Genomic DNA, 56,005 nt, shown 5'->3' with positions numbered 1-56,005 from the left:
TGCGCGATCTCGGCGCCGCGCGGGCCGTCGAAGGGCGCGATCAGGATCGGCAGAGGCCGCACCACGCCCTCCTCCAGCGTCAGCATCAGCGGCCCGCGCGCCTGCGCGAAGGCCGGAGAAGCGACCGAAAGCGGCGCCGCGATCAGCGCGGCGGCGCAGCCGAGGGCGGAGAAAAGCGAGCGCGCCATCATTGCAAACCCATATTCTGAGGATTGAAGGTGATCTGCACCTGTCTCCAGGCGTCGTATTTCTGCGGCGGCACGGGCAGAGGCTGACAACGGGTGTCCAGCAGCGCCTGACGCGCGCTCTCGACCGCGACCCGATATTCGGGCGGCGTCGGCATTGGAGATACCACGCGCACCGATCCCCGGTCCACATACCCATTCGGCTGCAGGCTCGCCGCGAGGGTCACGGAGATCGAGCCGAAGCCGATGGCGGCGGGATCCACGATCCAGCAGCCTTTCAGCGCGTTGAGCATCTGCTGACGCTCGGCGCTGGTCATCTCCATCGAGGCGCCGCCGTAGCCCGGCGAGCGCACCGCGCCGCCGCCGCCGCTGGCCGCCAGATTATCGGCCGCCGCGAAGATCCCCGCCAGAGGATCCGCCGCTCCCGCCGAACCGCCGCCGCCGTAGATCGCGCCCACGCCCCGGTCGCCCATGGGCGCCATGGGCTGAGAGGTCACGGGCGTGCCGATGGCGGTTTCGAAGCGGCGGGTCAGATCGGCGTGCTGCTGCTCGCGGGCCATGCGCTCGCGGTCCATCTGGTCGAGGCGCAGCTGATTCTGGCGCTGGGCCTCCAGCTCCTGACGGCGGCGCTCCTGCTCCTGATACTGGCGCTGGGCCTCTTCCTGCTGACGGCGGCGGGCGTCGTCCTGCATTTGCTGCTGAAGCTGCGCCTGCTGGCGCTGATAATCCTGTTCGCGGGCCATCTGCTCAAGGCGCAGCTGCTCCTCGCGGAGGCGGCGCTCCTGCTCCTGACGCATCAGATCCGCCTGACGGGCCTGAAGCTCGCGCTCGGCGATTTCGGCCGCGATGCGGGCCTGCTCCTGCTGACGACGCTGAAGCTCGGCGGCGGCGGAGGCGTCGCGGGCGCGCTGGTCCTGCTCGGCCTGAGCGCGGGCGCGGGCTTCGGCCTCGGCGCGGCGGCGGTCCTCTTCGAGCTGGGCGGCGCGGACGCGGGCGCGGCGCTCGTCTTCGAGGCGGCGCCCCTCGGCGGCGGCGCGCTCGCCTTCGAGACGGGCGATCTCCGCGGCGATGCGGTCCTGCTCGGCCTGCTGGCGGCGGGCGGCTTCGGCGATGCGGGCCTCGTCGGCGACGCGGGCGGCCTCGACCATCTCCTGAACGCGGCGCTGGGCCTCGGCGATCTGGGCGGGCGACTGCTGCGGCTTCTCGCGCGGGGTGGGGCTGGTGAGCGGTCCCTGATCCTGAGCCACGGCGACCTCCGCCTCGTCGGGCGGGGCGTTGGGGGTCTGAGGCTGGGCCGTCACGGGGGAGGCGGGCGGCGGAGGCGGAGTCTCGGGCCGCGGACGCGGCGCCGGAGAGACGCGCGGCGCCTCGGAGGCCGCGACCTGAGGCGGCGGAGGCGGAGCGGAGGGAGATGAGGCGGAGGGAGGCGCGGGAGGCGGCGGCTCCATGGCGAGATCCACGTCCGGCGCGGCCATGTCGGGGCGCGGCGGCGTGAGCTCGGCGGGCTGGGTCACGCTCACCGAGGGCGCGGCGGGCACCAGATCGGCGCGCTCGACCTGCTCGTCCTGCAGGGCGCCGTCGTCCAGTTCGGGGGCGGCGGGCGGCGTCGAGCTGACGCGCACCGGCGGCGCATAGGCCGGAGAAGGCGGCGGCTGGGGAGGCGGCGGGGGCGGAGGAGGCGCCTCGGCCTGAACGGGCTCGGGCGCCGTGGAGGGCGGCGGCGGCGGAGGGGGGGAATCCCCCTGCGTCGCGGCGTTCGCCTCGGGCGGCGGAGAAGCGGGCGGCGGAAGCATGTTCATCGCCACATGCGTCTCCGTCGTCTGGCTGGAGTCGGAGACGGCGCGGGCGGCGCTGCTTCGCGCCATGAGAGCGTTATATTCCTCAAGGCTCACCACCTCCACCGCCAGAGGCGGGCCGGAGGCCGGACGATCCAGAGGACGCGGCCGATTCGGGGCGATGGCCGCCAGAATCAGCACGCTGTGCAACACTCCCGACGCGAAGGCGCCTGCGCGCATCTCAGGCGCTCCTCTCCAGACCGCGCGAAGACCCGGCCGTCATGGCGTGGCCTCCGCTGCGGCCGGGGCCGCGGCCGATCCGCCCGCAGGGCGCGGCGCGGCGGCGGTCGCCGAGCCCGGATCGGTCACAAGCCCGATGTTGCGAAGGCCGCGGGCGTTCAGCTCGCCCATGACCGTCATGACGTCTCCGTAGGGAACGCCCTGATCGGCGCGCAGGAAGATGCGCTCCTGATCGCCGCGCTCCTCGACCACCGCCATCAGCTGGGTCGGCAGATCCTCGCGGCTCACCGGCTCGCCTTGCAGGAAGACGGCGCCGGAGGCGTCCACGTTGATGGTGATCGGATCCTGACGCGCCGATTCCATCGGCGCGGCGGCGGTCTTCGGCAATTGCACCGGCACGCCCACCGTCAGCAGAGGCGCCGCCACCATGAACACGATCAGCAGCACGAGCATCACGTCCACGAAGGGCGTGACGTTGATCTCGGACATGGGCGCGCCGCGGCCTCCGCCGCGCCGCCTCCGGCCTCCGCCCCCCGAGGGGGCGGCTTTCAGGGAAGCGCCCATGCTCAGACTCCCCGGCGGTCGAATTCAGTGGAGAGAAGACCGGTGAAGCGGTCGGCGAACTGCTCGATGCGGCGGCTGAACTTGCCGATCTGCCCCGAGAAATAGTTGAAGCCCACCGTGGCCGGAATGGCCGCGAAGAGGCCCAGAGCCGTCGCGCCGAGGGCCTCGGCGATGCCGGGCGCCACCACGGAGAGATTGGTGTTCTGAGAGACCGCGATGGATTCGAAGCTGTTCTTGATGCCCCAGACCGTGCCGAAGAGGCCCACGAAAGGCGAGATCGAGCCCACCGTGGCGAGGAAGGTCAGCCCCTTCTCCTGCCGCTCGACCTCGCGGTCGATGGCGACGTCCATCGAGAGGGACAGGCGGTCGCGCGAGCCGGGCACCAGCGTCCCGCCCTCGAAGCTGCGGCGCCATTCGTTCATCCCGGTGGAGAAGATGCGCTCCATGGGATTGGCGGGCGCCTTGCCGACCTTGTCGTAGATGTCGTCCAGAGATTGGCCGGACCACACGATCTTTTCGAAATTCGCCGACTGCACGCGCACCGAACGGAGGCCCAAGAGCTTCTGAATGATGATCGCCCAAGACCAGAAAGAAGCCAGCAGAAGCAGGATGACGACGACCTTGACCACCCAGTGCGCCTGCCAGAACAGCGCCATCACTGAGAAATCGAGATGAGGCTCCGACATCACATTCGTCCTTTTCTGTGATCGCCGGCGTCGGCGCGCCGTGCGGGAAGGAGGCGCCGCTACGATTTCTGTGCGGCGATTTTGGCTAAAATACGATTAAGACGGATCCGGCTCATCCGTCAGCGCAGGAAAGCCCGCGAAGATCTTGCTCCGTAAGGAGAGGGGAAGACGCGAAGCCCGGCCGCTCCGGTCCACCCCCACGCAGATCACCCGCGCCCGCGCCAAGGTCGATTCGCCCCGGCGCGCCTCCTGCAGCATCTCGAGGCTGGCGCCTCCGACGCGCAGGACCGCGGTCTCCACATGCAGAAGATCGTCGAGCCTTCCGGGAGTGAGATAATCGATTTCGATGCGGCGCACCACGAAGAGCAGGCCCTCGTCGCGCAGCAGCTCCATCTGGTCCACCCCGAGCAGACGCAGCGCCTCCGAGCGGCCTCGCTCGAAGAAACGCAGATAGGAGGCGTGGTAGACCACGCCTCCCGCGTCGGTGTCCTCGTAATAGACCCGCAGGGGAAGGCGATGCCTCCCCGCATGGAATCCGCCCCCGATCCGGTCGGCTTCGTCCAACTCGATCTCCTGTCCGCCCCCAGAGGCGCAAGCCTCAGGCGACAGCCTCAGGCGCAAGCTTTCCAGCCTCGCGCTGCTTACACAGGGGCGGGGCGGAAAATCAAGTCAGCTTGCCGTGACAATGTTTGAATCGCAGACCGGAGCCGCAGGGGCAAGCGTCGTTGCGCCCGACGTTCTTCAGGCGCTCGGGGTCGATGGGCGCGAGGGCGACGTCTCCGTCGGCCCCCTCCGCCCGCAGATCCGCGGCCGCCGCGGTCACCCGGGAGGCCGCCGCGCTCATGCCGAGGCCCGCCCCGCCATAGCCCGATCCGCCCAGACGCTGCGGCGCAGCGCCGCGGGCGCCCGCGCCCGGCTCTCCGGCCCGCAGACGCACCATGGTCGGGCCGTAGGGGGTCGGAATCTCGACCTCCACCTCGCCCGACTCGTTCAGTCCGTGGGCGGCGATCTGCTCCTGAATGCGGCGCTGCCCCTCTTCGCTCTGGAAGAACAGCATCACATAGCTGCGCTTCTGGCGTTCGAGGATCTCGTCCATGCGCATGAGGCGCTTGGTGGAGGCCCCGCGCAGGCGGGTCAGCAGGCCGTCGAAGAGTCCGAAAGCCTCGGATTTATATTCGTTGAGCGGGTCTTTCTGGGCGTAGCCGCGCAGGCCGATCACCTGACGCAGATAATCCAGACGCACGAGATGCTCGCGCCATTCCTCGTCGATGGCCGAGAGGATGACGTTCTTCTCCTGAGCGCGCATGATCTCGGGGCTGATGCGGGCGGTCTTCTCGGCCGCCAGCTCGTCCACGGCCTTGAGCAGACGCTCGCGGATCTCCTCGTCGGCCACGCCCTCCTCGGCGGCCCAGGCCTCCACCGGGAAATCGGCGCCGAAATAGTCCTTCAGCTCGGCGGCGAGGCCCTTGACGTCCCATTGATCGGCGTAGCCGCCCGCAGGGATATGCGCGGTCACCAGATCCTCCACGAGGGCCTCGCGCATGTCCTGCGCGGTCTCGGAGAGGTCGTCGGCGTCCATGATCTCGCGGCGCTGGGCGAAGATCGCCTTGCGCTGGTCGTTCATCACGTCGTCGAACTTCAGCAGATTCTTGCGGATGTCGAAGTTGCGCGCCTCGACCTTGCCCTGAGCCCGTTCGATGGCCTTGTTCACCCAAGGATGGGTGATGGCCTCGCCGTCCTGAAGCCCCAGCTTCGTCAGCATGTTCTCCATGCGGTCGGAGCCGAAGATGCGCATCAGGTCGTCCTGAAGCGAGAGGAAGAACTTCGAGCGCCCCGGATCGCCCTGACGGCCCGAACGGCCGCGCAGCTGATTGTCGATGCGGCGGCTTTCATGGCGCTCGGTGCCGAGCACGAAGAGCCCGCCCGCGTCCAGAGCCAGCTTCTTGAGGCGCTCCACCTCGGCTTTGATCTCGGCCTCGCGGCGCGTGCGCTCGGCGCCTTCGGGCACGCCCGCCAGTTCATGCTGGATGCGCATCTCGGCGTTGCCGCCAAGCTGGATGTCGGTGCCGCGGCCCGCCATGTTGGTGGCGATGGTCACCGCCCCCGGCACGCCCGCCTGAGCCACGATCTGCGCCTCCTGCTCGTGGAAGCGCGCGTTGAGGATGGCGAAGACCTTGTCGTCCGGCGAAGAGCGGTCGCCGTCGTAGAGGGCCTTGAAGGCGTCGGGATCGGTGTAGTCCTTGACCCGGTAGCCCTTGCCCCGGAGGATCTCGGCCAGCACCTCGGATTTCTCGATGGAGGTCGTGCCGACCAGCGTCGGCTGGCCGAGGGCGCGGGCCTTCTCGATCTCCTCGACGATGGCCTCGTATTTTTCGAGATCGGTGCGGTAAACCTCGTCGTCGTCGTCCTTGCGGCGGACGGGGCGGTTGGTCGGCACCTCCACGACGTCGAGGCCGTAGATTTCGAGGAATTCGCCGGCTTCGGTCATGGCCGTGCCGGTCATGCCGCCGAGCTTATGGTAGAGGCGGAAGTAATTCTGGAAGGTGATCGAGGCGAGCGTGTGGTTCTCCGGCTGGATGGTCACGCGCTCTTTGGCCTCGATGGCCTGATGCAGGCCCTCGGAATAGCGGCGTCCGTCCATCATGCGGCCGGTGAATTCATCGATGATGATCACCTTGTCGTCGCGGACGATGTATTCCTTGTCGCGGGTGAAGAGCTTATGCGCCCGCAAAGCCTGATTCAGGTGATGGACCAGAGAAATGTTCTCGGGATCGTAGAGCGTCGCGCCCTTCATCAGCCCGGCGGCCTTGGACGCCTGCTCCAGAGCCTCGTTGCCCTCTTCGGTGAGGACGACGCTGCGGGCCTTCTCGTCGATCTTATAAGCCTCATCGCCGAGCTGCGGAATCAGGGCGTCCACGGCCAGATAGAGGCCGCTGGAATCCTCGGCCGGGCCGGAGATGATCAGCGGCGTGCGGGCCTCGTCGATGAGGATCGAGTCCACTTCGTCGACGATGGCGTAGCGATGGCCGCGCTGGACCATCTCCGCCACGCTGTATTTCATATTGTCGCGCAGATAATCGAAGCCGAGCTCGTTGTTGGTGGCGTAGGTGACGTCCGCGGCGTAGGCGACGCGGCGCTGGTCGTCGTCCATGCCGTGGAGGATCACGCCGGTCGTCAGGCCCATGAAGCGGTAAAGCTGGCCCATCCATTCGGAGTCGCGGCGGGCGAGGTAGTCGTTGACCGTCACCACATGCACGCCCTTGCCTTCAAGGGCGTTCAGATAGACCGGCAGGGTGGCCACGAGGGTCTTGCCCTCGCCGGTGCGCATCTCGGGGATCTTGCCCTGATGCAGGATCGCGCCGCCGATGAGCTGCACGTCGAAAGGCCGCAGGCCCAGAACGCGCTTGGAGGCCTCGCGCACGGCGGCGAAGGCCTCGGGCAGAAGCTGGTCGAGGGTCTCGCCCTTGGCGATCCGCTCGCGGAAGGCGGGGGTCAAGGCGCGGAGCGCGTCGTCCGAAAGGGCGGCGTATTGCGGCTCCAGCGCGTTGATCTTCTGGACCGTTCCCTGCAAACGCTTGACTTTCCTCGCGTTGCGGCTGCCGAAAAACGCGCGGGATATCGCGCCGAACCCTAGCATGATCTTTCGCCTTTCTGCGCGCGGAGGCGCCCCCGAAAACCGAGTGGCGGGCGACTGCGCCGCGGGCCCTTCAGGCGTCGGGCAGGCGTCGGGGCGGATGCTCCGGAGCCCAGCGTCCTCGGGGATGTGAAGCCCGTCTTCCGACAGGCCGAAGCCTCGCGCCGACCGGGAGACCGGCGCGCGGCGGCGGGAGACAGATAAGCGCGGGATGCGGGGATGTCAACGCGACCTCGGGCGGCGCATCCGGCGAGGGGGAGCGCCTCAGGGCGAGGGCCGGGGGCTTCAGGTCGGCGCCGAATGCGCCCGCTCGATCCGCGTCAGAGCCTCGGTCTGGCGCTCGCTCAGAGGCCCTTCGGCCGAACCCGCCGCCCGCATCGCCGAAATCAGCTCCGCCCATTCCTTCGGGCCGAGGCTGCGCGCCAGATTGCGGTCCAGACGGCGCAGGGCCTCTTCAGGCTCGGCGTTGGCCGAAAGCCAGAAGCCGTAAGCCGCCATGTCGCGGGCCTCGTCCTGCGGAACCTGAAAGAGGTCTTTGGCGGCGGCGGTCAGAACCGCCGTCTGAGCCGCGCTGCGCTCGCCGTCCATGCGCGCCATGCTGGCCATCGCCGCCATGGCCGCGAGGCGCGGATCCTCCTCGACGTCGAGCGGATTCACCCCCGCCTTGCGCCGGAAGCCGAAGCGCCGCAAAGCCGAAGCCGCGTCGCCCGCGAGGTCCGCCGCCGCCTTGGCGCCCGCGGCCGCGTCGCGGGCGCGCCACATCCAGAAGCCCACGGCGCCCATCGCGCCCAGAACCGCCAGCAAGAATCCCATGGCCCGCCTCCTCTCGCGAAAGGCGGACAGCCATACATCATAAGTTGAGGAAAATCCAGACGCAGGAGCGGGCTCAGGGCGAAATTCCCCTGATCTTACGCCCCCTTGGCCCGCAAAAGCCCGCCGCGCGCCTCAAGCCGCCCGAGCAGCGCCAGAGCCGCTTCCTGAATCCCCTGCGCGTCCAGACCCGCCGCCGCGAGCATCTTCTCCGGCTTGTCATGGTCGAGGAAGAGATCCGGCAGAACGAGGCTCCGCACGGCCAGAGAGCCGTCGAGAAGCCCCGCCCCGCTCAGATGTTGCAGGACATGCGAGCCGAAGCCGCCCACCGCGCCCTCCTCCACGATCAGAAGGGCCTCATGATGCCGCGCGAGCTGAGTCAACAAGGCTTCGTCCAGAGGTTTGGCGAAGCGCGCGTCGGCCACTGTGACCGAGATCCCCCGCTCCTCCAGAAGCTCCGCCGCCTTGAGCGAATCCGCAAGCCGCGTCCCCAGCGAGAGGATCGCCAGACGCGAACCCTCGCGGACCACCCTGCCCTCGCCGATGCGCAGAAGCTCGCCGCGGGCCGGAAGCTCCACGCCCACGCCCTCGCCGCGCGGATAGCGGAAGGCCGAAGGGCGGTCGTCGATCTCCGCCGCCGTGCGGATCATATGCATCAGCTCCGCCTCGTCGGAGGGCGCCATGACCACGAAGCCCGGAAGATTGCTCAGATAAGCGAGGTCGAAGCTGCCCGCATGGGTCGGGCCGTCGGCGCCCACCAGACCCGCGCGGTCGATGGCGAAGCGCACCGGAAGGCTCTGAATCGCCACGTCATGCACGATCTGGTCGTAGCCGCGCTGAAGGAAGGTCGAGTAGATCGCGCAGAAGGGCTTCATCCCCGCCGCCGCCAGACCCGCCGCGAAGGTCACGGCGTGCTGTTCGGCGATGCCCACGTCATAGGTCCGCTTCGGAAAAGCCTGCTGGAAAAGATCGAGGCCCGTGCCCGAAGGCATGGCCGCCGTGATCGCCACCACGCGCGGATCCGCCTCGGCCTCGCGGATGAGGCCCTGCGCGAAGACGCTGGTGTAGCTCGGGGCGTTGGATTTCGCCTTATCCTGCTCGCCGGTGACGACGTTGAAGCGCGCCACCCCGTGATATTTATCCGCCGAGGCCTCGGCGGGAGCATAGCCCTTGCCTTTCTGAGTCACGGCGTGGAGCAGCACCGGACCTTCGCCCTGATCGCGCAGATTGCGCAGGACCGGCAGCAGATGATCCAGATTATGCCCGTCCACCGGGCCGATGTAGCAAAAGCCCAGCTCCTCGAAGAGCGTGCCGCCCACGGCCATGCCCTTGGCGTATTCCTCGAAGCGTTTGGCGCGGGCGCGCACGCCTTTGGGCAGGCGGCTGGCGATCTGCTTGATCATCCCCCGCACCGACTTATAGGCCCCGCCCGACCAGAGCCGCGCCAGATAGGCCGACATCCCCCCCACCGGCGGCGCGATGGACATGTTGTTGTCGTTGAGGATCACGATCAGCCGCGAACCGAGTTCGGCGGCGTTGTTCATCGCCTCATAGGCCATGCCCGCCGACATGGCGCCGTCGCCGATGACGGCGATCACATGGCCCGGCTCGCCGCGCAGATCGCGCGCCGCCGCGAAGCCGAGGCCCGCCGAAATCGAGGTCGAGGAATGGGCCGCGCCGAAAGGGTCGTAATCGCTTTCGGCGCGTTTGGTGAAGCCCGAAAGCCCCCCGGCCTGACGCAGGCTGCGGATGCGGTCGCGCCGCCCGGTGAGGATCTTATGCGGATAGGCCTGATGCCCGACGTCCCAGATGATCTTGTCGCGCGGGGCGTCGAAGACCGCGTGCAGCGCCACGGTCAGCTCCACCACCCCGAGCCCCGCCCCCAGATGTCCGCCCGTGGCCGAGACCGCAGAAATGGTCTCGGCGCGGAGTTCGTCCGCCAATTGGCGCAATTGGGCGTCGGACAGGCTCTTGAGCGCGTCGGGCGTGGCGGCCCGGTCGAGGAGCGGAGTCTCGGGGCGTTGGGGCAGGCTCATCGAGCTTTTCCTCTCATCGGGCGATCAGGGCGGAGGGGGGCTTTCCCAAAATGAGCGCAGAAGCCCGCCCTGACAAGCGCCCCACAGGGTCAGACTCCGGGATTCGGGCGGTCAACGTCGTCGCAGGGCCGCGAAACGCGCCGCAGCCTTCAGCGCCTCCGCCGCAGGGCCGAAGCACTCCAGACGCGCCGCCGCCTGAGCCGCCAGCATGGAGGCCCGCTCGCGCGCCCCCTCCAGACCGAGCAGATCCACGAAGGTGGCCTTGCCCGCCTCTTCGTCCTTATGCAGGCGCTTGCCCGCTTCGGCCTCGTCGCCTTCATGGTCGAGCAGGTCGTCGCGGATCTGGAAGGCGAGGCCGAAATCCTGCGCATAGGCCTCCAGAGCCTGACGCCGCGTCGCGTCGGCGCCCCCAAGGATCGCCCCCGCCGCGCAGGAGAAGCCGATCAGAGCCCCCGTCTTCAGCCTTTGCAGATGGGCCACGGCGCCCAGATCGCGCAGAGGCTCGCCTGAGGCCGCGCGGGCCTCGGCCTGCATGTCGATCATCTGGCCGCCCGCCATGCCCCTCGCCCCCGCCGCCGCCGCGAGGCTGCGCACCAATTCGCAGCGCGTGAAGGGATTCTCATGGGTGGCCTCCTCGGCGAGGATCTCGAAGGCGCGGCTTTGCAGCGCGTCGCCCGCGAGAATGGCCGTCGCCTCGTCGAAGGCCCGATGCGTGGTGGGACGGCCCCGGCGCAGATCGTCGTCGTCCATGGCCGGGAGGTCGTCGTGGATCAGGCTATAGGCGTGCAGGCATTCCGCCGCCGCCGCGACCCGCCGCGACCGCGTTCCGCAGACTCCGAAGAGCGCCGCCGATTCCAGCACGAGGAAGGCCCGCAGGCGCTTGCCGCCCCCGAGCGCCCCGTAGCGCATGGCCTCCCAGAGCCGGGATTCCGGCCCCTCGCCCTGAGGCAAAAGCGCGTCGAGCGTCTCCTCGACGGCGGCGGCGGCCTCCGCCAGACGCGCCTCCAGAGCCTCGGGCGACAGAGCGGCGGGGCTCACGATCCTCCGCCCTGCGGATCGAGCGGCGCGAGCCCGGCGGGCGCCCCCGCCTCCAGCATGATCTTCTCGACGCGGGCCTCGGCGGCTTTGAGCTTGGCCTCGCAATGACGGCGCAGAGAGGCGCCGCGCTCGTAAAGCGCGATGGCGGATTCGAGATCCGCGTCGCCGCGCTCCAGCCGCCGCACGATGTCTTCAAGCTCGGCCATGGCCTTCTCGAAGCCCAATTTCTCCAGATCCGCATCCGCGACGCTCATCCGCGCGTCTCCTTTGTGACCGGCTCAGGCCTCGCAGGGCCAAAGCTCCTGCTCCATCAATCTCTGCACATGGGCGCCCGCCGCCTCGGCGAGGGCCTGAAGATCATAACCGCCTTCGAGGATCGACAGCAGCCGTCCTTGCGCGCTGCGCCGCGCCGCCGCGCAGAGCCGATCCGTCATCCAGACGAAATCCTCGGCGGAGAGCCGCGTGCTGGCGAGGGGATCGCGGCGATGGGCGTCGAAGCCCGCCGAGACGATCACCAATTCGGGCGCGAAGCTCTCCAGAGCCGGAGCGATGCGGCTTTCATAGGCCGCGCGCCAGGCCGCCCCGTCGGATTCTCCCGGCATCGGCACGTTGACGATATTGCCCACGCCCGTTTCGCTCGCGGCGCCGGTATGCGGATAAAGCGGCGATTCATGGATCGAGACGTAAAGCGCCCGGGGCTCGTCCTTGAGCACGTCCTGAGTGCCGTTGCCGTGATGCACGTCGAAATCCACCACCGCCACGCGCTTCAGACCCAGATTCAAGGCGTGGAGCGCCGCGATGGCCGCATTCGAGAACAAGCAAAAGCCCATGGGCGTCTCGCGCTCGGCGTGATGCCCCGGCGGACGCGTGGCGCAGAAGGCGAATTTCGCCTCGCCGCGCAGCAGCGCCTCGACGCCCTCCACGGCGGCGCCCGCCGCCCGCCGCCCCGCCCGCACCGAACCCGGCGACAACACCGTGTCGGCTTCGATCCGGCTCCAGCCCTCGGCGGGCTCTTCGGCGGTCAGGCGGTCGATGACGCTCTGCGGATGGGCGAGGCGCAGATGCTCGTCGGTCGCCAAAGGCGCCTCGACGCGCTCCAGACCCGCGAAGGCCGAGCGGTTGAACAAGCCGAGGATCGTCTGCAGCCGGGCGCGGGATTCGGGGTGGCCCGGTCCCGGATCATGGTCGAGGCAGTCGGAATGCGTGATGAGAAGCATGGTTCGTCTCCCTGACGGACGCTCTTGTCGGCGTCTTTTCGGTGGTCGTCCTGCGAATCTCTGCGGCGGCCTGCGGAGCTCAGGCCGCCGCCGCGGCGAAGCCGAGCGCCTGAAGCTCGCGCGCGAGGGCCTCGGGATTTTGAAAATGGATGGCCTTCATCCCCGCCGCCCGCGCGCCCTCGACGTTGGGAAGGCTGTCGTCGATGAAGACGCAATCCTCGGCCTTCAGCCCATTGCGCTTGAGCAGGGTCTCGTAGATCCGGAGATCGGGCTTGACCAGCTTCTCGTCGCCGGAGACCACCACGTCGAGGAAGCCCTCGCGCAGGAAGTCGAAGCGCGCGACGCTCTCGCGCCATTTCTCCGGGGAGAAATTGGTGATCGCATAGACCGGAACGCCCGCCGCCTTGAGCCGCCGCAGAATCTCCACCGTGCCCGCGATGGGGCCGGTGACGGTCGAGGCCCATTCCCGATGCGCGAGGGCGATCAGCTCGGCGCGATGGGGAAATTCGGCGCTGAGTTCGGCCACGGCCTGATCCCAGGGACGGCCCCGGTCGTTCTCCAGATTCCAGGCGTAGAAGCCGATCTCCTCAAGGAAGGCCGCGATGGCGGCCTCGTCGGGGAAATGCGCGCGGTAAGGCGCGTGAGGATCCCAAGAGATCAAAACGTTTCCGACGTCGAAGACGACGATGCGCGCCATGGAGTCCCTCCCGCTTCGGCTTATTCTCCGGTCTATCGGGGCGACGGGGGAAAGTCAAAACCGCGCCTTGACTTTCGGAGCCCGCGCGAAAGGATGGCCCGCATGGAGCGTTCGGAGATCATGCGGCGCGTGCGCGGCGCCGACACCAAGCCGGAGATGAAGCTCCGGCGAATCCTGCGCGAGACCGGCGCGCCGGGCTATCGGCTGCATTGGGCCGGGGCGCCCGGCAAACCCGACGTCGCTTATCCGGGCAGAGGGCTGGCCTTGTTCGTCCATGGCTGCTTCTGGCACGGCCATGACTGCCCGCGCGGCGCCCGGGCCCCCAAGACCAACGCCGAATATTGGCGGGCCAAGATCGCCCGCAACAAGGCCCGCGACGCGGCGGTCCTCGCGCGCTGCGCCGCCGAAGGCTGGCGCGCCGAAGTCTTCTGGGAATGCGGGCTGCGCGACGAAGCGGCGCTCAGGGCGCGGCTGGCGGAGATTCTGGAGGCGGCGCCTCCGAAACCGCGGCGCTCCGGCGCGGCGGCGCAGGCCGGACCACCAGCACCTCGGCGCGGGAGCTGCGTCCGCGCGAATCCACCGCCTCCAGACGATGAGTCCCCGGCCCGTCGGGCAGCCAGAGCGGCGCGCCGCGCTCGGCCGGGCTCGGCAGAGGGCGCCCGTTGACCAGCCAGCGCACGGCGCCTTCTCCGCCGGAGCTGCGCAAAGGCGCGGCCTTGCCCTCGGGGAGGAGAAGCGTCGTCTGATCGCGGGGGAAGAGGATCTCGGGCGGCTTCTTCAGCGGCTGAAGCAGGCTCTGAGTCGGGCGCGAGGACCAGCGGCGCAGATGCGGCGCGAGCTTCGCCCCGACGGCCATGGCCGGATCGGCCAGATGCGCAACCGCCAGAGTCGGATCCGGCGGCGGCAGAGCCTGCGCTAAGTCCAACAGAGTCGGCGCCGCCACGCTATAGCCGGTGCAGCCCGGACAAGGCGCGCCGTCGGGACGCCCGACCCAAACGACGATCACGTAATCCCCCGAGACTCCCGCCGCCCAGGAATCGCGATAGCCGTAGGAGGTGCCGGTTTTGAAGGAGGCCGGAGTCGTCGCGCCGCGCGCGGCCTGAGCCGTCCGGGGACGGGGCGCCGTGGCGAGGATGTCGCGCAGGCGCTGGGCCGCGAGCGGCGTCAGCAGAGTCCTGACCTCCGGCGTGGTCGCGCCCGCCAGCAGATTCAGCCGCGCCGGGACGCCGCCCTCTCCGGCGAAGCCCATGTAAAGCCGTCCGAGGTCGTAAGGGCTGATCCCCGCCCCGCCCAGAGCCAAAGCCAGACTCGGGCCGTCGCCGAGGGGATAGGTCAGAGGCGCCCCCGCCGTGCGCAAGGCGCCGTCGAAGGCCGCAGGCCCGAGCCGATCCAGAATCCGCACCGCAGGCACGTTGAGCGAGCGGCGCAGAGTCTCGGCGGCGCTCATCTGGCCGGAATATCCCCGGTCGAAATTGCGGGGGGCGTAGCCTGCGAAATCGGTCTCGCGGTCGTCGAGGATGGTCTCCGGCAGCAGCAAGGCCCGGTCGAAGGCCAGCCCATAGACGAAGGGCTTAAGCGCCGAGCCCGGCGAGCGCAAAGCCCGCAGCATGTCCACCGCGCCCGCCCGGCGCAGAGAATCCGGGACCGCCGCCCCCACATAGGCGCGGATCTCGGCGCTGGGGCGATGGATCAGCAGAACCGCCGCCGAAGCCGAGGGATCGCTGCGGAAGGCCGCCCGGCGCGCCAGATCCTGCGCCGTCGCCTGAAGCCGGGGATCTATGGCGGTGGAGAAGGCGCCGCCCCGCCGACGCGCCTCGGGGGCGAGTTCGGCCAGAGCCCGCCGCGCGGCGTGAGGCGCCTCCAGACCGGCGTCGCGGCGCTGACGCGGAACTTCGGCGGCGCGGGCCTCGGCGGCTTCGGCGGCGGTGAGCGCTCCGGCCGCCTCGGCGCGGTCGATCACCAGATTCCGCGCCCGGCGCGCCGCCGCCGGATGGCGATCCGGGCGATAGGCGTTCGGATTTTTCGGAATGGCCGCCAAAAGGGCGGCTTCGGCGGGCGTGAGGGTCGCGGGGGATTTCCCGAGATAGGCCCATGAGGCCGCCTTGATCCCCTCCAGATTGCCGCCATAGGGCGCGAGGCCGAGATAAATCTCCAGCACGCCGGCTTTGCCGCGCTGACGCTCCAGCAGACGGGCGCGCTTCATCTCGATCAGCTTGTTCGCGAAGGAGCGCGGCGCCGGATCCAGCAGACGCGCCGCCTGCATCGAGAGCGTCGAGGCGCCCGAGACCACCTGTCCGCTGGTCAGCATCTGGCGCAGGGCGCGGCCCAAGGCGAGCGGATCCACGCCGCCATGTTCGTCGAAGCGCTTGTCCTCATAGGCTTTGAGGATCTCGATGAAGAGCGGATCCACCTCGTCGAGCTTGGCGCCGAAGCGCCATTTGTCGTCCTCGCTGAGGAAGGCCCCGAGCCTGCCGCCCTCGCGGTCGAGGATCTCGACCGATCCCGTCTCCAGACGGGCCATAGGCGCGGGCGTCGCGGCGCTCCAGAGCCAGAGGCCCCAGAGCCCCGCCCCCAGCCCCGCCGCGCAGATCAGCGAAGCCAGAGCCGTCAGAATAAACCGCGCCGCCCTCCGGGAAGGGCGGCGCGGGGTCGTCGGTTCGGCGGCGTCGGCCACGGAAGATCACTCTTCCGGGCGGGCGGCGCGGATGTTCACCTGCGCCGGAGCGGTGCGGGCGAAATCCTGCGGGGCGTACATGTCCTCGACGAGGGCGCCGCCGTAGGCGTAGGCGCCGGGCGTCGTCGCGCGGGCCAGATAGGCCACGCGGAAGCGCTTGGAATCGCCGCGCCCGAGGTCGAAGGAGGCGAGGAAGCGGTCGTCGCGCAGCTCCACCGTCTCCACCGCGGTCAGATCCTTCAGCCAGCCGAGATCGGCGGCTTCGGCGCCGCCCACGGCGGGATTCTCAGGCTCAAGGCCCGCGGGCAGGAAGTCCACCACCAGCGCGCGGCTGACGAAGTTCTTCAGCTTGCGGCCCTCCAGCACCACGACCACCACCTCGTTCTGAGGCAGATTCGCGAGATCCGCCGCCTCGCCCGAGCGGGTGAAGACCGAGCGTTTGATCTCGAAGCCGCTGGCCTCCGCCGCGCCCGGAACCTTCGGGAAGCCGCCGTAGGAGATGGCGCTGAAGATCTCGTTCGGTCCGGCGTTGGTCAGCTTGGGCAGGATCGTCGCCGCCTGACGATTCTCGGCGGTGAAGGTGATCGGCCCGCCCGCCGGGACCACTTCGGCCTCAGGGGGCTTGTCGTCGATCATGACGGTCATGGTGGCGAAGGGCGCCTTGGCCATCTCGCGGCCCGCGCGCAGGATCCAGCCCTGCTCCTGGGTCGAGAGATATTTCGCCTGGCTCAGGCGCGCGGAGAGCGCCCGGGCCTGACGATCCACGTCCGGCCAGCCGAAGACGCCGCTTTCCGCCATGAGCGCCAGAAGTCCGGCTTCGTCGCGCAGCGCCGTGCCGTAGTCGTCATAGCGGTATCCGGCCTCGGGACGCTCCTTCGTCGGATAGACGATGGCGCTCTTGGCGCGGGCGAAGGCGTCTTTGGCGGGCTCCACGTCGCCGACGCGGGCCAGAGCCGCCGCCACCTGAGCCTTCGCCAGAGGCGAGGTCAGATGCGCGAAGCGCACGGCGTGGAAGCGCCGCAGCTGCGCCGCGTCCACGCTTCCTTCGCGGGCGAGGAGATAGAAGGCGTAGGCGCGGGCGTTGACTTCGGAATCCGCCGCGCCGCCCGTGGAGGAGGCCAGATCGGCGAGGCGGCGCACGCCCTGCTCAAGCACCTGCTCGGGCACTTCGCGGCCCTGAGACCGGGCGACGAGCAGCGTGTCCATGATGTAGGCGGTGAGCCATGAATTGGTCGACCCGGCGCTGGACCACATGCCGAAATCGCCGCGCCAGTTCTGCATCGCCGCCAGACGCGCCACGCCTTTGGCGATTCCTTCATCCGCCTCGCGGGCGAGGCGGGGCAGGTCCATCTTGAAATAGGGGCGCAGATCGGCGGAGGCGATCAGCGGCGCCAGCGTGCTGGCGGTCTGCTCGGCGCAGCCGTAGGGATAGCGCGCCAGACCGTCGATGATGCCCGGCAGATCGAGGTCGGGCAGCGGATTCACCCCCATGCTGAGACGGGCGGTCGCCGGGAAATAGCCCTCGATCAGCGAAGGATCGGCGATCAGGCTCTCGCCCGGCTTCAGGGTCGAGACGATGCGGCGCGATTCATAGGTCGAGGAGGGCCGCACGCTGAGCGCGCTTTCGCGGCTCATGCCGAAGCCCTGAGGCCCCGCCACGCTGAGCGTCAGCTTGCCGTCGCCCATGTCCTCGCGGGCCTTGACGCGGATGACCCGCTCGGCGCGCTGGCCTTGAGCCAATTCGGCCTCGACCACGGTTTCGCCGAGGATCTCCAGCGGGCCCTCGGCCAGCAGGGTGGCGGTGTAGACGCCGGGAGCGCCGTCGAGGTTATGCAGCGCCACGGTGGCCTCGGCTTCGTCGCCGGGGGCGAGGAAGCGCGGGATCATCGCGTCGGCGGCCAGAGGACGGCGCACCAGCACCGTGGATTCCGCCGCCGAAGAGATTTGTTCGCTGGTCCAGACCACCGCCATGACGCGCAGGCGTCCGTCAAAGTCGGGGGCGTCGAAGGGGATCTCGTTGACGCCGGGAGTCAGCTCCCGGATGTCCGAGACCCAGACCGCGATGGGGCGGTTCTTCTTGGGCAGAGCGCCCATCTGCGCCGAATCGAGCGCGGCCATTTCGCCGTCGCCGCCGGTGCGGATCTCGCCGATCTCCAGACCGGCCGCGTCGATGAGCTGGCCGTAGCCGTCGCGCATCGAAAGTCCGAGGCGCCGTTGCCCGAGGTAGTAATTCGCCGGATCGGGCGCCGCGTAGCCGGTCAATTGCAGCACGCCGTCGTCCACCGCGAAGACCACGCCGTAGAGCGGCCCGGCTTCGGGGCCGGGATCGGCCACCTCCAGCGTGACGGTCGCGGGCTCGGTCGGCTGGATCACCTCGTTCAGAGAAACCTTCGCCTCCAGACTGCGCGAGGCGGGATCGGCGGGAATCCAGACCACGCCCACGGCGCGGGTCGGGACTTGCCGCATCACGCCGTCCGGCGCGCCGAAGGCGCTGACGAGGGCGTAGACGCCCGCCGTCGCCTCTTCGGGCATGGTCACGTCGATGAAGCTTCCTTCGGCGGAGACCTCATGATTGGAGACGCTATAAATCCGGTCGCCCGCGAGGGCCACGGCGGCTTGTCCGTCGAAAGGCGCGGTCACGCGCAGACGCGCCGTCGCGCCCGGCTTATAGGCGCCCGGCTCGATGGAGACCTGAACCCGCTCGGGCGCAGGCTCGGAGCCCGGATCGCTCGAAGCCCAACCGGCGTCGAAGCGCAGCGCGAGCGAAGGCGCCTCCTGATCCGCGAGGCGGACCTCAAGGCGATAGGAGCCCCAGCCCTGCGGCTTGGCCGAGATCGCGGCCGGCTCGGCGCCGAGCGTGGCGGAGCCTTCCGCCAGCACGGGGCCGTCGGTGCGGATGATCTCGGTGCGCCAGCGGTCGCCGCGCTGATGCCAGATGTAATCCACATATTCGCGGACGATCCGCCAAGAGGCTTCGGCGGGAACCGCCTCGCCTTCCGGGCTCACCGCCACGAGCTCGAAGCCGACCGTCCCGTCGAGCGGCGCGGTGGAGCCCGCGAAGCTCGGCTTGGCGCCGACGAAGGAGTCATGCGTGCGCACCGGCAGCGTGAAGCGCGCGGTCACCGGCTTGCCGCCCGCGTCGAAGACGCTCGCGGCGAATTCGGCCTCCATGGGATAGCCGCCGACGCCGTTTTCCGGCTCGGCCACATAGGCCATGAGTTCGAGGCCGCCCGTCTCGTCGAGGGCGAAGCTCTCCGCCTCGCTTTGCTCGGGGCGGGGGCGCTGCTCGTCGGCGAGGCCGAAGCGGTAATCGGCGAAATCCGCGAAGGGCGTCGCCGGAGCGCGCAGGGTGGTCACGAGCTCGCCCGTCAGGCCGCCCGCAGGGGCGCCGTAAAGGAAGTCGGCCTGCACCTTCAGCAGAGCCTCGGCGTCCAGCCCGACGCTCTTCTCCTCGGAGGTCAGCTTCGCCTCGATGCGCGGCGGGGCGAAATCCTCGACCATGAAGGAGACCGAGCCGATGGCGGTCTTGGCCTCGGCGCTGGCGTAGGCTTCGGCGCTCCAATAGCCGATGGCGGCGTTGGGCGGCAGATTGAGCCGCGTGGTCGCGCCGCCCGCCTCCGCGAGGGTCAGAGTCTCGCGGCGGGCCTCCACGCCGTCGGGACGGCGATAGACGATGGTCAGCGGGAAGTCGTCCACGGCGGCGGCGTGGTCGTCGCGCAGCAGCGCGAGGATCTCGACCGACTCGCCGGGGCGATAGACGCCGCGCTCGGTGGTCAGATAGGCGTCGAGCGCGCCGGGCGCGACGCGCCCCGCGACGCCGCGGTCGCTGAGGTCCAGCGGCGCGCGGGTCAGGTCGAGCTGGGTGAATTCGCCGTCCGCGCCATAGGCGTAGAGCCGCGCGGGGGCGCGGGGGCCTTCGCCGCGCAGCAGGCCGGAGGGGAATTTCGCCACGCCCGCCTCGTCGGCGGTCGCCTCGCCGAGCAAGGCGCCTTTCGCGCCGTGCAGCGCCAGACGGATTCCGCTCAGCGGCTGCTGGCCCTCGATCGAGCGGGTCATGACGGTCAGGCCGTCGTCGCCCTGCCAAGTGGTCAGGCCGATGTCCGAGACGGTGAACCAATAGAAGACCGGCCCGACGGATTCGGCGGGAGGCTCCTCATATTCGTCCTGAACCTCCTCGGCCTCCCCATCCTCGCCTTCGGCCGGAGCCGGAGCGGCGACCTTCTCCTGAGGCCAGAATTTAGGCTTGCCCTCCAGAATGGCGACGTAGACGCCCGGCTTCAGAGCCTCGGTCTCCACCATCCGGTCGATGGGCAGAGCCACGCGGCGGGTCTGATTGCGCTCGCCTTCGAGCGCCAGAGTCCCGCGCCAGACCACCGCGTCCACGCGGCTGATGAAGTAATCCGGGGCGCCCCAGGCGAAGACGTCGGGGCCGCCCTCCCATTCGGAGCGCAGAGCCGCCAGAGCGTCCGCGTCGTCCACGCGCATCAGACGGGCCGAAACCTCGCGGACGTTCACGCCCTCGACCGGCAGGCCGCCCGATTCATAGCGGGGCAGCATGCGCCCCACCGTCGCGAACCGCAGCGCGGAGGGCAGATCGGGCATGACGAAATCGAAGCTCGCCCCGCGCGCCAGCGGCGCGCCCTCGCCCGGCAGGCCCTCCAGAACGGAGATCTTGTATTTCTTGCCCGGCTCGAATCCCGCGAGGCAGGCTTCGCGCCAATCGGCGCGGGCGGTCAGGCGGATTTCAGGCTCCACCTTGAAGAAGCTCTCCAGCGGCTGGAGCGGATCGGGGCGCACCTGCGCGTCGAAGCGCAGGCAGACCTCGCGACGCTCGTCGCCGCCCGAGACGTAAGGCCCCCGGTCGATCCCCAGCGGCTCGGGATAGGCGGTCTGCAGATCGCGGACGCGCTTTTCGTAGAGATTGCGCAGGCAGCGCCCGGCGGCTTCGGCGCGGGCGGGGACCGCCTCCTCGGCGGCGGTCAGGGCGCAGGCGGAGTTCCTTTCGGCGAGCCATGCGCGCTGAGTCGCGCGCTCCTTGACCGCCTGAGCCTCGTCCACGACCTCCAGCGCGCCGAGATAGATCCGCGCCATCTGCGAATCGCGGCGCGCGAGGTCGGAATCGGCGCAGATCAGGCGCTCGATCGCGTTCCCCGCCTTGAGGCAGTCGAAACTTGGGTCGGCCGCCGCCGGAGCCGCGCTCCAGAACAGCGCGCCCAGACCAGCGAGTCCGAGAAGAGATGACCGGAGCGGGGGTCTCATGGGATTCTCCCTGAGGTTGGCCGGGATGCGGCGCGAATCGCGCGACAAGCGTTTGAACTTTACGCCCGCCGCCTCCGGGGCGCCAGACGATCTATGGAGAAAGCGTCTCGTTTCGGCGCATTTAGGCGCGCCGAATTTAAATGAACAATGGTCGAAGAACAGCGGGGCGTCAAGCGCCCTCGCCGCGAAGCCGCCAGAATTCCGCCTCAAAATTCGGGCCGAACTCCGCAGGGAGGTTCGCCGAATTCCTGAGGGTATCCTCTTAAGATAATTTGCGAGGTTCGTAAACATTGGCGACGACGATCTCGCCGCTCGCCAATTCGCAGGGCGCGAGAGTCCGCAGAAAGCCGATCTCGGCGAAGGCGTCGAGCATGCTCCATTGCGCCGTGATTCCCTGAGCCCGCAGCACGCTGACCGTCACGGCGTCGCCCGCCGGATCCCAGACCACCGCCGGAAAGCCGAAAGGCGCCGCCCAAGGCGTCGCCGGCGCCAGCCGCCCGCGCAAGGTGGCCACGCCCCATTGTCCGGCGAAGCGCCCGAGAATATGGTTGTCGAAACGCGCCGTGTGGCGCGTGACGTAGACGGCGAGCCGCTGATCCGTGTCGAAGAGCGCCGAGATCAGCGCCTCCTCATGGGCGCGTCCGCCGGTTCGGCGGGCGGCGTTGATCTTGGCCAGAGCCTCATAAAGCGCCGTTTCGGAAGATTCGATCAGGGCCATGCGCCGCTCCTCAACTCAAGCCGTGCTTCGCGCATTCTGCGTCGGCGCGGAGGAGCGCGCAACAGCCCCTCAGACGTAGGACCGACATGGACGAAGCTCCGCTCTCCCCCGATCAGGCCCCCGATCAGGCTCATGATCAAGACCCGGATTCGGCGCTGCTGCTGGCTGGAGCCCGCGCGAAGCTGCGTCCCGGCCTGACGCTCGTGGCGACGCCGCTCGGGGCGGCGGGGGACGTCACCCTGCGGACTCTGGCGGCTTTGCGCGAGGCGGATCTGCTGCTCGCCGAGGACACGCGGCGTCTGCGCAAGCTGATGGAGATCCATGGGATCCCCGTCGCAGGCCGCCCGGTCTGGCGCTGCGATTCCCATAAGGAGGCCGAGGCGGCGGCGGGGCTTCTGCCGCGTCTGGCCGAGGGGGCGCGGGCGGTCTTCGCCAGCGACGCGGGGACTCCGGGGATTTCGGATCCGGGGGCGCGTCTGGCGGCGGCGGTGCTGGCGGGCGGCGGGGCGGTTTCGGCTCTGCCCGGCCCGAGCGCCGCGATTCTGGGATTCACGCTGGCGGGGCTGACGGCGGAGCGCTTCTTCTTCGCGGGCTTTCCGCCGAGCAAATCCGGCGATCGTCGGCGGCTGCTGGAGTCTCTGGCGGCGGTTCCGGGGGCGCTGATCTTCTACGAGGCGCCGCATCGGCTGCCGGAATCTCTGGCGGAGATGGCGGCGGTCCTCGGGCCGCGCCCCGCCGCCGTGGCCCGCGAGCTGACCAAGCTGCATGAGGAGATCCGCCGCGCGCCTCTGAACGAACTCGCGGCTCATTACGCCGAAGCCGGGCCGCCCAAAGGCGAGATCGTCGTCGTCGTGGACGCTCCTCCGCCCGATTCCGGACCCGCCGTGACGGAGGCCGATCTCGATTCGGCGATCCGCGCGGCTCTGGAGGCGGGGGAATCGGTGAAGGACGCCGCCGCCGCCCTCGCGGAGGCTCTGGGGCTGCCGCGCAAGCAGGTCTATTCCCGCGCCCTTGAGCTGAAGAAGACGCGGGGCTGATGAGCGGGGCCTCCTCCCATCGCAAAGGCGTGGACGCCGAGGAGGCCGCCGCGAGGCTCTCTGCGGCGGAGGGCGCGCGGATTCTGGCCCGGCGCTTCAGGACTCCTCACGGCGAGATCGATCTGATCCTCGAAGAGCCGGGCGGCGGAATCGTCTTCGTCGAGGTCAAGGCGCGCGGGACCGTCGAGGCCGCGCTCGAAGCTCTGACGCCCCGCCAAGCCCGGCGGATGGAGGCGGCGGCGCTCTTCTGGATCGCGGCGCAGGGCTTCGCGCGGGAGCCGGAGGCCCGCTTCGACCTCGTCGCCTTCGACGCGCAGGGCCGCCCGACCCGGCTGAAGAACATCTGGCTGGCTTCGGGGCTTTAGAGCCTTCACGGCGGCGCTCTCCGGATCGTGTAAGGGATAGGAGCTTCAAGCCCTTGCCCTCGCGCCGGATTCGAGGCCCAATCCGCATCCGGAGCCGCCCCGGCGCGCTCCGACCCGAGATCCCTCACACGAAAGGAGACGCCGCATGACCAAAATCCTGCTTCCGGCCGCTCTTCTGGCCGCCTTGGCCTCTCCGGCCCTGGCCTGCCCGTTCAAGACCTCCTCGACGGCGGTCGCTCCGGCGACCCTGACCACGGCGTCCGTCGAGCCGGCTTACTCCGTCCCGGCCGCGCCGATCTACGTCGCGCCTGAGGCGGTCGTGAACTGAGGCTTCGTCCATATCGACGGCCGGTCCGGGCGTCCGCCAAGGCGGGCGCCCGGATTCGTTTGGGGGAAGACGGGGCGTCCGCCAAGGCGGGCGTCCGGATTCGTTTTGGGGGGAGACGGGGCGTCCGCCAAGGCGGGCGTCCGGATTCGTTTTTGAGGCCGGAGTCCATCCGGGGTTCATCCGCGCTCTGATCGCCTACGCAAAGGCTTATCCTGTCCGAACGCGCGAGTCCTTCGCCGCAATCCCGCCCTATCCTCCGCGAAATTTCGCGTCACGCGTCAAGTTCCGCTCAAGGCTTTTCCGGCGCGCAGATTCCTGAGGAGACTCCGCATGTCCACCCCCATCCGCCTCCGTCGCGGGGCCTGCGCGGCCGTCGCGCTCGCGGCCCTGACCGCCTCCGCCGCCTCGGCGCAGCAATATTACGCCGCCCCGAATTACGCCGCGCCGACGCAGCAGGCCGCTCAGAGCGCCGCGCAGGATCTGGCCTCGGTCTACGCCGCCTATGGCCAGCAGCCCGCCCAGCCCGCCCCCCAGACCTACCTCCAGCAGCAGGGCGCGCAGCTTCAGGGCTACGTCCAGCAGACCCAGACGCAAGCCCAAGCTCAGGTTCAGACTCAGGCGGCCGCCTACGCCCAGCCCGTCCAGCAGGCGGCGAGCGCCGCTTACGGCGCCTATGTCCAGCCGGTCCAGCAGGCCGCCGCGCCGATCTACAACCCGGCGCCCTCGCCCTACGTCCAGCCCGCCCAGCCGCAGGCGACGACCTACGCCCAGCCGGTTCAGAGCTGGCCCTCCTCGGCCACGGCGGTTCCGGCCCCGACCGCCATCGGCGGCGGCTACGTCCAGCCCGCGCCCGCCCAGCCTCAGGCGCAAGCTCAGGCCGTCTGGCCGGGCTACGGCTACGCGCCCCAGACGACCTATCCTCAGCCGCCCCAGCCCCAGCAGACCGCCTATGCGCCGCCGCCGCCCGCTCAGCCCGCCGCGCCCTCGCTGGCCGGATGGGAGCGCGGCTTCGCCGCCAACATCGAAGCGGTGAACGCCTGCCTCAAGGCCACCGCCCTGACGGACGTCTCGGTGAACGGCGTGATCGCCGAAACCATCTCCCGCGAGACCCATGTGATCCTCAGCGGGCGCTTCTCGGCCAACACCCCGCCGCGCCGCGAGTTCTGCGCCTGGTCCCCGACCCGCCGCGAAGCCCGCATGCTCGACGCCACCGGCCGTCCGCAATTCGACAGCGAGGGCGCGCCCAGCTACGCCCCCGTCGGCGCGCGCTTCAGCTTCGCCAATCTGGCGGCGCTTCAGCCGGTGGTCGACACGGATTACCGCCTGCTCGGCTGGATGCGCTGGGAGAAGACCGGCGTGCAGCCCGCCTCCTCTTCGGTCCCCGCCGTGGACATCCACCAACCGCTGCGCCTCGACGGCTTCCGCTGGAGCTAAGCCAAAAGGCGAGCGGCCGCGTGCGAAACGCGCGCCGCTCGCTTGTCTTCCGTCTCCGGCGGGATTAAGGAGCCTCATCTTCACGCGATCTGGAGCCTCCCCCCATGGCGAACCCCAAGCTGCTGATTCTGGCCGGAGACGGCCTCGGGCCCGAAGTGATGCGCGAGGCGCGCCGCATCCTCGACTGGCTCCATAAGCGGCGGGGCGTCTCCTTCGACGTCGAAGAGGATCTCGTGGGCGGCGCCGCCTATGACGCCCATGGCGTTCCGCTCGCCGATTCGACCATGGCCAAGGCTCAGGCCGCCGACGCGGTGCTGCTCGGCGCGGTGGGCGGGCCCAAATGGGATTCTCTGCCTTTCGCCGTCAAGCCCGAGCGCGGGCTTCTGCGGCTGCGCAAGGAGCTTCAGCTCTTCGCCAATCTGCGCCCCGCCCTCTGCTTCGACGCCCTCGCCGAAGCCTCGACGCTCAAATACGAGGTCGTCGCCGGGCTGGACGTCATGATCGTCCGCGAGCTGACCGGCGGAATCTATTTCGGCGAACCGCGCGGAATCGAGACCCTGCCCGACGGCCAGCGCCGCGGAATCAACACGCAGGTCTATACGACCGAAGAGATCCGCCGCGTCGGGCGCGTGGCCTTCGAGCTGGCCCGCAAGCGCGGCGGCAAGCTCTGCTCGGTCGAGAAGGCCAATGTGATGGAATCGGGCGTCCTCTGGCGCGAGGAGATCACGAAGCTCGGCGCCGAGGAATTCCCCGACATCGCCCTGAGCCATATGTACGCCGATAATTGCGCCATGCAGCTCGTGCGCAATCCCAAGCAATTCGACGTGATCGTCACGGACAACCTCTTCGGCGACATCCTCTCCGACGCGGCCGCCATGCTGACCGGCTCGCTCGGGATGCTGCCCTCGGCCTCGCTCGGCGCCGCCGACGCCCAAGGCCGCCGCAAGGCGATGTACGAGCCGGTCCATGGCTCGGCGCCGGACATCGCGGGCAAGGGGATCGCCAATCCCATCGCCACGATCCTCTCGCTGGCCATGGCGCTGCGCTACAGCTTCGACCTCTCCCGCGAGGCCGACCGCATCGAGAAGGCCGTGAGCGCCGTCCTCGACGGGGGCCTGCGCACCGCCGACATCATGCAGCCCGGCAAGGCCCGCATCTCGACCAGCACCATGGGCGACGCCATCGTGCGCGAGATGGAGCAATCCCTCGCGGCGGGCTGAGGCGCTCCAAAGACCGCCGAAAACGACGAAGGGCGCCTCGCGGCGCCCTTTTGAATTTCAGCCTGCGCCGCGGATCCGGCTCAGGCGGCGCGGACCAGACGCCGCAGCTCCTCGCCAAGGCGGTTGAGGTGCACCGGCTCGCCGAGGGTCATGCCGCGCGCGCCCTCCTCCGCCGGAGGCATCAGCGCCACCGCCGAGAAGCCGGTGATGAACATCACGCGCATGTCAGGATCGATGCGCCGGGCGGCGCGGGCGAGATCCAGCTCGTCGGAGCTGTCGGCCTCGACCGTGGTGAGCAGAACGTCGTAAGCGTTCTCCTCCAGCAGCGTGAGCGCCGAATGGTAGTCCGCCACCCGCGAGACCGCATGACCGGAGCGCTTGAGCTTGGCGGCGAGATAGCCGCGCATGTCGTCGTTCCGCGTCGCGAGCATGACCGTCGCCATAGACCGCCTCCATCTCTATCCAGCCCCCGCCTCGTCTCATCCGGACGGGTTGACGATTCGCAGGATAGGACGAATGCGCCTAATAAAGGGTTTGGGCGCTGGTGTTTTTTTCATCTTCCGGGGTAGGATGGACGACGCCCGCAGGGATGAACCGAGCCGGGCGCGATTCGGAGACCTCAAGGCGGGCTCGCGGAGCCTCAGGAGCACGGACGGGCATGCACGGCGTTCCCTTTCCCCCTTTCGGCGACCATCCCCCTCTGGAGGTGGAGGAGCCCGCGCGCCTGACCAGCGCCGTGGTCTTCAGTTCGCCCCATAGCGGCCGCGTATATCCGGAAAGCCTGATCCGCCGCTCGCCTTTGCACAAGACCCTTCTGCGCAGCTCCGAGGACGCTTTCGTCGAGGAATTATTCGACTGCGCCCCCGCTTGCGGCGCGCCGCTGCTCAAAGCCCATTTCCCCCGCGCCTGGGTGGACGCCAACCGCTCCTCCGAGGAACTGGATCCCGCCCTGATCTCCGACGCGCCGCATCAGCGCCTGCGCAGCCCGCGCGCCTCGGCGGGGCTCGGGGTGGCGCCGCGCGTGGTGGGCGAGGGCCGCCGGATCTACGCGGAGAAGATCCCCTACGCCGAGGTGCGCGAGCGGATCGCCTCCTGTCATCAGCCCTATCACGCCCGGCTGGAGGCGCTGCTCCTGCGGACGCGGCGGCGCTTCGGCGCGGCTCTGCTGCTCGATTGCCACTCCATGCCCTCGGAATCGGCGCGCCGGAGCGGCGAGGCGGGGCCGGACGTGATCCTCGGCGACCGCCACGGCGTCGCGGCCGGCGCCGAGCTGACGGCCGAAGCCGCGCGGATCTTCGCCGAGGCCGGCTTTCGCGTGGCCCGCAACGCGCCTTTCGCGGGGGGCTACATCACGGAGTTCTGGGGCCGTCCGCGCGAGGGGCTCCATGCGATTCAGATCGAGATCAACCGCGGGCTCTACCTCGACGAGGCCAAAGTGGAGCGGCGTTCGGGCTTCGAGGCCTTCCGCGCGCGGCTGGCGCCGGTGATCGCGCGGCTGGCCGCCATGGAGTCCTTGGCGGCCCTGACGCGCCCCGTCGATCCCGACGAGGATTTCCTCATCGCCGCCGAGTGAGAAAGGGCTGAGCGCGGGCGGGCCTCAGACCAGCCGCACCGGAGCCCCCGCCGCCCGCAGCGCCTCCTTCGCCTCCCGGACGCTGTGCAGGCCGAAATGGAAGATCGAGGCCGCCAGCACCGCCGAAGCCTTGCCCTCCGTGAAGCCCTCGACGAGATGGCGCAATTCGCCCACGCCGCCCGAGGCCACCACCGGCACCGGCACCGCCTCGGCCACGGCCCGCGTCAGCGCGAGGTCGTAGCCCGAGCGCACGCCGTCGCGGTCCATGGAGGTCAGCAGGATCTCGCCCGCGCCTAAGGAGGCCGCGCGCTTGGCGAACTCCACCGCGTCGATTCCGGTGCGCTCGCGGCCGCCATGGGTGAAGATCTCCCAGCGCCCCGGCCCCACCGACTTGGCGTCTATGGCGACCACCACGCATTGCGCGCCGAAGCGCTCCGCGATCTCGGAGATCACTTCGGGACGCTTCACCGCCGCCGTATTGACCGCCGTCTTATCGGCGCCCGCCAGCATCAGCGCCCGCACGTCCTCGACGCCGCGCACCCCGCCGCCCACCGTCAGAGGCGTGAAGCAGCGCTCCGCCGTGCGGCTGACGATGTCGAGCAAAGTGCCGCGCCCCTCGACGCTGGCGGAGATGTCGAGGAAGCAGATCTCGTCGGCGCCCGCGGCGTCATAGGCGGCGGCGGCCTCCACCGGATCGCCCGCGTCGATGAGGTCCACGAAATTCACGCCTTTGACCACCCGCCCGTTCTTCACGTCGAGGCAGGGGATCACCCGAACCGAGAGCGTCATGCGATTTCTCCCTTGAGCACGGCGGCGGCGCTTTTCACGTCGATGCGCCCGTCGTAAAGCGCTCGGCCGGAGATCGCGCCGTCCAGCGGGGCGCCGCTGTCGCGCAGGGCCCGCAGATCGTCCAGCGAGGAGACTCCGCCCGAAGCGATCACCGGAATGCGCACCGCCCGCGCCAGAGCCGCCGTCGCCTCGACGTTCGGCCCCTGCATGGCGCCGTCGCGCTCGATGTCGGTGTAGATGATCGCCGCGACTCCGGCGTCTTCGAAGCGGCGGGCCAGCTCCAGAGCCGTCACGTCGGAGGTCTCGGCCCAGCCCTCGACGGCGACGCGGCCTTCGCGGGCGTCGATCCCCACCGCCACCCGTCCCGGATGGGCCTTGGCGGCGCGTTTGACGAAATCCGGATCGCGGAGCGCCGCCGTCCCGAGGATCACGCGGCGCACGCCCTTCTCCAGCCAGCCTTCCAGAACCTCCATGCTCCGGACGCCCCCGCCGAGCTGGACCGGAACCTTGGCGGCCCTGAGGATCCCCTCCACGGCGGCGGCGTTGGCGGGCTTTCCGGCGAAGGCGCCGTCGAGATCCACCAGATGCAGCCAGTCGCAGCCCGCCGCGACGAACTCCGCCGCCTGAGCCGCCGGGTCTTCGTTGAAGACGGTCGCCTGAGCCATGTCGCCCTTATAGAGCCGCACGCAGCGCCCTTCTTTCAAATCGATGGCCGGGTAAAGAATCATGGAGGTCAAGAGCGGTCTCCTCGCGCGCGGCGCCGGGTGATTTCCGCTTGGGCGTAGCGCAGGACGCGCCGAAAGGAAAGCTTGGAGCGCTTTCCGACCAAATCGGGCCGTTCACACGCTCCAAGTTCTTTTGGGGCCGCATTTTCACGACGCGAAGCCTGATCGGATTCGCTGGAGAACGCTCAAGGGCGCGCGAAAGGTCAGGCCGCCCGCTTTACTGTATACGGAATGAAAGCTTTCGTTCATCTTTCGCGCCGCAAATTCGCCTTTATCCGACGCCCGAAGCTCAAATAAGACGCCTGACAGGAGCCGCCCGATGGGAGCCGCCATGACGCCAGCCCGCCCCGCGATCTTCAAACGCGCCGCGCTCGCCGCCATAGCGGCGGCGCTGCTCGCGCCGCCCGCGCTGGCCGAAGAGGCTCCCGCCGCGTCCCCGACCGTCGCGCAGGAGGAGGCCGCGGCCTCTCCCGCCCCGCTCGTCTGCGGCGCGGCGACCATCTACAGCGAGGCCAGCACCGAGCCGGGCACGCTCATCCACAGCGCCGCCTTCGACGCCCATTGGATCGAGGCCCTCTTCGCCGCCGGATGCCAGCAGACGCAGATCGGCTGCAACAGCTGCTCCCAGACCGCCAGCGGCAAGACCATCTGCGGCGCGGCCGATTGCGCGGTGAGCGCCCCGGCCGCGGTCGCGGCCTCCTGCTCCTGGGAGATCGCCGATTTCAAATGCCGCGTCTGGCGCGACGATTCCCGCGTCCATGAAGGCGGATGGGCTTCGGACGCTCTGCGCGCCCGCCCGGTCTACGTGCAGGCCGATTAAGCCGCCCATCCGCGCCCGCGCGCTCTCCGCAGCCGGAGAGCGCGCCGCCCGCCCCGGAGGTCAGGGCCGCCAGTTCAGGAAGTTCGTCAGGATCCGGAGCCCCGCCGCCTGAGACTTCTCCGGATGGAACTGCAATCCGGCGAGGTTGTCGCGCGCCACGGCGGCGGTGACCGCTCCGCCGTAATCGGCCTGAGCCGCCACGTCCTCCGCCCGCGCCGGGACGAGATGATAGGAATGGACGAAATAGGCCTGAGTCTCCGGCGCCAGCCCCGCGAAGAGGGGATGAGGCCGCAGGATCCGCAGCGCGTTCCAACCCATATGCGGGATCTTCAGCGCCGGATCGGAGGGCGTCAGCCGCCGCACCTCGCCGCCGAGCCAGTTCAGGCCGGGATGTTCGCCGAACTCCAGCCCCTTCTCCGCCAGAAGCTGCATTCCCACGCAGACCCCGAGAAAGGGCCTGCCGCGCTGGAGAACCGCCTCCTCCAGAGCCTCGACCACGCCGGGACGCGCCCTCAGACCTTCTTCGCAGGCCGCGAAGGCGCCCACGCCCGGCAAAAGGATGCGGTCGGCGGCGGCGACCTCCTCGCCCGTGGCGGCCAGCCCCACGTCGAGATTCAAGCCTGCGTCGCGCCCCGCCCGCTCCAGCGCCTTGAGCGCCGAATGCAGATTGCCGGAGCCGTAATCGACCACCACGACGCGCATGATCCGTCCCTCCTCGCGCCCGCGATCCCCGCGCCGAAGCTCGACGCGGCGGGCGCGCCTTCTTAAAACCTTTTCCCGAGACGCGAAAACGCTCTTTTCCGCCGCAAGGCGCATTTTCCGGCTCCCCAGAGCCAGCCCCCCGATCCAGCCGGCGATCCGGCCCCTGCTCCGCCCCCCTGCTTTGAGCGAAGCGCCCGGCGGCCTTGGGCGGCGCTCCGGGGCCTCAGGCGCGAAATCTCCGCATAAGGAAGGATTGCGCCCCCTCCCCCCGCCCTCCTTCATGCCCGACTTTCGTCCCGGCCTCGCGCCAAACCTTTGAGCGCGTTCGCCATATCCGCGAGAGAAGCGCCGCCCTCGCGTGATTTCGCATTGCTTCTTCAGGCGGCGGTTCTTAACTTCACGCGGATATTCAAGCTGTTCTTTCGGAGTCCGCCCTCGCCATGACCACGCCTCCCTCTCCGCCGCCCTCCGGCTACTCCTCCGAGGGCGGCGCTCCGCCGCCCGCGCCGGGCGTCCCCTCGGCGCCCCCCTCCCTCTCCTCCGGAGCGAGAACCGCGCCCGCGGGCTTCGGCGCCGCGCCGCGCCTCGGGGCCGGGCCCGCCGCTCCGGCGAGCGATCCGGCGGCCCTGACCGCCGCCTTCGCCGCCGCGCTGCAAGGCGAGGAGGAGCGCCAGAGGGTCAGGCGCAGCCGAGGCCGCTGGCGGCTCTTCGGCGTGCTGACTCTGCTGCTGATCGGCGGCGCCTTCCTCTCCAATTCGCTGCAGACCCTCGGCAAGGCCGCCGCCTCCGACCATATCGCCCGCATCCGCGTGGTCGACGTGATCACGAGCGACCGCCTGCGCGACGCCTTCCTGCGCGACCTCGCCGAGGAGGAGGCGGTCAAGGCGGTGGTCCTGAGCATCGACAGCCCCGGCGGCACGGTGGTCGGCTCGGAGGAGCTTTACGAAGCCCTGCGCGTCGTCGCGGAGGCCAAGCCCCTCGTGGCGGTGATGGGCGAACAGGCGGCTTCGGGCGGCTATATCGCGGCTCTGGCGGCGGATCATCTGCTCGCGCGCGGGAACAGCATCACGGGCTCCATCGGCGTGATCTCGCAATCGCCGAATTTCTACGAGCTGGCCGAGCGTCTCGGCGTGGAGATGATCGAGGTCAAAAGCGCCCCGCTCAAGGCGGCGCCCTCGCCCTTCCAGCCGGTGGATCCGGCGGCGGTGGCGGCGGATCAAGCCGTCGTGAACGATTCCTACGCCTGGTTTCTGGACCTCGTGAAGGAGCGTCGCCAGATGAACGACAATGAAGCGCGCTCCGTGGGCGACGGACGCGTCTTCACGGGCCGTCAGGCGCTGGAGGCTCGTCTCATCGACGGGCTCGGCGGCGAGCAGGAGGCCGTCGCCTGGCTGGAGAGCGAAAAAGAGATCGCCGAGGATCTGGAGATCCGCAATCGTTCTCCCGCCGCCCCGCGGCAAAAGCTCCTGATCGAACGCATCGCCGAGCAACTCGGCGTGAGCGGTTCGGCCGAAGCTCTGAGCGGCCGCCGCGGCGTGCTCTGGGCCATTCGCTGAAGCGCGCGAAAGCCCCTTGAGGACGGCGCGGCCTCGGAGCGTTTTCCAGCGAAGCAGAGAGCTTCGCGTCGCGAAAACGCGACCATACAAGAAGCCGGAGCGTTTGGCCGATTTGGTCGGACAAGGGCTCCGCCCCCGAAACCCCGGCTTTCCGGCCTCGCCCGCCTGAAGGCCCCGATTTCAGGAGATCCCGCATGCGCCGCCCGATTCCTCCGCTCGCCGCCCTCGCCCTCTGGGGCTTCGCCGCACAAGCCCAAGAGGCCCCGAATTTCGGCGAGGCCCCCTTCTCCGAGACGCGCCCCTTCGTTCTGACCGAGATCGCCGAAATGAACTCGCCTTGGGCTCTGGCCTTCCTGCCGGACGGGCGGGCTCTGGTCACGGAGCATGAGGGCGCGCTCCTCCTCCTCCGGCCGACGGGCGAGAAGCTGAAGGTTTCGGGCGTTCCGCCTGTGGCCTATGGCGGCCAGAACGGGCTTTTCCATGCGGCCCCCTCGCCGCGCTTCGCCGAGACGGGCGAGATCTACTTCACCTACGCCGAGCCCGGCGAAGGCGGAAGCGGCCCCGCTCTGGCGCGGGCGAAGCTCGTGGAGGCCGAGGGCGCGGCCCGGCTGGAGGATCTCGCCGTGCTTTGGCGTCAGGAGCCCAAGGGCGGCGGAGGCCATCCCGGCGCGATCATCGCCTTTGATCCCTCGGGCGAGAGTCTTTTCCTCACCGTCGGCGACCGCCAGAGGATGGCCCCCGCGCAAGACCCGGATCAGGCGCTCGGCAAGATCCTGCGCCTGACCCTCGACGGCGCGGCGGCCCCGGGCAACCCTTGGGAGGCCGAAGGCGGCGTGCGGGCGCTCATATGGTCCACCGGCCACCGCAACCCCTACGGCCTCGCCTTCGCGCCGGACGGGCGGCTCTGGTCGCATGAGATGGGGCCTCAGGGCGGCGACGAGCTGAATCTGATCAAGGCCGGCGCCAATTACGGCTGGCCGGAGGTCTCTTACGGCGTCCATTACGGCGGACGGGCCATTCCGAAGCCCCCCGCCCGCCCCGAATTCACGGAGCCCGCCCTCTATTGGGCCCCGGTGATCGCTCCGGCGGGCCTGACCTTCTACCAAGGCGACCTCTTCCCCGACTGGCGGGATTCGGCGCTGATCGGGGCTCTGGCGGGAGAGGGAATCGTCCGCGTGGCCTTCGACCGGGCCGAGGGCGCCCGTCAGCTCGACCGCTGGAGTTTCGAGACCCGAATCCGCGACGTGGAGACCGCCCCGGACGGCTCGGTCTGGGCCATCGAAGACGGCTCTCCGGGCCGGGTCTGGCGTCTGACCCCCGCCGAGCGGGCCCCAACCCCCTGAAAAGCTCCGAGACCCGCGGAATCGTTAAGTTTTTCGGGGGATGCGATCTCCGAACGACACAGGCGATGCTCCCGAGCCCCTCCCTTCCGATTTCGTCAAGACGCGGTTGACGTTGAGCCGTCAAATGCGCATAGTGGCTTGAATAAACACAAAGGATTGAGGTTTCGACCACCTATCGCGCTCGGGGAGCGCGCGACGGGCGGGCGTCTTGCGGTTCGAGCGACAGCCGAAACGCGGATGCGCACAAGTGAGAGGGGCATGCGGATTTCGCGTCGGCAGGCGCGTGAAAGCTGCGGACATCGCGCGTCGCAAACCGCGCGCGACAAAGAGGGGAAGCCGCCATATGATCAAGTCCGAACTCGTCGATGCGCTTGCGGAACGTCATCCGCATTTGTATCAGCGGGACGTGGAGCGGGTGGTCGCCACCGTGTTCGACGAAATCTCGGCCGCCCTCACGCGAGGGGACCGGGTGGAGTTGCGCGGTTTCGGCGCCTTTTCGGTCAAACAGCGCGAGGAGCGCCAAGGCCGCAATCCGCGCACAGGCGAAACCGTGTCGGTGCCGCAAAAGCGCGTGCCTTTCTTCAAGACGGGCAAGGAGCTGCGCGAGCGCATCAACGTCGATTTCAATCCGGAGGCGTGAGGCTGAAAGCCCCGCGCCCCCTCTGGGCAACGGGAGTTCGGGGTGACCTATCTGAAGCTGATCCTTCTGGCCTTGCTGGCGACGCCTCTGGCGGCGCTCATCATGATGAATCCGCATCCGGTGACGGTGCGGCTCGATCCGCTTGGTCTGGGGATCGTCAGTCCGGCTCAAGTCGAGCTTCCGCTGGCGGCCCTCGTGATCGGGGCGGCCCTTCTGGGCCTGCTGATCGGCGTCGTGCTGGAATGGATCCGGGAAGCCGGAGAGCGTCGCGAAAAGGCCCGCGCCGAGCGTCGCCTCGCTGAAGCCGAGGCCAAGCTCGCCGCGCTTCAGCCCGCCGGAAGCGGCCTGTGAGTCCGTCATGGCGGAAGTGAAGATCTGCGGGATCCGCTCGACGGCGGATCTCGCCGTCGCGGCGGAGGCCGGAGCCCGTTATGCGGGCTTCGTGTTCTTTCCGCCTTCGCCGCGCGCTCTGACCGCCGAAGCCGCCGCCGCCCTCGCCCGCGAGGCGCCCGCGGGGCTCTGCAAGGTCGGGCTTTTCGTCAATCCCAAGGATGAAGATCTCGACGCCGTTCTGGAGCTTGCGGCTCTGGACATGATCCAGATCCATAAGGTCGAGGATCCGGCGCGTCTGGCGGCTTTGCGCCGTCGGGCGGGGCTGCCGCTGATCGCGGCGGCGCCCTTGGGCGCGGAGGCGGATTTTCCGCTCGCGCTGCGGCTGGCTCAGGCCGCCGACATGATCCTTTTCGACGCCAAGCCCGCGCCGGGCGCCGCTCTGCCGGGCGGCAACGGCCTCGCCTTCGACTGGGGCCTGCTCGCGGGGCGCCGCTGGCCGGGGCCTTGGATGCTGGCCGGCGGCCTCACGCCGGAGAACGTCGCCGAGGCCGTGGCCCGCACGGGCGCGCCGCGCGTGGACGTCTCCTCGGGGGTGGAATCCGCGCCGGGCGCGAAGGACCCCGCGAGGATCCGCGCCTTCGCTCTGGCGGCGGGAGCCTAAGAACGCCGCCTTAGGCCGCCTGCGGCTCCTGACAGACGTCCACCCATTCCGCGCCGACGAGATCCGCCATTCGCTCGGTTCCGATGCGCACGGCGGCGTTAGGGGCTCCGGCGGCGGGCACCACCTCCGCGAAGGCCTTCAGCGAGACGTCGCAATAGACCGTCACGCCCTCGGGCAGGCCGAAGGGGCAGATCCCGCCCACCGGATGCGAGGTCGCCGCCAAAGCCGCCTCGGCGTCGAGCATCTTGGCCTTGGCCCCGAAGCGGGCGCGGTATTTCTTATTATCCAGCCGGGCGTCGCCGCGCGCGACGATCAGGATGGGCTGGTCGTTCAGGCTCAGAGACAGCGTCTTCGCGATCTGGCCCGGCTCCACGCCATGGACCTCGGCGGCGAGCGCCACCGTGGCCGTGCTGGCCTCCGTCACCAGCAGCTCCACATCCGGCGCCTTCTCGGCGAAGAAGGCGCGCACGCTCTCCAAACTCATGGCTGAACTCCGAAAAAATTGAAGGGCGGGCGCAGACGCAAAAGCATCGGCGCCTCCGGCGAAGAGATCCGCCAGACCCAGGGCTCGCCCGGCGTGGGGCGCTCGGCGCCCTCGGCCTTCAGCGGGATTCCCCGGCGAATCCGGACCCGGACGTCCGCCCTCAGGGGGGCTCCGGGCTCGGCGCCCTTGGGATTGAGGCTGATTTCGACGTTTCCGTCCTCCATCAGCCGCAGAAAGAACAGATTGCCCTCGGTCTCCGGCGCCTGCGTGAAGGGCAGGCCGAGGATCGGCTTGGAAGGAGTCAATTCGCCGCTGAGCCTAATCTCGATCTCGGCGCGCCCCCCCACCCGCAGATCCGCCTGACGATAGCCCGGCTGACGCGGCAATGCGGCCACGAAGGACTCCCAAGCCCGCGCGGCCGCCGGATCGGTGAGGTCCAGCTCCTTCGGCGCGTTGAGCCGCCCTTTGAGCTGAACCTGATAGCTCGTTCCGTCGAGGGTCACGGCCAGAGCCGAGCGCTCCAGCCGGACGCCGCCCCAAGCCGGATTCGTCAGAAGCGCCAGAGCCAAAGCGCCGAGCCTCGCCGCCCTCCAGCCTCCAGCCCTCAGGAACCCGAACGACCGCAGCATCATGAGCCCCTCCCTCAGGATTTGCGCGGAGGGCGCGCTCCGCAGGTCAGGCGAAGGCGTCCATCAGCGTGATGATCGGATCCCGCCTCTGATGGGCGTTGATCAGAGGAACCAATCGCCGGAAATGCTCCGTTTCGCAATGCGCCTTCAGGGCGGCCCGATCCGGCCATCGCTCGATGAAGACGAAATGTCCGGGATCTTTCTGGTCCACGAAAAGATCATAGGCCAGACAAAGCTTCTCCTGTCGGGTCTTCTCGACCAGCTCCCGATAGAGCGGCGCGACGATCTCCAGCGCCTCCGGCCTGATGAAATCCTGAGCGACGACCTTCAGCATGACCCGCAATCCTCAAACGCGCCGGAAAGCCCCGAGCGCGGAATCATATTCATGCAATCCGCCGTCGGAGATGTCGAACCAGACGCCATGGAGCCGCAGCCTGCCTTCCTCCACGGCCTTGGCCACATAGGGGAAGGTCATGAGGCTGAGCAGCGACTGAACCACGCCCTGACGCTCCAGCTCATGGATGCGCGATTCGCGGTCCGGCCATTCCCGTTCGTTGACCCGCGCGAAGGCGGGGGCGAGGGTGTCCAGCCAGCGGCCGATGAAGTCGGTGGTGTCGGTGATCTCGTTGCGCTGGATGTCGTGGAAGGCCGCCACGCCGCCGCAATGGCTGTGGCCCATGACGACGATGTCGGTCACCTTCAGAGACTTCACGGCGTATTCGATGCCCGCCGAAGAGCCGTGCTGCTGGGCGTCCGGGGCGTAGGGCGGCACCAGATTGGCGATGTTGCGCATGATGAAGAGCTCGCCCGGCTCGGCGCCGAAGAGGGCGCTCGGCTCGACGCGGCTGTCGCAGCAGCCGACCACCATGGTGCGGGGCTTCTGCCCCTCCTCGACCAGACGCGCGAACCACGCGCGGCTTTCCTCGAAGCGGTTGGCCTTCCAGCCGCGATAGCGCTCGACGAGATAGCTCGGCAGAGGAGTTCCGACCGCAGACGTCATTTTTCCAACCTTTCCGGGTCCAGCCCGAGCGCTTCGCAGATGATCCGCCATTCCTCCGGCTTCACGGGCTGAACCGAAAGCCGCGTCAGTTTGACCAGAGCCGTCTCCGCAAGGCGGGGATCGGCCTTGATCTCGGCCAGAGTCAGAGGACGCGGCGCCTCGGCGAGGGCGGCCACGTCGACGCAGACCCAAGGCGCGCCGGGTTCGGCGGTCGGATCCGGATAGGCCTCGCGGATCACGCGCACGAGGCCCATGATCCGCTTCTCGCTCACCGAGTGATAGAAAAAGGCGAGGTCTCCCGACCGCATGGCCGAGAGATTCAGCTTGGCCGAATGATTGCGCACGCCCGTCCAAGGCTCGCCGACCGCGCCGCGCGCGACCTGCTCCGCCCAAGACCACGTCTCCGGCTCGGATTTGATCAGCCAAAAAGCCGTCAAAAGGAGGCCCCTCTCCCTTGTTGCGCCGCAAACGTTAAATCATCCCCGCCCCCGACGCCAGAGATTAACCGACGCCACAGGGCGGAGAAGCGACGGAGAAGGACAAAGCCTCAGGCGCGGTAGTTGGGCGCCTCGCGGGTGATGGTCACGTCATGGGGATGGCTCTCGCGCAGGCCCGCATTGGTGATGCGCACGAATTCGCAGTTCCGGCGCATCTCCGCGATGGTGCGCTGGCCGGTGTAGCCCATGGCCGCGCGCAGCCCCCCCACCAGCTGATGCAGCACCTGGCCCACGCCGCCCTTATAGGGGACCTGGCCCTCGATGCCCTCCGGCACGAGCTTCATGCTGTCGCGGACCTCTTTCTGGAAATAGCGGTCCGCCGAGCCCCGCGCCATGGCGCCGAGCGACCCCATGCCCCGATAGGACTTATAGCTGCGCCCCTGATGGAGGAAGATCTCGCCCGGCGCCTCGTCGGTGCCCGCGAGCATCGAGCCGATCATCGCGCAGGAGGCCCCCGCCGCGATGGCCTTGGCCAGATCGCCCGAGAGCTTGATTCCGCCGTCGGCGATGACCGGAACGCCATGCAGCTCGCCCTCGGCGGCGCTGTCGAGGATCGCCGTGAGCTGCGGCACGCCCACCCCCGCCACCACGCGGGTGGTGCAGATGGAGCCGGGGCCGATCCCGACCTTCACCGCGTCGGCGCCGGCCTCGATGAGGGCGCGGGTGGCGGCGGCGGTGGCCACGTTGCCCGCGATGACCTGCACCGCGTTGGAGAGCTTCTTGATGCGCGTCACGGCCTCGCCGACGAGCTTCGAATGGCCGTGGGCGGTGTCGATGACCACCACGTCCACGCCCGCGTCGATGAGGGCCTCGGAGCGGGCGAATCCGTCGTCGCCGACGCTGCTCGCCGCCGCCACGCGCAGACGCCCGAGGGAATCCTTGCAGGCGCTGGGATTGAGCACCGACTTCTCGATGTCCTTGACCGTCAGCAGCCCGACGCAGCGCCCCGCCTCGTCCACGACCAAAAGCTTTTCGATGCGCCGCTCATGGAGCAGCCGCCGGGCGGCGTCGGTGTCGATGGGCTCGCGGATGACGGCGAGATTCTCGCGCGTCATGATCTGCGAGACCGGCGTGGCGGGCGAATCGACGAAACGCATGTCGCGGTTGGTCAGAATGCCCGCGAGCTTGCCCGTCTTCGGCTCGACCACGGGAAAGCCCGAAATATGGTGCTTAGCCTGCAGGGCCCGCGCGTCGGCGAGGGTCTGCCCGGGCGAGAGCGTGATCGGATCATAGACCACGCCCGACTCGAAGCGCTTCACCCGGCGCACGTGGTCGGCCTGCTCCTCAAGGGAGAGATTGCGGTGGATCACGCCGATTCCGCCCGCCTGAGCCATGGCGATGGCCATATCCGCCTCGGTCACGGTGTCCATGGCCGAGGAGATCAGGGGAATGTTGAGCTCGATCTCGCGGGTGAGGCGCGTCCGGGTGTCCGCTTGGGCGGGCAGGACGTCGCTCGCCGCAGGCACCAGAAGCACGTCGTCGAAGGTGAGGGCTTCGCGAATCGCCAGAGGGGTCATGGGGGGGGTCATGGGGGCAGGCATGGGGCGCTTCTCCGGATTCCGCTTCGGGAGGCGCTTATTTCATGCTGCGGCGCCGGAGGAAAGCCCTGCGGCGATTGGTCCGGTCCGCGCCGGGCGAAAAATCAGCGGGCGGCTGAGCTTTCCCTAACACGAAACACCCCAATGAAACAATATTTCATATTTGATGCGGATTATTTACATATAATGTATCATTAAGAGACATTATGCTCTGTTCCATCTCGCTTTTGCTAACATATTGCGGTTTAATGTCCTTGATCGGAGAGCGCTAGATCGGAGATCGCCCTATGATGCAGCTTCGCCTTGCGCTGGCGATTTTCTTCACGCTTCTGGCCTCCGCTCCGGCGGCGGCCTCGGAGGATCCTTTCGCGCCTCCTCCCCTTGAGCGTCTGGAGGAATATGAGCTCTCCAACGGCCTTCAGGTGATTCTGCTGCCCGATCCGCGCACGCCCAAACTGGCCATGGAGCTGCGTTACGACGTGGGATCCGCCCGCGAGCCCTCGGGGCTCAGCGGCTTTTCGCATCTCTTCGAACATCTGATGTTCATGGGCACGCCCGCCGCGCCCAATTTCGACGCGCCCCTCGCCGCGACGGGCGTGGTCGCCAACGCCTTCACCAGCGAAGACGGCGTGCGCTATCAGATGGAGGGGCCGAGCGTCGCGCTGCCGCTGATGCTCGCGCTGGAGGCCGACCGCATGGCCAATCTCGGGCCTTCGCTGGATCAGTCGGATCTCGATCTTCAGCGCGAAGTGGTGCTCAACGAGATGCGCCAGAACGTCGCCGACGCGCCGGGCTTCGGCCCGCAGGAGGCGCTGGCCTCGGCGCTTTACCCGGAAGGCCATCTCTATCGTCATCCGGTGATCGGCGCCATGGCCGATCTGGAGGAGGCCACGCTGGAGGACGCCCGGCGCTTCTTCGACCTCTATTATCGCCCCTCCAACGCCATTTTAGCCCTCGCGGGGGATTTCGACCCGCAGGAGGCCCGCGAGCTGATCGACCATAGCTTCGGCCTTCTGCCCTGGTCGGAGGCGCCTCCGCCGGTGGCGCCTCCGGCTCCCTTCCCTCCGACCCGCGCCCGGCTGGAGTTCGAGGACGCCCTCCCCGCCGTCACGCTGTTTCTCGAATGGACCGGCCCTCCCGTCGGCTCGGAGGGAGACGACGCGCTGCGGGCCGCCTCGCTCGCCCTGACCGACGACTCCATGGGGGCCCTGCGGCGCAAATTGGTGCTGGAGCGCCGGGTCGCCTCGCAGGTGGCGGCGCTCTGGACGCCTCTGCGCTTCGGCGGACGCTTCGCGGTGGTCGCCACGGGCGCCGAGGGCGTGGAGGCCGAAACGCTGGAGGAGCAGACCCGCGAGGCCCTCGCCGAAATCCTCGCCGAGGGCCTGCCTCAGCCGGAGGTGCGCGCCGCGGCCCGGCGTCTGGCCGCCGAACTGATCGAATCCGAGGAGCGGCTGGCCCAGCGCGCCCGCTACGCCGTGGACGCCCATTCGAATCTCGGCTCGGCGCGGCTGCGGCGTCTGGCGGCGCAGCGGCTCTCCCGGGTGGACGCCGCCAAGGCCGACGCCGCCCTGAGGGCCGTGGCCCGGCTGGACGACGCCTCCGTGGGGATCATCCGTCCCGGCCCGCGCGGGGGCCTGCCGCAGGCTCTGCTCGGGCCGACCGGCCCCAAGACCCGGCTCCCGCCCCCGGAGCGCCGGCCGACGGCGGTGGCCATCCCGCCGCCGCCGCCCATGCCCGAGACGCCGGAGTTTCCCGAGCCCCTCCTTCTGACTCTGCCCAACGGGCTGCGCCTGACCTATTTCCACCGCCCCGAGGCCGCTTTGGGCTATCTCGCGCTGGTCGCGCCCGGCGGCGAGGCGCTCGATCCGCCCGGGCGGGAGGGGCTGGTGGCGACCATGGCCGAGCTGATCGCCCGCGATCCGGCCACGGCCCGGCGTCTGGCCTATATGGGCGGCGCGGCCTCCTCCAACGTCTCGGCGACCCACGTCGCCGCCCTGCTCACGGCGCCGCGCCCGGATTTCGGACGCGCTCTGAAGGATTTCGCCGCGGCGCTTTCGGCGCCGAATCCGGATCCCGCCCTCTGGGAGGCGACTCTGGCGCGGCGGCGTCTGGCGGCGGGCTACGCCCGCTCCTACGCGCCTTCTCAGGCGGCGGAGGTCGTCAAAACCGCCTTTTACGGACCCCAGACCCGGGCGGGCCGCTCGGAGACGCCCGAGAGCCTCGCGGGGCTGACTCAAGAGGAGGCGCTGGCGCTGCACCGGCGCATCTTCCGCCCCGACGGCGCCGAGGCCGTGCTCGTGGCCGGCCTGCCGCCCGAGGAGGCGGAGAGGCTGATGCTGCTGGCCTTCGGCGGCTGGCGCGGCGCGGCCCCCGCCCGCCCGCCGGAGGCGCCCGGCCTCCCCGCCGCGACGCGCTTCGTCGGGCTGGCCGATTCCCAAGGCGCGACTCAGGTCGCTTTCACCGCCCGCATCGGCGGGCCGGAGCTGGCGCCGCCCTCGGCGGCTCTGGAGGCGGCGGCGCGGGCCCTCGGCGGGGGCTTCGTGAGTCGGCTCAATCAGATCCTGCGCGAGGAGAAGGGCTTCACCTACAGCGCCTCGGGCGGCCTGATCGACCGGGGGCTCAAACAAGGCGTGATCTGGCTGGACAGCTCCTTCAACGCCGACAACGCCGCGGCGGCCCTTGAAGAGACATGGCGCATCCTCGCCTCCCTGCGCGAGAAGCCCATCTCCGCCGAGGAGCTGAACGCCGCCCGCCTCGGACGCCTGCGCGAGGATCTCGACGCGCTGGAGACGACGCGCGGACTCTTCGGCGCGGCGGTCTGGGAGGCGATGGACGGACGCGACCTCGCGGCGCGGGCGCGGCGCTCGGCCGAGATGCGCGAGACGACCCTCGAAGCGGCTCAGGCGGCGGGCCTCCGCATCTCGGAGGCGGCGGAGCGCGGCGTCTACGCTCTGGCGGGCGACGCGCGGCGGCTGGAGGCGGATCTCTCGGCGCGCGGAATCTCCTTTCGCCCGCCCGCCCCCGCCGAAAACATGGGGACGGGCTCCCTCGGCGGAGCGCCCACGGGCCAGGGCGACGAAGCCGATCCGCCCGCGCCGCTCAGCTCTTGGGCGGCTTGCGGGCCGGGCGCGGCTTTCCCGCCCCCGCCGCTTTGCGCTCCGACTCCGCTGAGGAAGCCGCGGACCACGCCTCCGCGCTGATCCAGAAGGTTTCGCCGCGGCTCTGCTCGGTGTCGATCCAGAGCAGCGGCAGATCTGGCGCCTCGGCCTCGACGGCCGGACGCAGCCGCCCCACCTCGGCGAGCATCCCGCCGCGCGGCGTCAGATGGTCCCGCCCCTCGGCGAGGATGCGGCGCGCCACCGACATGCCGTCCTCGCCCGCCGCGAGGGCCATCTCCGGCTCATGGCGATGCTCGGGGGTCAGCCAGCCCATGCCTTCGGCGTCCACATAGGGCGGGTTGGTCAGAATCAGATCGAAGCGCAGCCCCTCCAGAGGCGCGAAGAGGTCGCCGACATGCAGCGTCACGCGATCCTCCAGCCCATGGTCGGCGATGTTGATCCGTGCGACCTCGGCGGCCTCGGGCGACAGCTCCACGGCGTGGATCTCGGCCAGCGGGAAGACCTGCGCCGCCAGAATCGCCAGACAAGCCGAGCCCGCGCAGAGATCCAGCACCGAAGCCACCTCCGAGGGATCGGGCCAAAGACCCTCGACGCCGGAGAATAAAATCTCAGAGATGTAGCTGCGCGGAACGATCACGCGCTCGTCCACGTAAAAAGGCAGGCCCTGAAGATAGGTCTTGTTCACCAGATAAACCGAGGGCTTGCGGGTCTCGATCCGCGCCTCGACCAGCTCCGCCAGACGGCGCCGCTCGGCTTCGGTCAGGCGGGCGTCGAGATAGGGCTCCAGCTGGTCCACCGGCAGAGCCAGAGCCTCCAGCATCAGAAAGACCGCTTCGTCCCAAGCCGTGTCGACGCCATGGCCGTGGAAGATCCCGGCGGCGTTGAAGCGCCCCACCGCCCAGCGCAGCAGATCGCGCAGGCTCCGCGTCTCAGAGACCGCCGTCTCGGCGGAGACGAGCAGCGGCGCATAGGGAATCGGGCGGGTCATGGGGGCTCCTGAGGCGAGGAAGCGGGTTCGGGGGCGGTTCGGGCCGGAGCCTTCTCCCATCCCGGAGAGCCGGTCAAGCCCCCGCCTGCTTCAGCCTCAGCAGATCCCGGCGCCCGTCAGACGGGCCGGCGCGACGCCGAGGCTCTCCAGAGCCCGCGCCCAGCGTTCGGCGGGAGGCGCCGAGAAGACCAGATCCGGATCCGCCGCCGCCGGGCCGACGATCCAGTCGTTGCGCTTGAGCTCGCGCTCCAATTGGCGCGGCGCCCATCCGGCGTAGCCCAGCACGAAGAGCGCCCGATGCGGGCCCGAGCCCGAAGCCACCGCCCGCAGAGCCTCCATCGCGGAGGTCACGCGCAGGCCCGGCCCGACGACCTCGCTGGAATCTTCAGGCGCTTCGTAATCCTCGCTGTGGATGAGGAAGCCGCGGGTCTCCTCCACCGGCCCGCCCGACATCACCAGAGGATCGGGCTCCGGGCCGCGCATCCCGAGCCCCAATTCGCGCCGCACCTCGGCGAAGCGGGGGCGCTCGGCGGGGCGGTTGACGATGAAGCCCATCGCCCCCTGAGGCCCATGGGCCGTCACGAGGATCAGCGCGCGCGCGAATTCCGGGTCGGCGATGGAGGGATCGGCGATGAGGAAACGCCCTTTGAGGCCCTCGGCGAAGGATTCCCGCAGAATCATGGGGCGCTTTCCGGATCCGGACCGCTCTTCGGAGCCGCTTTTGCGGCCCTCCGCCTTATCGTCTTCTTTCACAGCCGCCCCCAGCGTCGATGCAGCCAGAACCATTGCTCCGGCGCCGCCTTGATCCAAGCTTCATAACGCGCGTTGAGGCCGCGCGTCATCTCCTGAGCCGCCTCCTGCGGCGCGAGGCCCTCCGGCGGGAGGATCGGCGGCTCGAAGACCACCCGGAAGCGCGCGCCCTTCAGCCGCTCGCCCCGCGCGGGCAAAAGCGCCGCCCCGGTGGCGAGGGCGATCTCCGCCGCCGCCGTGGAGGTGGCGGCCTCGCGCCCGAGAAAAGGCGCGCGCAGACCCTCCATGCGGTGATCCGCGAGGATGGTCATGGCTCCGCCGCGCTTCAGATGGCGCACGAAGCGCAAAAGCCCGGAGGCGCCGCGCGTCACCACCGGCTCGCCGCCCGTGCGGGCCAGACGCAAGGCCCGGGCGTCCACATAGGGATTGTTGAAGCGCCGGTAGATCAGCCCCGATTCCCAGCCGAGCCGCCGCGCCGCCAGACGCACCGCCTCCCATTGGCCGAAATGGGCCGTGGCGAGGATCGCGCCCTTCCCGGCGGCCTTGGCCGCGAGCAGATGCTCCGCGCCCTCGATGGTCAGGCGGTCGGGATCGGCGGCGATATGGTCGAGATGGGCGTATTCGACGATGGTGCGGGCGAAGTTGTCGTAGACGCCGCGCCGCCATGCGCGCCGCTCCTCCGACCCGCTCTGCGGCCAGACATGATCGAGATTGCGCCGCGCCCGCTTGTCGAAAGGCAGGATCGGCCCCAGAAATCCGGCGAGGCGCCCCGCCCCGCCCGAAGCCGCGTCGAGCGGCAAGGCGGCGGAAAGGCGCTCCGCCGCCCAAGCCCCCGCCGCTTCGAGGCGGCGGCTCAGGCTTCGGCCCGTCGAAAGGCCCGTCGAGGGGGGTTCGGCGGACTCCGGCTCAGCGGGGCCCGACAATCATCACCATCTGACGGCCTTCCAGCCGGGGCATGGATTCGACCTTGCCGAGGTTCTCCAGCTCGGTGGCGACCTTGTCCAGCAATTGCTGTCCAAGACCCTGATGCGCCATCTCGCGTCCGCGGAAACGCAAGGTGACCTTCACCTTGTCGCCTTCCTCAAGGAAGCGGACCATGCTGCGCATCTTCACTTCGTAATCATGGTCGTCGATGTTCGGGCGGAGCTTGACCTCCTTCACTTCGACGATCTTCTGATTCTTCTTGGCCTCGGCGGCTTTTTTCTGCTGTTCGTATTTGAACTTGCCGACGTCGAGGATCTTGCAGACCGGGGGAACCACGCCCGGCGAGATCTCCACGAGATCCAATCCGGCCTCTTCGGCCAGAATCAGAGCGTCGCGCGGAGACATCACGCCGCGATTTTCGCCGTCCTGATCGATCAGGCGGATCTCGGTGGCGCGGATCTGACGGTTGATGCGGGGTCCCGTCTCGCGGGGCGGCTGGTTGGGGGAAGCGGGTCGGCGGATGTTTCGTCTCCATATGGACTAGGCCGGCCTTCCGCGCGCAAGGGGGAGAAGGTCCGGCGGGATTCGCGCGAAATGATCTGCGGGGGAATATAAGGTCGTTAAGCCCCTCCGCGCAAGCGGCGGAGGAGCTTCAGCTTCAGGAAACCACGCGGCGCGGGCCTCAGGCCACAGCGGCGGAGGCTCCGGCTTCGCCTGCGCGGCGGGCCAGATCCGGCGCGAGGGCCTCGCGCGAGATCAGGGCGAGGGCCTCCTCAAGGGGCAGAATCTCCTGCTTCTCGGAGCCGAGGCGACGCAGGGCGACGGTGCGCTCGGCGGCCTCCTTGCGCCCGACGACGAGAATCAGCGGCGTGCGGCCCACGGAATGCTCGCGGATCTTATAATTGATCTTCTCATTGCGCGAATCGACCTCGGCGCGGAGTCCGGCGGCCTTGAGCAGGCCCCCGACCTCGGCGGCGTAATCGTCGGCGTCGGAGACCACCGTGGCCACCACCGCCTGAGTCGGCGCCAGCCAGAGCGGCATGCGTCCGGCGTATTGCTCGATCAGAATGCCCAAGAAGCGCTCGAAGCTGCCGACGATGGCCCGATGGAGCATCACCGGACGGCGGCGGATGCCGTCCTCGCCGACATATTCCGCGTCGAGCCGCTCGGGCATGACGTAATCCACCTGAAGCGTGCCGCATTGCCAGTCGCGGCCGATGGCGTCGGTCAGCACGAATTCGAGCTTGGGGCCGTAGAAGGCGCCCTCGCCCTTATTCAGCGCGAAATCCCATCCGGCGGCGCGGGTGGCCTCCTGAAGCGCGGCTTCGGCGCGGTCCCAAGTGGCGTCGGTTCCGGCGCGGACCTCGGGGCGATCCGAGAACTTCACCTTGAAGCTCTCGAAGCCGAGATCCTGATAGACCGAAGCCAGAAGCTCGATGAAGCGCCGGGTCTCGTCCTGAATATGGCGCTCCTCGCAGAAGATATGCGCGTCGTCCTGCGTGAAGCCGCGCACGCGCATGATCCCATGCAGAGAGCCCGAAGGCTCATAGCGATGGCAGGAGCCGAATTCGGCCATGCGCAAAGGCAGATCGCGATAGGACTTCAGGCCCTGATTGAAGATCTGGATATGGCAGGGGCAATTCATCGGCTTGAGCGCGTTGACGCGGCGCGGGCCGATCACGGCGCCCTCCTCGTCCACCTCCTCGACTTCGGCGAGGAACATGGATTTGCGGAACTTCTCCCAATGGCCGCTGGCCTCCCAGAGCTTGCGGTCGACAAGCTGCGGGGTGCGCACCTCCTGATAGCCGTTTTCATTCTGGCGGCGACGGATGTAGTCCTCCAGAGAGCGCCAGATCGCCCAGCCCTTGGCGTGCCAGAAGACCATTCCCGGCGCCTCTTCCTGAAAATGGAAGAGATCCATCTCCTTGCCGATCTTGCGATGATCGCGCTTTTCGGCCTCCTCGCGCTGATGCAGGAAGGCGTCGAGATCGGCTTTGGTCAGGAAGGCGAGGCCGTAGATGCGCTGAAGCATCTTATTGCGGCTGTCGCCGCGCCAATAGGCGCCCGCCACGCGGTCGAGCTTGAAGGCGTCGGGCGGCACTTGGCCGGTGCGCGCCAGATGAGGCCCGCGGCAAAGATCCTGCCAAGGACCATGCCAGTAGAAGCGGAGGGTCTCGCCTTCCGGAATGGCCTCGACCAATTCGACCTTATAGGGCTCGTTGGTGGATTGAAAATGCGCGATGGCGCGGTCGCGCGCCCAGACCTCGCGGCGCACGGGATCGTTCAGCGCGATGATCTCGCGCATCTTCTTTTCGATCACCGCGAGGTCTTCCGGGGTGAAGGGCTCCGCGCGGTCGAAGTCGTAATAAAAGCCGTTGTCGATCACCGGGCCGATGGTGACTTTCGTGTCCGGCCACAGCTCCTGCACCGCGCGGGCCATGATATGGGCGCAGTCATGGCGCACCAGCTCCAGAGCCTCGGCGCGGTCGCGGTCGGATTTCGGCTTATTGGTGAGGATCTCGACCTTGGCGTCCTTCTCGATGGGCAGGCTGAGATCCGCCAGAACCCCGTCCACCCGCGCCGCGATGGCGGCCTTGGCGAGTCCGGGACTGATGTCGGCGGCCACCTGCGCGGCGGTCGTCGTTCCCTCATATTCCCGCATGGCGCCGTCGGGGAGGGTGATCTGAACGCTGCGCATGATCGCTTGTCCTTAGAGCAAATCGGAAGAAATGAGATGAAAGGCCCGGAATTCAAGCCGGGCCGGGAGAATTCTCCACAACCCGCCGCGAAGTCAAGCGAGGAAGGCCGCGCCCCAGACCCCCGCCATGAGCAAAAGCCCCGCCTCGCGGTTGGAGCGGAAGAGCTTCAGGCATTGCGCCGGATCGTCGATGCTCAGGCTCCGGATCTGCCAGACCAGATGCGCCCCATAGGCGCAAAGCCCGATCCAGAAAGGCCAGCCGCCGCCTGCGGCCCATCCGGCGGCGCCCGCCAGCAGAAAGGCCCCGAGATAAAAGCCGATCAGCCAAGAGCCGGTCTTCTCGCCGAAAAGCCGCGCGGTGGACTTCACGCCGATCAGGGCGTCGTCCTCCTTATCCTGATGCGCATAAATGGTGTCATAGCCGAGGGTCCAGCAGATCCCGCCGAGGTAAAGCAGAACCGGCGCGAGGCTCAGGCTTCCCATATGGGCCGCCCAAGCCAAAAGCGCGCCCCAGTTGAAGGCGATCCCGAGGAAGACCTGCGGCCACCAGGTGATCCGCTTCATGAAGGGATAGACCGCCACCGGAATCAGCGAGAGGACTCCGAGCCAGATCGCCGCCTTGTTCAGGGTCAGCAGGATCGCCAGCCCGATGAGGCAAAGCGCCCCCATGAAGAGCGCCGCCCGCTTCACCGAGATCGCGCCGGAGGGAATCGGGCGCAGCTTGGTCCGCTCGACGCGGCCGTCGAAATCGCGGTCGGCGAGGTCGTTGAGCGCGCAGCCCGCGCCGCGCATCACGAAGGCCCCGAGCCCGCAGGCGAGGAAGATCCAGAGATCCCCCCAACGCGGAGAATCCGCCATGGCCGCCAGCCCGAGGCTCTGCCAACAGGGCAGCAGCAAAAGCCAAGTCCCGATGGGCCGATCCGCCCGCATGAGCCGCAGATAGGGCCGCCAGCCTTCCGGGGCGTGGAGGTCCACCCAATTGGCCGGAGGCGCGTCGGCCACCCGGGATTCGGCTCTGGCGTCGGCTGTCATCCGTGTTATCCCTCTCCCGTCCTTCCGGAGGCCCCTTATGACCGATCCCACGCCGAAAATCAGGCTCCATCTCGCCGCGCCTCTGGAGGCGGGGGCGGAGATCCGGCTCGCGCCCGAACAGGCGCATTACCTCATGGGCGTGATGCGGCTCGGGGCGGGGGCGGAGGTCGCGGTCTTCGGGAACGCCTTCGGCGAATGGCGGGCGCGGCTCGCCCCGACGGCCAAGCGCGCCGCCAGCCTTGAGATTCTGACCCAGACCCGCCCCGCCGCCCTTCCCCCGGACGTGGATCTGCTCTTCGCGCCGATCAAGAAGGCCCGCACGGATTTCATCGTCGAGAAGGCGGCGGAGCTGGGCGCAAGGCGCATCCGCCCCGTGCTGACGCGCTTCACCAACGCCGAGCGCGTCAAAACCGAGCGGCTTCAGGTCCACGCCGTCGAGGCGGCGGAGCAATGCGGCGGAGTCTACGTCCCCGAGGTGGCGGAGCCGGAGCCTCTGGCGCGGGTTCTGGAGGCTTGGCCTGTGGAGCGGCGGTTGATGTTCTGCGACGAGGCCCGCGACGCCCCGCCCGCCCATGAGGCCCTGCGCGGCCTGCCCAAAGGCGCGCCTTGGGCGATCCTCATCGGGCCGGAGGGCGGATTTTCGCCGGAGGAGCGGGCGAAGCTCAAGGCTTCGGAGTTCAGCCTCGCGGTTTCGCTCGGGCCGAGGATTCTGCGCGCCGACACGGCGGCGGCGGCGGCTCTGGCGGTCTGGCAGAGCGTTTTGGGAGATTGGTCATGATGCGGCCTGAAGCTCTGGCGACGCTGCGCCGCTGGGCCGAGCCTCTGGCGGTGGCTTTGGCGCTGGCTTGGGTGATGCGGGAATCTCTGAACGGCGCGGCGCGCGGACAGCTCCTCGGTTGGGCGGGCTTTCTCGTGGCGGCGCTTCTGGCGGGCTGGCTCTATGTGGCGGCGCAGAGGGCGCGGCTCCATAAGCGCGGCGCGGCGGCGAGCCGACCCGGAACGGCGCTCGGCGAGGTGGGCGAGGGCCGGATCTTCGTGGAGGAGGGCCGCATCCGGCGAGTCGGGCCTTTCGGGCGGATAGAGGTTTCGGCGGCGGCTCTGACGCGGGTGGAGGTCGCCCCCGGCGCGACGCCCGAAGCCGCGCTTTGGCTGCTCAGCGCGGGGAGCGGCCCGCCTTTCGCGGCCTCGCGGGCCGAAGACCCCGAGGACGCGATTCCCGACGCGCTTTCCGCCCTGCCGGGGTTTTCTCTGGAGGCCGCCCGCGCCGCGCTTCAGGCGAAGGACGGCGTGATCCGCGAGGTCTGGCGGCGTTAATCCCCCGCCAGCCCCGCGTCGAGCGCCCCCACATAGCTCAGCGCCGCCGGGCCGGTCATCAGCACGCCGGACTCCGTCCAGTCGATCTCAAGGCTCCCGCCGTCGAGGATCACCTCCGCCCGACGCCCCGTCAGACCCAGCCGCGCCCCCGCGACCACCGTCGCGCAGGCCCCCGAGCCGCAAGCCTCCGTGATCCCCGCGCCCCGCTCCCAGACGCGCATCCGAATCCGGTCCGGCGCCAGAACCTGACAGAACTCCACATTGATCCGCTCAGGGAATAAAGGATCATGCTCCACCCGAGGCCCGATCTCGGCCAGCGGAACCGCCTCGGCGTCCTTCACGAAAAACGCCACATGCGGATTGCCCATATTCGCCGCGCCCGCGCCCAAAACCTCGCCCGCGAAGCCGGGCGGCGCGAAATCCAGACGATCCGTCGCCATGGGCCGCGACATGGGAATCTCGCGCCAGTCCAGACGCGGAGGCCCCATGTTCACCCGATAGCGCCCGTCCGCCAGAGCCTCGCAGGCGAGCAGCCCCGCCGCCGTCTCCACCGTCAGAGCCCGCGCGCCCCTCTCCTCCATGAGCAGACGCGCCACGCAGCGCGTGGCGTTGCCGCAGGCGCCCGATTCGGAGCCGTCGGGATTGAGGATGACCATCCGCGCCGCCGCCCGGGCCGAAGGCTCCAGAACCACCAGCTGATCGAAGCCCACGCCCCGCCGGCGATCCGCGATGCGCCGGGCGCGTTCGGGCGTGATCGGAAAACCGCCCATCCGGCGATCGAGGATCACGAAATCGTTCCCAAGACCATGCATCTTGCGGAAAGCATATGGATTTTTCTCGAAATCCTGCGTCATTTCAGACACAGTAAGAAAAAGAATCCCATGACGAACCTCCTCATGTCCGGGCGGATTATGGTGAAAATCGACGTTCCGGTATCCTCTCCTTAATCGCCGCAATAGACAAAAGATCGTCTCCGCGCCAGTGCGACGGGGGCGCAACTTCGTCCAAACGTAAAGGCGCCGTCGTGACGCAACGCATCTCCTTCTCCCGTCTTCGCCGAGCCCGCGCCGCCGCGCTCTTCGCCGGAACCCTCCTGAGCAGCGTCGCCGCCCTGAGTCTTCCCGGAGCCGCTCAGGCCCGCAGCGTCTCGGGCGCCTATCTGGCGGCTCAGCACGCCGTGGTCGCGGGCGATTACGCTCAGGCCGCCCGCCGCTTCGGCGACGCCCTCGCGCAGGATCCGCAGAACCGCGACTTCCTCGAACAGGCGCTGCTCTACGGCGTGGTCGCCGGAGAGATGGAGAAATCCCTCGACGTGGCCGAGCGCCTCGTGGCCCGCGACGCCAACAACCGCCTCGCCCATCTGACCCTCGCGGTGGCCGAAATCGCCTCGGGCGTCCCGAAGGTCGCCGAAGAGCGCATCCTCACGCTCGCGCCTCAGGCCTTCCCGCCCATCGTCGGCAAGCTGCTGCTCGGCTGGGCGCAGGTCGAGGCCGGAGATTCCGCCGAAGCCCTCAAGACCTTCGCCTCCATGGACCGCGGCGCCCTCGCGCGGCTCTTCGGCCGCTATAACGGCGCCCTCGCCGCCTCCATCGCCGGAGAGGACGAGGCCGCCGAAGAGCGCTTCAGCGCCGCCCTCGCCGATCTCGACGAGCCCAACCGCCGCGTGATCGAGGCCTTCGGCCGCTTCCTCGAAAACCGGGGCGAGAAGGAGAAGGCCGCCGCGCTCTATCGCGACGCCATGGAGGGCATGTCCGGAGACCGCATCCTCGCCGCCGCTCTGGAGCGCGCCGACAAGGCCGATTCCCCCGCCCCCGGCCTGCTCGCCTCCGACGCCAAGCAAGGCGCCGCCGAAGCGCTCTTCGGCCTCAGCGAGATCTTCGGCGCCGAGGAGAGCCCCGCCTACGCCCTGCTCTATCTGCGGCTGGCGCTGCATCTGGATCCGCAGTCTCCGGCGGTGCGCCTCTCGCTCGGGCGCATCTGGGAGAGCCTTCAGCGCCACGCCGAGGCCGAACAGGCCTATGGCGCCGTGCCCGCCGATTCCGGCGTCTATTACGACGTCGCCCAAGTCGACCGCGCCGACGCCCTCGCGCGCATGGGCCGGATCGACGAGGCCATCGTCGCCGTGAACGGCCTGATCGCCCGCACCCCGCGCGACGCCGATCTGCATGTGGCGCTCGGCGATCTGCTGCGCGGCGAAGAGCGTTTCCCGGAGGCCGTGCGCGCCTATGATTCCGCTCTGGCGCTGCGCCCGAACAGCGAGGCCTCGCGCGATTGGCCGATCTATTACTTCCGCGGCGTGGCCAACGAGCGCCGCGGCTCCTGGCCCGAGGCCGAGCGCGATTTCCGCAAATCGCTGGAGATCAATCCCGGCGAGCCTTCGGTGATGAACTACCTCGCCTATAGCTGGATCGACCGCGACGAGAATCTGCCGGAGGCTCTGGAGATGCTCAAAGAGGCGGTGGGGCTGGCGCCGAACGCGGGCTACATCGTCGATTCCTACGGTTGGGCGCTCTTCAAGCTCGGCGACATGGACGAAGCCGCCGTGCAGCTCGAACGCGCCGTGGAGCTGGATCCGACCGATCCGGTGATCAACGACCATCTCGGCGACGCGCTCTGGATGGTGGGCCGCCGTCTGGAGGCCGAATTCCAGTGGAAGCGCGCCCTCTCCTTCGACCCCGAGGAGAAGGAGAAGACCCGCATTCTGCGCAAGCTCGACGTGGGTCTGGACAAGGTGGTGCTGGAGGAGCGCGCGGCGCTCGCGGCGGCGCCCTCCGACCCCGCTCCTGAGGCCCCGGCCAAGGAATGACCCCTCCTCCGCGGAGGAGCGCGGGCGAGGATTCCGAATTCGCCCGCGCGAAAATCAATCTGGCGCTGCATGTCGTCGGCCGCCGGGCCGACGGCTATCATCTGCTCGACAGCCTCGTGGTCTTCCCCGAAATCGGCGACCGCCTGACGGCCCGCGCCGCCCTGAGCCTCGGCTTAGCGCTGGAAGGCCCCTTCGGCCCGGACCTCGCGCCGGCTGCGGCGGCGCCCGAGATCGAACTTTCCTCGCCCGTCTGCTATCTGCCCGCCCTCGCGCCGCCGGATAATCTGGTCCTGCGCGCGGCGGAGGCTCTGCGCGCGGCTTCTCCCGACTCCGGCGCGGCCATGACGCTGGAGAAGAACCTCCCTGTGGCTTCGGGGATCGGCGGCGGCTCGGCCGACGCGGCGGCGGCTCTGCGGCTGCTGGTCCGGCTTTGGGGGCTGGAGATTCCGGCGGCGGATCTGGCGCGGATCGCGCTGAATCTCGGCGCGGACGTCCCGGTCTGCCTCGCCTCGCGTCCGACGCGGATGCGGGGAATCGGCGAGGATCTGACGCCCGCCGCCCCGCCTGCGGGGGCTTTGGTTCTGATCAATCCGGGCGCGGGGCTCTCCACGCCGGAGATCTTCCGCCTGCTGGAGAGCCGCGAAAATCCGCCCCCGCCCGAGATCCCTCAGGGCCTCGGCGCGGCGGAGTTCGCGCTTTGGCTGAGCGAGAAGACCCGCAATGATCTGGAGCCGCCCGCCCTCGCGCGCCTTCCGGTCCTCGGCGAGATTCTGGCGGCCTTGAGGGCCGAGGGGGCGCCTCTGGCGCGGATGTCGGGCAGCGGCGCCACCTGCTTCGGCCTCTTTCCGAATCTCGCCGAGGCCGAAAAGGCCGCCCAAGCTCTGCGCGCCGGGGCGCCGCGCGGCTGGTGGATCGCGGCGGGGGCCTATGAGGGGGTCGAGTTGTAGCTTTCACGCAACGCAATCGTCCCCTTTTGAGATTTCCTGCGCCGCCCCCTCGGAACATCTTGCAAGAAGCGGCGATTCGCGGCTTTCTGCCGCCACGATGCTTCGGCTCGCCGGAATCGTCGCGTCTTCCCGAGAGATCGGGGGCGCACCGGCGCGGAGGGCTTTTCCCTGCCGTGTTCCGTCCGGAAGATCCGACGTCGTTCCCCCGTTCCCCGCCACGCGGAGAACATTGGCCCACCCCTCTGCTCATGCTCATTTGGCGAGCCGCCTTTCCCACAGGAAGGGCGTTGTCGGTTCGAATCCGTGATTCTGCTCAGCAGGGTCTTCGGAGCCTCTCCGCCGCGCAGGGCCTTCGGGTCGGGCGAGGCGGCGCAAGGCCGCGCCTCCGCCGAAGACGGCGACGGCTTGAGGCCAAGCCTCCGCCCCCATCCCGAGCCTCGGCGCGGGAGGCGGCGCAGGCCCCGCCTCAGGTCTTCTCCCTCCCTTCAGGCGAAAGCCCCCTGAGGCTTCGGAGGCCCCGCGCCTCTCTCTTTCAACCTCCAACCCTTCAGGCTCCATGCGACGACAGAGCGCCCGCCAGCGGAACCGATCAGGTTTCGCGTCGTGAAAGCGCGACGAAATAAAGAGTTAGAGCGTGTGAACGATCAGGCATGATCGGACGACGCTCTCAGCATCGCCCAACTTCAGGATTCCGATCATGTCCCGGCTTTTCGCCTCCAAGACCCAAAGCATGGGCCGCTCCCGCATCTCGGCGAGCGCGCTCGACGGCCTGCTCGGCCGCGCCGTCCTCTCGGTGGACCAGACCGAGCGCGCCATGCCTCTGAAGAACGGCCGGGCTCTGGGAATCTTCGGCCCCGGCGAACACGCCCTGACGGGCCGCTTCGAAGAATTCGGACTGGCCGTCGAGACTTTGTCCGCCGCCCCGGAGGTGCGTTCGGCCTATGCGCTGGCGATGCTCCGCGAGGGCCGCGCGGGCGAGGATGTGGCCGAGATGGTCACCGGCCCCGGCGAAGTGGGTCTGATCTATCGCGCAGAAGCGCTTTACGCGGCTTTGCCGCCGGAATCCCGCGTCGCCTACTGGACGGCGCTCGGCCCCTTCCGCATGGAGAAGCTCACGCCCCGCGACGGCGAGGAGATCCCCGCCGCTTTGGCTCCGCGCCTGCTCAAGGCGCCGGGCGGAATCGCGGCCGCCGTGATCGTCAATCCGCAGCAGGGCCAGAGCGTCCAGATCTTCGTGGGCGGCGTCCATCAGGGCGGCTACGGCGCGGGTCTGCGCGGCTTCTGGTCGCCGAACGACCTCGTGACGGCGCATCTCGTGGATCTGCGGACGCGCAGCCTCGACGTCTCCGGTCAGGACATCATGACCGCCGACCGCGTGAGCCTGAGGCTCAGCGCCGCCGCGAGCTATCGGGTGGCCGATCCGCAGCTCGTGCTGACCGCCGCGAGCGGCTATGAGCAGGCTTTGCATCTGGCGATTCAGATGGCCATGCGCGCCACGGTCAGCGCCCGGACCCTCGACGCCCTGCTCTCCGAGCGGGTCGCCGTGGACGAGGCCGCCGCCGCCAAGCTGCGCGCCGAAATGGCCGCCATCGGCCTTGAGGTCGGGGCGGTGGAGATGAAGGACGTCATCCTGCCCGGCGAGATGCGCGAGATCCTCAATCGCGTCGTCGCCGCCGAGAAGGAGGCCGAGGCCAACGTCGTGCGTCGCCGCGAGGAGACCGCCGCCACGCGCTCGCTGCTCAACACGGCGAAGCTCATGACGGAGAACCCCGCCATGATGCGGCTCAAGGAGCTGGAGGCTCTGGAGGCCGTGGCGAGCAAGGTCGAGCGGCTGATCGTCTATGGCGGCCCCAAGGGGCTGCTCGACGTGGCGAAGCTCGATTCCTAGAGCGTTTTCCAGCGAAGCCGCTTCGGCTTCGCGTCGTGAAAACGCGCTCAGGCTGAAGCGAGGTCCGGAGCCCTGCGAGGGGCTCCGGGCCTTTAGCTTCACGATGAAGGCGAAAGCGCCCGCCTCGCGGCCCGGCGCTCGAAGAGATTCGCCACGGCGGCGGCCAGAGCCAGCAGAACCGCGGCCATGCCCATCTTCGCGCCCGGCGCGGAGATCCCGCCCGGAGAAGAGGCGATCCAGAAGAGGGGAATGGTCAGCCACCAGCCCCATCGGGACCAAAATTCGGTCTCGGAGATCTCATTGAGATAGATCAGCGCAAGGGCGGCGATGAT

The 56,005-nt window shown here is 69.2% G+C and carries 51 protein-coding genes and 1 pseudogene (2 of these 52 cut by a window edge); 19 read left to right on the top strand and 33 right to left on the bottom strand.

From position 1 onward, the window contains the following. The 12 genes from tolB to B161_RS0109960 form a co-directional block, all read right to left on the bottom strand. Positions 1–191, bottom strand: partial view of a Tol-Pal system beta propeller repeat protein TolB gene (tolB, locus tag B161_RS0110015; protein ID WP_018633261.1) — the 5' portion only. 1,135 nt of this gene lie to the left of the window's left edge; 191 of the gene's 1,326 nt are visible here — the first part of the coding sequence; the start codon lies at positions 189–191; its stop codon lies off the left edge, out of view. After that, positions 188–2,200 carry a hypothetical protein gene (locus B161_RS0110010; protein ID WP_026310347.1) on the bottom strand — a complete coding sequence of 671 codons (2,013 nt, stop codon included), beginning with the start codon at positions 2,198–2,200 and terminating at the stop codon, positions 188–190. Before B161_RS0110010 ends, tolB begins: the two co-directional genes overlap by 4 nt. 39 nt (positions 2,201–2,239) lie before the next feature. Then, positions 2,240–2,764: a protein TolR gene (gene tolR, locus B161_RS0110005; protein ID WP_018633260.1), complete on the bottom strand. Its 525-nt coding sequence runs from the start codon at positions 2,762–2,764 to the stop codon at positions 2,240–2,242. Between the two features lie 2 nt (positions 2,765–2,766). Then, positions 2,767–3,450, bottom strand: a complete 684-nt coding sequence (tolQ, locus tag B161_RS0110000) for a protein TolQ (RefSeq protein ID WP_018633259.1) — start codon at positions 3,448–3,450, stop codon at positions 2,767–2,769. Between the two features lie 96 nt (positions 3,451–3,546). Next, a complete protein-coding gene (gene ybgC, locus B161_RS0109995) occupies positions 3,547–4,014 on the bottom strand; it encodes a tol-pal system-associated acyl-CoA thioesterase (RefSeq protein ID WP_018633258.1) in 468 nt (155 codons plus the stop codon). Positions 4,015–4,114: 100 nt separating this feature from the next. Continuing rightward, a complete protein-coding gene (gene secA / locus B161_RS0109990; RefSeq protein ID WP_026310345.1) occupies positions 4,115–7,087 on the bottom strand; it encodes a preprotein translocase subunit SecA in 2,973 nt (990 codons plus the stop codon). 282 nt (positions 7,088–7,369) lie between these two features. Then, positions 7,370–7,897, bottom strand: a complete 528-nt coding sequence (locus B161_RS18910; RefSeq protein ID WP_018633256.1) for a TerB family tellurite resistance protein — start codon at positions 7,895–7,897, stop codon at positions 7,370–7,372. A gap of 95 nt (positions 7,898–7,992) precedes the next feature. Beyond that, entirely contained in the window at positions 7,993–9,930 is a 1,938-nt protein-coding gene (gene dxs / locus B161_RS0109980) for a 1-deoxy-D-xylulose-5-phosphate synthase (RefSeq protein ID WP_018633255.1), read from the bottom strand. 111 nt (positions 9,931–10,041) lie between these two features. After that, the gene (locus B161_RS0109975) at positions 10,042–10,968 is read right to left on the bottom strand and encodes a polyprenyl synthetase family protein (RefSeq protein ID WP_018633254.1); all 927 of its coding nucleotides are present in this window, start codon (positions 10,966–10,968) and stop codon (positions 10,042–10,044) included. Further along, entirely contained in the window at positions 10,965–11,222 is a 258-nt protein-coding gene (locus tag B161_RS0109970; protein WP_018633253.1) for an exodeoxyribonuclease VII small subunit, read from the bottom strand. The genes B161_RS0109975 and B161_RS0109970 overlap by 4 nt, the downstream gene beginning before the upstream one ends. Positions 11,223–11,246: 24 nt before the next feature. Next, positions 11,247–12,185: a histone deacetylase family protein gene (locus B161_RS0109965; protein ID WP_018633252.1), complete on the bottom strand. Its 939-nt coding sequence runs from the start codon at positions 12,183–12,185 to the stop codon at positions 11,247–11,249. Positions 12,186–12,264: 79 nt separating this feature from the next. Beyond that, a complete protein-coding gene (locus B161_RS0109960; RefSeq protein ID WP_018633251.1) occupies positions 12,265–12,882 on the bottom strand; it encodes an HAD family hydrolase in 618 nt (205 codons plus the stop codon). Between B161_RS0109960 and B161_RS20245 the strand changes: the two are divergent. Then, a pseudogene (locus B161_RS20245) lies at positions 12,808–13,308 on the top strand (very short patch repair endonuclease); the annotation flags it as partial. The gene B161_RS0109960 and the pseudogene B161_RS20245 overlap by 75 nt on opposite strands. Before the next feature lie 34 nt (positions 13,309–13,342). On the opposite strand, the gene pbpC reads toward B161_RS20245, so the two are convergent. The 3 genes from pbpC to B161_RS17730 all read right to left on the bottom strand — a co-directional run bounded on the left by pbpC (position 13,343) and on the right by B161_RS17730 (position 21,533). Then, positions 13,343–15,556: a penicillin-binding protein 1C gene (gene pbpC / locus B161_RS20055; RefSeq protein WP_018633249.1), complete on the bottom strand. Its 2,214-nt coding sequence runs from the start codon at positions 15,554–15,556 to the stop codon at positions 13,343–13,345. Between the two features lie 6 nt (positions 15,557–15,562). After that, positions 15,563–20,815: an MG2 domain-containing protein gene (locus tag B161_RS17735; protein WP_018633248.1), complete on the bottom strand. Its 5,253-nt coding sequence runs from the start codon at positions 20,813–20,815 to the stop codon at positions 15,563–15,565. 262 nt (positions 20,816–21,077) lie between these two features. Beyond that, entirely contained in the window at positions 21,078–21,533 is a 456-nt protein-coding gene (locus B161_RS17730; RefSeq protein WP_018633247.1) for a hypothetical protein, read from the bottom strand. Positions 21,534–21,619: 86 nt separating this feature from the next. Between B161_RS17730 and rsmI the strand changes: the two genes are divergently transcribed. From rsmI to leuB, 5 genes are all read left to right on the top strand, one after another. Beyond that, the gene (rsmI, locus tag B161_RS0109935; RefSeq protein WP_018633246.1) at positions 21,620–22,570 is read left to right on the top strand and encodes a 16S rRNA (cytidine(1402)-2'-O)-methyltransferase; all 951 of its coding nucleotides are present in this window, start codon (positions 21,620–21,622) and stop codon (positions 22,568–22,570) included. Further along, a complete protein-coding gene (locus B161_RS0109930; protein WP_018633245.1) occupies positions 22,570–22,935 on the top strand; it encodes a YraN family protein in 366 nt (121 codons plus the stop codon). Before rsmI ends, B161_RS0109930 begins: the two co-directional genes overlap by 1 nt. Before the next feature lie 145 nt (positions 22,936–23,080). Beyond that, positions 23,081–23,263 carry a hypothetical protein gene (locus B161_RS0109925; RefSeq protein ID WP_018633244.1) on the top strand — a complete coding sequence of 61 codons (183 nt, stop codon included), beginning with the start codon at positions 23,081–23,083 and terminating at the stop codon, positions 23,261–23,263. A 330-nt stretch (positions 23,264–23,593) separates the two neighbouring features. Further along, positions 23,594–24,697, top strand: coding sequence for a hypothetical protein (locus B161_RS0109920; RefSeq protein WP_026310343.1), 1,104 nt, complete (start codon positions 23,594–23,596; stop codon positions 24,695–24,697). A 104-nt stretch (positions 24,698–24,801) separates the two neighbouring features. Continuing rightward, on the top strand, positions 24,802–25,917 hold the full coding sequence (gene leuB, locus B161_RS0109915; RefSeq protein ID WP_018633243.1) for a 3-isopropylmalate dehydrogenase: 1,116 nt from the start codon (positions 24,802–24,804) through the stop codon (positions 25,915–25,917). Between the two features lie 80 nt (positions 25,918–25,997). On the opposite strand, the gene B161_RS0109910 is transcribed toward leuB, so the two are convergent. Continuing rightward, a complete protein-coding gene (locus B161_RS0109910) occupies positions 25,998–26,360 on the bottom strand; it encodes a response regulator (protein WP_018633242.1) in 363 nt (120 codons plus the stop codon). A 215-nt stretch (positions 26,361–26,575) separates the two neighbouring features. Between B161_RS0109910 and B161_RS0109905 the strand changes: the two genes are divergently transcribed. Continuing rightward, positions 26,576–27,490 (top strand): N-formylglutamate amidohydrolase, encoded by a 915-nt coding sequence (locus B161_RS0109905; RefSeq protein WP_018633241.1) that lies wholly within the window; start codon positions 26,576–26,578, stop codon positions 27,488–27,490. A gap of 24 nt (positions 27,491–27,514) precedes the next feature. Here the strand turns inward: B161_RS0109905 and hisF are convergent, their stop codons facing one another. Then, positions 27,515–28,279 (bottom strand): imidazole glycerol phosphate synthase subunit HisF, encoded by a 765-nt coding sequence (hisF, locus tag B161_RS0109900; RefSeq protein ID WP_018633240.1) that lies wholly within the window; start codon positions 28,277–28,279, stop codon positions 27,515–27,517. Then, positions 28,276–29,007 carry a 1-(5-phosphoribosyl)-5-[(5-phosphoribosylamino)methylideneamino]imidazole-4-carboxamide isomerase gene (hisA, locus tag B161_RS0109895; protein ID WP_026310342.1) on the bottom strand — a complete coding sequence of 244 codons (732 nt, stop codon included), beginning with the start codon at positions 29,005–29,007 and terminating at the stop codon, positions 28,276–28,278. The genes hisF and hisA overlap by 4 nt, the downstream gene beginning before the upstream one ends. Before the next feature lie 328 nt (positions 29,008–29,335). Here hisA and B161_RS0109890 point away from each other — a divergent pair, with 328 nt between their 5' ends. Continuing rightward, complete coding sequence (locus B161_RS0109890) at positions 29,336–29,824, top strand: hypothetical protein (RefSeq protein WP_157755602.1); 489 nt, start codon at positions 29,336–29,338, stop codon at positions 29,822–29,824. A gap of 60 nt (positions 29,825–29,884) precedes the next feature. Here B161_RS0109890 and hisH read toward each other — a convergent pair whose 3' ends face one another. Next, positions 29,885–30,526, bottom strand: coding sequence for an imidazole glycerol phosphate synthase subunit HisH (gene hisH, locus B161_RS0109885; protein WP_026310341.1), 642 nt, complete (start codon positions 30,524–30,526; stop codon positions 29,885–29,887). A gap of 440 nt (positions 30,527–30,966) precedes the next feature. On the opposite strand from hisH, the gene sppA reads away from it, so the two are divergent. From sppA to B161_RS0109860, 5 genes are all read left to right on the top strand, one after another. Then, complete coding sequence (gene sppA, locus B161_RS0109880; RefSeq protein ID WP_018633236.1) at positions 30,967–32,082, top strand: signal peptide peptidase SppA; 1,116 nt, start codon at positions 30,967–30,969, stop codon at positions 32,080–32,082. A gap of 194 nt (positions 32,083–32,276) precedes the next feature. Further along, positions 32,277–33,425 (top strand): PQQ-dependent sugar dehydrogenase, encoded by a 1,149-nt coding sequence (locus B161_RS0109875; protein ID WP_018633235.1) that lies wholly within the window; start codon positions 32,277–32,279, stop codon positions 33,423–33,425. 343 nt (positions 33,426–33,768) lie between these two features. Next, a complete protein-coding gene (locus tag B161_RS0109870) occupies positions 33,769–34,065 on the top strand; it encodes an integration host factor subunit beta (RefSeq protein ID WP_018633234.1) in 297 nt (98 codons plus the stop codon). 42 nt (positions 34,066–34,107) lie between these two features. Next, positions 34,108–34,416 (top strand): lipopolysaccharide assembly protein LapA domain-containing protein, encoded by a 309-nt coding sequence (locus tag B161_RS0109865; protein ID WP_018633233.1) that lies wholly within the window; start codon positions 34,108–34,110, stop codon positions 34,414–34,416. Between the two features lie 7 nt (positions 34,417–34,423). Further along, positions 34,424–35,059, top strand: coding sequence for a phosphoribosylanthranilate isomerase (locus B161_RS0109860; protein ID WP_018633232.1), 636 nt, complete (start codon positions 34,424–34,426; stop codon positions 35,057–35,059). 10 nt (positions 35,060–35,069) lie between these two features. Here B161_RS0109860 and B161_RS0109855 read toward each other — a convergent pair whose 3' ends face one another. From B161_RS0109855 to guaB, 6 genes are all read right to left on the bottom strand, one after another. Continuing rightward, positions 35,070–35,543 (bottom strand): YbaK/EbsC family protein, encoded by a 474-nt coding sequence (locus B161_RS0109855; protein WP_018633231.1) that lies wholly within the window; start codon positions 35,541–35,543, stop codon positions 35,070–35,072. Continuing rightward, complete coding sequence (locus B161_RS0109850; RefSeq protein ID WP_018633230.1) at positions 35,540–36,175, bottom strand: hypothetical protein; 636 nt, start codon at positions 36,173–36,175, stop codon at positions 35,540–35,542. The genes B161_RS0109855 and B161_RS0109850 overlap by 4 nt, the downstream gene beginning before the upstream one ends. Positions 36,176–36,218: 43 nt before the next feature. Next, on the bottom strand, positions 36,219–36,506 hold the full coding sequence (locus B161_RS0109845; RefSeq protein ID WP_018633229.1) for a putative quinol monooxygenase: 288 nt from the start codon (positions 36,504–36,506) through the stop codon (positions 36,219–36,221). Positions 36,507–36,518: 12 nt separating this feature from the next. Continuing rightward, positions 36,519–37,172 (bottom strand): carbonic anhydrase, encoded by a 654-nt coding sequence (locus B161_RS0109840; protein WP_018633228.1) that lies wholly within the window; start codon positions 37,170–37,172, stop codon positions 36,519–36,521. Next, entirely contained in the window at positions 37,169–37,609 is a 441-nt protein-coding gene (locus B161_RS0109835) for an EVE domain-containing protein (protein ID WP_018633227.1), read from the bottom strand. The genes B161_RS0109840 and B161_RS0109835 overlap by 4 nt, the downstream gene beginning before the upstream one ends. A gap of 110 nt (positions 37,610–37,719) precedes the next feature. After that, on the bottom strand, positions 37,720–39,177 hold the full coding sequence (guaB, locus tag B161_RS0109830; protein WP_026310338.1) for an IMP dehydrogenase: 1,458 nt from the start codon (positions 39,175–39,177) through the stop codon (positions 37,720–37,722). A gap of 317 nt (positions 39,178–39,494) precedes the next feature. Between guaB and B161_RS0109825 the strand changes: the two genes are divergently transcribed. Continuing rightward, complete coding sequence (locus B161_RS0109825) at positions 39,495–42,407, top strand: M16 family metallopeptidase (protein WP_018633225.1); 2,913 nt, start codon at positions 39,495–39,497, stop codon at positions 42,405–42,407. Here B161_RS0109825 and prmB read toward each other — a convergent pair. The 6 genes from prmB to ubiA form a co-directional block, all read right to left on the bottom strand. Continuing rightward, positions 42,307–43,314, bottom strand: a complete 1,008-nt coding sequence (gene prmB / locus B161_RS0109820) for a 50S ribosomal protein L3 N(5)-glutamine methyltransferase (protein ID WP_018633224.1) — start codon at positions 43,312–43,314, stop codon at positions 42,307–42,309. The two genes, B161_RS0109825 and prmB, sit on opposite strands and share 101 nt — an antisense overlap. Before the next feature lie 96 nt (positions 43,315–43,410). Next, positions 43,411–43,995: a YqgE/AlgH family protein gene (locus tag B161_RS0109815; protein WP_026310337.1), complete on the bottom strand. Its 585-nt coding sequence runs from the start codon at positions 43,993–43,995 to the stop codon at positions 43,411–43,413. Between the two features lie 68 nt (positions 43,996–44,063). Continuing rightward, positions 44,064–44,987: a lysophospholipid acyltransferase family protein gene (locus B161_RS17725; protein WP_020607770.1), complete on the bottom strand. Its 924-nt coding sequence runs from the start codon at positions 44,985–44,987 to the stop codon at positions 44,064–44,066. After that, a complete protein-coding gene (gene infC / locus B161_RS0109805) occupies positions 44,971–45,447 on the bottom strand; it encodes a translation initiation factor IF-3 (protein WP_276202283.1) in 477 nt (158 codons plus the stop codon). Before infC ends, B161_RS17725 begins: the two co-directional genes overlap by 17 nt. 223 nt (positions 45,448–45,670) lie before the next feature. Continuing rightward, the gene (gene thrS, locus B161_RS17720; protein ID WP_018633220.1) at positions 45,671–47,686 is read right to left on the bottom strand and encodes a threonine--tRNA ligase; all 2,016 of its coding nucleotides are present in this window, start codon (positions 47,684–47,686) and stop codon (positions 45,671–45,673) included. 93 nt (positions 47,687–47,779) lie between these two features. Then, positions 47,780–48,718: a 4-hydroxybenzoate octaprenyltransferase gene (ubiA, locus tag B161_RS0109795; protein WP_018633219.1), complete on the bottom strand. Its 939-nt coding sequence runs from the start codon at positions 48,716–48,718 to the stop codon at positions 47,780–47,782. A 37-nt stretch (positions 48,719–48,755) separates the two neighbouring features. Between ubiA and B161_RS0109790 the strand changes: the two genes are divergently transcribed. Continuing rightward, on the top strand, positions 48,756–49,496 hold the full coding sequence (locus B161_RS0109790) for a 16S rRNA (uracil(1498)-N(3))-methyltransferase (protein ID WP_018633218.1): 741 nt from the start codon (positions 48,756–48,758) through the stop codon (positions 49,494–49,496). Then, on the top strand, positions 49,493–50,032 hold the full coding sequence (locus B161_RS0109785; protein ID WP_018633217.1) for a hypothetical protein: 540 nt from the start codon (positions 49,493–49,495) through the stop codon (positions 50,030–50,032). The genes B161_RS0109790 and B161_RS0109785 overlap by 4 nt, the downstream gene beginning before the upstream one ends. On the opposite strand, the gene dapF is transcribed toward B161_RS0109785, so the two are convergent. Next, a complete protein-coding gene (gene dapF / locus B161_RS0109780; protein WP_018633216.1) occupies positions 50,029–50,886 on the bottom strand; it encodes a diaminopimelate epimerase in 858 nt (285 codons plus the stop codon). The genes B161_RS0109785 and dapF overlap by 4 nt on opposite strands. A gap of 170 nt (positions 50,887–51,056) precedes the next feature. On the opposite strand from dapF, the gene B161_RS17715 reads away from it, so the two are divergent. The 3 genes from B161_RS17715 (at position 51,057) to B161_RS0109765 (ending at position 55,673) form a co-directional block, all read left to right on the top strand. After that, a complete protein-coding gene (locus B161_RS17715) occupies positions 51,057–52,838 on the top strand; it encodes a tetratricopeptide repeat protein (protein ID WP_018633215.1) in 1,782 nt (593 codons plus the stop codon). After that, complete coding sequence (locus tag B161_RS0109770; RefSeq protein ID WP_018633214.1) at positions 52,835–53,785, top strand: 4-(cytidine 5'-diphospho)-2-C-methyl-D-erythritol kinase; 951 nt, start codon at positions 52,835–52,837, stop codon at positions 53,783–53,785. The genes B161_RS17715 and B161_RS0109770 overlap by 4 nt, the downstream gene beginning before the upstream one ends. 697 nt (positions 53,786–54,482) lie before the next feature. Then, positions 54,483–55,673: a slipin family protein gene (locus B161_RS0109765; RefSeq protein WP_018633213.1), complete on the top strand. Its 1,191-nt coding sequence runs from the start codon at positions 54,483–54,485 to the stop codon at positions 55,671–55,673. A gap of 98 nt (positions 55,674–55,771) precedes the next feature. Here the strand turns inward: B161_RS0109765 and B161_RS0109760 are convergent, their stop codons facing one another. Next, positions 55,772–56,005, bottom strand: partial view of a hypothetical protein gene (locus tag B161_RS0109760; RefSeq protein ID WP_018633212.1) — the 3' portion only. The gene runs 213 nt beyond the window's last position; the window shows 234 of its 447 coding nt (coding positions 214–447); its start codon lies off the right edge, out of view; the stop codon is at positions 55,772–55,774.

Origin of the sequence: Neomegalonema perideroedes DSM 15528, assembly GCF_000374145.1 — a bacterium.
In the GTDB taxonomy this organism is placed as follows: Bacteria; Pseudomonadota; Alphaproteobacteria; order Rhodobacterales; family Rhodobacteraceae; genus Neomegalonema; species Neomegalonema perideroedes.
This window is presented reverse-complemented; position numbering and strand designations above follow the sequence as displayed.

What these genes read in the sequence shown, in the direction of transcription:
- B161_RS0110010 (WP_026310347.1), bottom strand. Translation starts at nt 2,200, where the DNA reads ATGCGCGCAGGCGCCTTCGCGTCGGGAGTGTTGCACAGCGTGCTGATT.
- tolR (WP_018633260.1), bottom strand. Translation starts at nt 2,764, where the DNA reads ATGGGCGCTTCCCTGAAAGCCGCCCCCTCGGGGGGCGGAGGCCGGAGG.
- tolQ (WP_018633259.1), bottom strand. Translation starts at nt 3,450, where the DNA reads ATGTCGGAGCCTCATCTCGATTTCTCAGTGATGGCGCTGTTCTGGCAG.
- secA (WP_026310345.1), bottom strand. Translation starts at nt 7,087, where the DNA reads ATGCTAGGGTTCGGCGCGATATCCCGCGCGTTTTTCGGCAGCCGCAAC.
- B161_RS18910 (WP_018633256.1), bottom strand. Translation starts at nt 7,897, where the DNA reads ATGGGATTCTTGCTGGCGGTTCTGGGCGCGATGGGCGCCGTGGGCTTC.
- dxs (WP_018633255.1), bottom strand. Translation starts at nt 9,930, where the DNA reads ATGAGCCTGCCCCAACGCCCCGAGACTCCGCTCCTCGACCGGGCCGCC.
- B161_RS0109970 (WP_018633253.1), bottom strand. Translation starts at nt 11,222, where the DNA reads ATGAGCGTCGCGGATGCGGATCTGGAGAAATTGGGCTTCGAGAAGGCC.
- B161_RS0109965 (WP_018633252.1), bottom strand. Translation starts at nt 12,185, where the DNA reads ATGCTTCTCATCACGCATTCCGACTGCCTCGACCATGATCCGGGACCG.
- B161_RS0109960 (WP_018633251.1), bottom strand. Translation starts at nt 12,882, where the DNA reads ATGGCGCGCATCGTCGTCTTCGACGTCGGAAACGTTTTGATCTCTTGG.
- B161_RS17735 (WP_018633248.1), bottom strand. Translation starts at nt 20,815, where the DNA reads ATGAGACCCCCGCTCCGGTCATCTCTTCTCGGACTCGCTGGTCTGGGC.
- B161_RS17730 (WP_018633247.1), bottom strand. Translation starts at nt 21,533, where the DNA reads ATGGCCCTGATCGAATCTTCCGAAACGGCGCTTTATGAGGCTCTGGCC.
- rsmI (WP_018633246.1), top strand. Translation starts at nt 21,620, where the DNA reads ATGGACGAAGCTCCGCTCTCCCCCGATCAGGCCCCCGATCAGGCTCAT.
- B161_RS0109930 (WP_018633245.1), top strand. Translation starts at nt 22,570, where the DNA reads ATGAGCGGGGCCTCCTCCCATCGCAAAGGCGTGGACGCCGAGGAGGCC.
- B161_RS0109925 (WP_018633244.1), top strand. Translation starts at nt 23,081, where the DNA reads ATGACCAAAATCCTGCTTCCGGCCGCTCTTCTGGCCGCCTTGGCCTCT.
- B161_RS0109920 (WP_026310343.1), top strand. Translation starts at nt 23,594, where the DNA reads ATGTCCACCCCCATCCGCCTCCGTCGCGGGGCCTGCGCGGCCGTCGCG.
- leuB (WP_018633243.1), top strand. Translation starts at nt 24,802, where the DNA reads ATGGCGAACCCCAAGCTGCTGATTCTGGCCGGAGACGGCCTCGGGCCC.
- B161_RS0109910 (WP_018633242.1), bottom strand. Translation starts at nt 26,360, where the DNA reads ATGGCGACGGTCATGCTCGCGACGCGGAACGACGACATGCGCGGCTAT.
- B161_RS0109905 (WP_018633241.1), top strand. Translation starts at nt 26,576, where the DNA reads ATGCACGGCGTTCCCTTTCCCCCTTTCGGCGACCATCCCCCTCTGGAG.
- hisF (WP_018633240.1), bottom strand. Translation starts at nt 28,279, where the DNA reads ATGACGCTCTCGGTTCGGGTGATCCCCTGCCTCGACGTGAAGAACGGG.
- hisA (WP_026310342.1), bottom strand. Translation starts at nt 29,007, where the DNA reads ATGATTCTTTACCCGGCCATCGATTTGAAAGAAGGGCGCTGCGTGCGG.
- B161_RS0109890 (WP_157755602.1), top strand. Translation starts at nt 29,336, where the DNA reads ATGACGCCAGCCCGCCCCGCGATCTTCAAACGCGCCGCGCTCGCCGCC.
- hisH (WP_026310341.1), bottom strand. Translation starts at nt 30,526, where the DNA reads ATGCGCGTCGTGGTGGTCGATTACGGCTCCGGCAATCTGCATTCGGCG.
- sppA (WP_018633236.1), top strand. Translation starts at nt 30,967, where the DNA reads ATGACCACGCCTCCCTCTCCGCCGCCCTCCGGCTACTCCTCCGAGGGC.
- B161_RS0109875 (WP_018633235.1), top strand. Translation starts at nt 32,277, where the DNA reads ATGCGCCGCCCGATTCCTCCGCTCGCCGCCCTCGCCCTCTGGGGCTTC.
- B161_RS0109870 (WP_018633234.1), top strand. Translation starts at nt 33,769, where the DNA reads ATGATCAAGTCCGAACTCGTCGATGCGCTTGCGGAACGTCATCCGCAT.
- B161_RS0109860 (WP_018633232.1), top strand. Translation starts at nt 34,424, where the DNA reads ATGGCGGAAGTGAAGATCTGCGGGATCCGCTCGACGGCGGATCTCGCC.
- B161_RS0109855 (WP_018633231.1), bottom strand. Translation starts at nt 35,543, where the DNA reads ATGAGTTTGGAGAGCGTGCGCGCCTTCTTCGCCGAGAAGGCGCCGGAT.
- B161_RS0109850 (WP_018633230.1), bottom strand. Translation starts at nt 36,175, where the DNA reads ATGATGCTGCGGTCGTTCGGGTTCCTGAGGGCTGGAGGCTGGAGGGCG.
- B161_RS0109845 (WP_018633229.1), bottom strand. Translation starts at nt 36,506, where the DNA reads ATGCTGAAGGTCGTCGCTCAGGATTTCATCAGGCCGGAGGCGCTGGAG.
- B161_RS0109840 (WP_018633228.1), bottom strand. Translation starts at nt 37,172, where the DNA reads ATGACGTCTGCGGTCGGAACTCCTCTGCCGAGCTATCTCGTCGAGCGC.
- B161_RS0109825 (WP_018633225.1), top strand. Translation starts at nt 39,495, where the DNA reads ATGATGCAGCTTCGCCTTGCGCTGGCGATTTTCTTCACGCTTCTGGCC.
- prmB (WP_018633224.1), bottom strand. Translation starts at nt 43,314, where the DNA reads ATGACCCGCCCGATTCCCTATGCGCCGCTGCTCGTCTCCGCCGAGACG.
- B161_RS0109815 (WP_026310337.1), bottom strand. Translation starts at nt 43,995, where the DNA reads ATGATTCTGCGGGAATCCTTCGCCGAGGGCCTCAAAGGGCGTTTCCTC.
- thrS (WP_018633220.1), bottom strand. Translation starts at nt 47,686, where the DNA reads ATGCGCAGCGTTCAGATCACCCTCCCCGACGGCGCCATGCGGGAATAT.
- ubiA (WP_018633219.1), bottom strand. Translation starts at nt 48,718, where the DNA reads ATGACAGCCGACGCCAGAGCCGAATCCCGGGTGGCCGACGCGCCTCCG.
- B161_RS0109790 (WP_018633218.1), top strand. Translation starts at nt 48,756, where the DNA reads ATGACCGATCCCACGCCGAAAATCAGGCTCCATCTCGCCGCGCCTCTG.
- B161_RS0109785 (WP_018633217.1), top strand. Translation starts at nt 49,493, where the DNA reads ATGATGCGGCCTGAAGCTCTGGCGACGCTGCGCCGCTGGGCCGAGCCT.
- dapF (WP_018633216.1), bottom strand. Translation starts at nt 50,886, where the DNA reads ATGACGCAGGATTTCGAGAAAAATCCATATGCTTTCCGCAAGATGCAT.
- B161_RS0109770 (WP_018633214.1), top strand. Translation starts at nt 52,835, where the DNA reads ATGACCCCTCCTCCGCGGAGGAGCGCGGGCGAGGATTCCGAATTCGCC.
- B161_RS0109765 (WP_018633213.1), top strand. Translation starts at nt 54,483, where the DNA reads ATGTCCCGGCTTTTCGCCTCCAAGACCCAAAGCATGGGCCGCTCCCGC.